General features: G+C 68.4%; 46 protein-coding genes, 1 pseudogene and 1 riboswitch (2 of these 48 running past the window's edge). Of the genes and pseudogenes, 21 read left to right on the forward strand and 26 right to left on the reverse strand.

The window, feature by feature from the left end; genetic code table 11:
* On the reverse strand, nucleotides 1-922 hold the 5' portion of the coding sequence (locus OXG83_13980) for a TonB-dependent receptor (GenBank protein MCY3966140.1). It extends 1,388 nt beyond the left edge of the window; the window shows 922 of its 2,310 coding nt (coding positions 1-922); its start codon is at nucleotides 920-922; the stop codon falls past the left edge of the window.
* A gap of 40 nt (nucleotides 923-962) precedes the next feature.
* Between OXG83_13980 and OXG83_13985 the strand changes: the two genes are divergently transcribed.
* Nucleotides 963-1,442 (forward strand): RidA family protein, encoded by a 480-nt coding sequence (locus OXG83_13985; protein MCY3966141.1) that lies wholly within the window; start codon nucleotides 963-965, stop codon nucleotides 1,440-1,442.
* Here the strand turns inward: OXG83_13985 and OXG83_13990 are convergent.
* The 6 genes from OXG83_13990 to OXG83_14015 form a co-directional block, all read right to left on the reverse strand.
* Nucleotides 1,439-2,296, reverse strand: coding sequence for a lysophospholipid acyltransferase family protein (locus OXG83_13990; protein ID MCY3966142.1), 858 nt, complete (start codon nucleotides 2,294-2,296; stop codon nucleotides 1,439-1,441). The genes OXG83_13985 and OXG83_13990 overlap by 4 nt on opposite strands.
* Nucleotides 2,297-2,315: 19 nt before the next feature.
* A complete protein-coding gene (locus tag OXG83_13995) occupies nucleotides 2,316-2,570 on the reverse strand; it encodes an acyl carrier protein (GenBank protein ID MCY3966143.1) in 255 nt (84 codons plus the stop codon).
* 47 nt (nucleotides 2,571-2,617) lie between these two features.
* Nucleotides 2,618-3,757: an efflux RND transporter periplasmic adaptor subunit gene (locus OXG83_14000; GenBank protein ID MCY3966144.1), complete on the reverse strand. Its 1,140-nt coding sequence runs from the start codon at nucleotides 3,755-3,757 to the stop codon at nucleotides 2,618-2,620.
* A 65-nt stretch (nucleotides 3,758-3,822) separates the two neighbouring features.
* The gene (locus OXG83_14005) at nucleotides 3,823-5,355 is read right to left on the reverse strand and encodes a family 16 glycosylhydrolase (protein MCY3966145.1); all 1,533 of its coding nucleotides are present in this window, start codon (nucleotides 5,353-5,355) and stop codon (nucleotides 3,823-3,825) included.
* A 13-nt stretch (nucleotides 5,356-5,368) separates the two neighbouring features.
* Nucleotides 5,369-6,568: an efflux RND transporter periplasmic adaptor subunit gene (locus tag OXG83_14010; GenBank protein ID MCY3966146.1), complete on the reverse strand. Its 1,200-nt coding sequence runs from the start codon at nucleotides 6,566-6,568 to the stop codon at nucleotides 5,369-5,371.
* 9 nt (nucleotides 6,569-6,577) lie between these two features.
* Nucleotides 6,578-8,104 (reverse strand): efflux transporter outer membrane subunit, encoded by a 1,527-nt coding sequence (locus OXG83_14015; GenBank protein MCY3966147.1) that lies wholly within the window; start codon nucleotides 8,102-8,104, stop codon nucleotides 6,578-6,580.
* Nucleotides 8,105-8,183: 79 nt separating this feature from the next.
* Between OXG83_14015 and OXG83_14020 the strand changes: the two genes are divergently transcribed.
* Entirely contained in the window at nucleotides 8,184-9,098 is a 915-nt protein-coding gene (locus OXG83_14020) for a squalene/phytoene synthase family protein (protein MCY3966148.1), read from the forward strand.
* 6 nt (nucleotides 9,099-9,104) lie between these two features.
* Here the strand turns inward: OXG83_14020 and OXG83_14025 are convergent, their stop codons facing one another.
* Entirely contained in the window at nucleotides 9,105-10,283 is a 1,179-nt protein-coding gene (locus OXG83_14025; protein MCY3966149.1) for an oxygenase MpaB family protein, read from the reverse strand.
* A gap of 57 nt (nucleotides 10,284-10,340) precedes the next feature.
* On the opposite strand from OXG83_14025, the pseudogene kynU reads away from it, so the two are divergent.
* A pseudogene (gene kynU, locus OXG83_14030) lies at nucleotides 10,341-11,578 on the forward strand (kynureninase).
* Between the two features lie 103 nt (nucleotides 11,579-11,681).
* The gene (locus tag OXG83_14035; protein ID MCY3966150.1) at nucleotides 11,682-13,094 is read left to right on the forward strand and encodes a hypothetical protein; all 1,413 of its coding nucleotides are present in this window, start codon (nucleotides 11,682-11,684) and stop codon (nucleotides 13,092-13,094) included.
* A gap of 67 nt (nucleotides 13,095-13,161) precedes the next feature.
* Here the strand turns inward: OXG83_14035 and recD are convergent, their stop codons facing one another.
* The 3 genes from recD to recC are packed head-to-tail and all read right to left on the reverse strand — an operon-like array spanning nucleotide 13,162 to nucleotide 21,829.
* Nucleotides 13,162-14,922 (reverse strand): exodeoxyribonuclease V subunit alpha, encoded by a 1,761-nt coding sequence (recD, locus tag OXG83_14040; protein MCY3966151.1) that lies wholly within the window; start codon nucleotides 14,920-14,922, stop codon nucleotides 13,162-13,164.
* Nucleotides 14,919-18,605: an exodeoxyribonuclease V subunit beta gene (gene recB, locus OXG83_14045; protein MCY3966152.1), complete on the reverse strand. Its 3,687-nt coding sequence runs from the start codon at nucleotides 18,603-18,605 to the stop codon at nucleotides 14,919-14,921. Before recB ends, recD begins: the two co-directional genes overlap by 4 nt.
* Nucleotides 18,602-21,829 carry an exodeoxyribonuclease V subunit gamma gene (gene recC, locus OXG83_14050; protein ID MCY3966153.1) on the reverse strand — a complete coding sequence of 1,076 codons (3,228 nt, stop codon included), beginning with the start codon at nucleotides 21,827-21,829 and terminating at the stop codon, nucleotides 18,602-18,604. Before recC ends, recB begins: the two co-directional genes overlap by 4 nt.
* A 94-nt stretch (nucleotides 21,830-21,923) precedes the next feature.
* Nucleotides 21,924-22,094: riboswitch (cobalamin riboswitch) on the forward strand.
* A 64-nt stretch (nucleotides 22,095-22,158) separates the two neighbouring features.
* Between recC and OXG83_14055 the strand changes: the two genes are divergently transcribed.
* Complete coding sequence (locus OXG83_14055; GenBank protein ID MCY3966154.1) at nucleotides 22,159-24,054, forward strand: TonB-dependent receptor; 1,896 nt, start codon at nucleotides 22,159-22,161, stop codon at nucleotides 24,052-24,054.
* A gap of 55 nt (nucleotides 24,055-24,109) precedes the next feature.
* On the opposite strand, the gene OXG83_14060 is transcribed toward OXG83_14055, so the two are convergent.
* Genes OXG83_14060 through shc form a run of 3 tightly spaced genes read right to left on the reverse strand, consistent with a single transcriptional unit; the run spans nucleotide 24,110 to nucleotide 29,257 of the window.
* Nucleotides 24,110-25,252 carry a sulfotransferase gene (locus tag OXG83_14060; protein MCY3966155.1) on the reverse strand — a complete coding sequence of 381 codons (1,143 nt, stop codon included), beginning with the start codon at nucleotides 25,250-25,252 and terminating at the stop codon, nucleotides 24,110-24,112.
* Nucleotides 25,253-25,265: 13 nt separating this feature from the next.
* Entirely contained in the window at nucleotides 25,266-27,275 is a 2,010-nt protein-coding gene (locus OXG83_14065) for a cytochrome P450 (GenBank protein MCY3966156.1), read from the reverse strand.
* Entirely contained in the window at nucleotides 27,272-29,257 is a 1,986-nt protein-coding gene (gene shc / locus OXG83_14070) for a squalene--hopene cyclase (GenBank protein ID MCY3966157.1), read from the reverse strand. The genes OXG83_14065 and shc overlap by 4 nt, the downstream gene beginning before the upstream one ends.
* 235 nt (nucleotides 29,258-29,492) lie before the next feature.
* Between shc and OXG83_14075 the strand changes: the two genes are divergently transcribed.
* Nucleotides 29,493-30,434: a class I SAM-dependent methyltransferase gene (locus OXG83_14075; protein MCY3966158.1), complete on the forward strand. Its 942-nt coding sequence runs from the start codon at nucleotides 29,493-29,495 to the stop codon at nucleotides 30,432-30,434.
* A gap of 76 nt (nucleotides 30,435-30,510) precedes the next feature.
* On the opposite strand, the gene OXG83_14080 is transcribed toward OXG83_14075, so the two are convergent.
* The 7 genes from OXG83_14080 to OXG83_14110 form a co-directional block, all read right to left on the reverse strand.
* The gene (locus tag OXG83_14080; GenBank protein MCY3966159.1) at nucleotides 30,511-32,064 is read right to left on the reverse strand and encodes a hypothetical protein; all 1,554 of its coding nucleotides are present in this window, start codon (nucleotides 32,062-32,064) and stop codon (nucleotides 30,511-30,513) included.
* Nucleotides 32,061-33,509, reverse strand: a complete 1,449-nt coding sequence (locus tag OXG83_14085; GenBank protein ID MCY3966160.1) for an oligosaccharide flippase family protein — start codon at nucleotides 33,507-33,509, stop codon at nucleotides 32,061-32,063. The genes OXG83_14080 and OXG83_14085 overlap by 4 nt, the downstream gene beginning before the upstream one ends.
* 31 nt (nucleotides 33,510-33,540) lie before the next feature.
* Complete coding sequence (locus OXG83_14090) at nucleotides 33,541-33,942, reverse strand: type II toxin-antitoxin system HicB family antitoxin (protein MCY3966161.1); 402 nt, start codon at nucleotides 33,940-33,942, stop codon at nucleotides 33,541-33,543.
* A 14-nt stretch (nucleotides 33,943-33,956) separates the two neighbouring features.
* Entirely contained in the window at nucleotides 33,957-34,118 is a 162-nt protein-coding gene (locus tag OXG83_14095) for a type II toxin-antitoxin system HicA family toxin (GenBank protein MCY3966162.1), read from the reverse strand.
* 112 nt (nucleotides 34,119-34,230) lie between these two features.
* Complete coding sequence (locus OXG83_14100; GenBank protein ID MCY3966163.1) at nucleotides 34,231-35,136, reverse strand: glycosyltransferase; 906 nt, start codon at nucleotides 35,134-35,136, stop codon at nucleotides 34,231-34,233.
* Complete coding sequence (locus tag OXG83_14105) at nucleotides 35,133-36,581, reverse strand: sulfatase (GenBank protein ID MCY3966164.1); 1,449 nt, start codon at nucleotides 36,579-36,581, stop codon at nucleotides 35,133-35,135. Before OXG83_14105 ends, OXG83_14100 begins: the two co-directional genes overlap by 4 nt.
* 22 nt (nucleotides 36,582-36,603) lie before the next feature.
* A complete protein-coding gene (locus OXG83_14110) occupies nucleotides 36,604-38,541 on the reverse strand; it encodes an FAD-dependent oxidoreductase (GenBank protein MCY3966165.1) in 1,938 nt (645 codons plus the stop codon).
* 74 nt (nucleotides 38,542-38,615) lie between these two features.
* Here OXG83_14110 and OXG83_14115 point away from each other — a divergent pair, with 74 nt between their 5' ends.
* From OXG83_14115 to OXG83_14150, 8 genes are all read left to right on the forward strand, one after another.
* Nucleotides 38,616-40,028, forward strand: coding sequence for an NAD(P)/FAD-dependent oxidoreductase (locus tag OXG83_14115; GenBank protein ID MCY3966166.1), 1,413 nt, complete (start codon nucleotides 38,616-38,618; stop codon nucleotides 40,026-40,028).
* A gap of 26 nt (nucleotides 40,029-40,054) precedes the next feature.
* Complete coding sequence (locus OXG83_14120; protein ID MCY3966167.1) at nucleotides 40,055-42,541, forward strand: FAD-dependent oxidoreductase; 2,487 nt, start codon at nucleotides 40,055-40,057, stop codon at nucleotides 42,539-42,541.
* Nucleotides 42,542-42,606: 65 nt separating this feature from the next.
* Nucleotides 42,607-43,818 carry an HAD-IIIA family hydrolase gene (locus tag OXG83_14125; protein MCY3966168.1) on the forward strand — a complete coding sequence of 404 codons (1,212 nt, stop codon included), beginning with the start codon at nucleotides 42,607-42,609 and terminating at the stop codon, nucleotides 43,816-43,818.
* Complete coding sequence (locus OXG83_14130) at nucleotides 43,815-44,906, forward strand: SDR family oxidoreductase (protein ID MCY3966169.1); 1,092 nt, start codon at nucleotides 43,815-43,817, stop codon at nucleotides 44,904-44,906. The genes OXG83_14125 and OXG83_14130 overlap by 4 nt, the downstream gene beginning before the upstream one ends.
* Nucleotides 44,903-45,352: a dTDP-4-dehydrorhamnose 3,5-epimerase family protein gene (locus tag OXG83_14135; protein MCY3966170.1), complete on the forward strand. Its 450-nt coding sequence runs from the start codon at nucleotides 44,903-44,905 to the stop codon at nucleotides 45,350-45,352. Before OXG83_14130 ends, OXG83_14135 begins: the two co-directional genes overlap by 4 nt.
* 22 nt (nucleotides 45,353-45,374) lie before the next feature.
* A complete protein-coding gene (locus OXG83_14140; protein ID MCY3966171.1) occupies nucleotides 45,375-46,382 on the forward strand; it encodes a GHMP kinase in 1,008 nt (335 codons plus the stop codon).
* A 69-nt stretch (nucleotides 46,383-46,451) separates the two neighbouring features.
* Entirely contained in the window at nucleotides 46,452-47,678 is a 1,227-nt protein-coding gene (locus OXG83_14145) for a class I SAM-dependent methyltransferase (GenBank protein ID MCY3966172.1), read from the forward strand.
* A 59-nt stretch (nucleotides 47,679-47,737) separates the two neighbouring features.
* Nucleotides 47,738-48,463 (forward strand): hypothetical protein, encoded by a 726-nt coding sequence (locus OXG83_14150; protein ID MCY3966173.1) that lies wholly within the window; start codon nucleotides 47,738-47,740, stop codon nucleotides 48,461-48,463.
* Between the two features lie 176 nt (nucleotides 48,464-48,639).
* Here the strand turns inward: OXG83_14150 and OXG83_14155 are convergent, their stop codons facing one another.
* Nucleotides 48,640-50,082 carry a PQQ-binding-like beta-propeller repeat protein gene (locus OXG83_14155; GenBank protein ID MCY3966174.1) on the reverse strand — a complete coding sequence of 481 codons (1,443 nt, stop codon included), beginning with the start codon at nucleotides 50,080-50,082 and terminating at the stop codon, nucleotides 48,640-48,642.
* Nucleotides 50,083-50,124: 42 nt separating this feature from the next.
* Between OXG83_14155 and OXG83_14160 the strand changes: the two genes are divergently transcribed.
* The 5 genes from OXG83_14160 to OXG83_14180 all read left to right on the forward strand — a co-directional run bounded on the left by OXG83_14160 (nucleotide 50,125) and on the right by OXG83_14180 (nucleotide 52,673).
* Entirely contained in the window at nucleotides 50,125-51,084 is a 960-nt protein-coding gene (locus OXG83_14160) for a glycosyltransferase family 2 protein (GenBank protein ID MCY3966175.1), read from the forward strand.
* A gap of 15 nt (nucleotides 51,085-51,099) precedes the next feature.
* On the forward strand, nucleotides 51,100-51,387 hold the full coding sequence (locus OXG83_14165) for a ribbon-helix-helix protein, CopG family (protein MCY3966176.1): 288 nt from the start codon (nucleotides 51,100-51,102) through the stop codon (nucleotides 51,385-51,387).
* Nucleotides 51,384-51,758: a type II toxin-antitoxin system VapC family toxin gene (locus OXG83_14170; GenBank protein MCY3966177.1), complete on the forward strand. Its 375-nt coding sequence runs from the start codon at nucleotides 51,384-51,386 to the stop codon at nucleotides 51,756-51,758. The genes OXG83_14165 and OXG83_14170 overlap by 4 nt, the downstream gene beginning before the upstream one ends.
* The gene (locus OXG83_14175) at nucleotides 51,748-52,314 is read left to right on the forward strand and encodes a serine O-acetyltransferase (protein MCY3966178.1); all 567 of its coding nucleotides are present in this window, start codon (nucleotides 51,748-51,750) and stop codon (nucleotides 52,312-52,314) included. Before OXG83_14170 ends, OXG83_14175 begins: the two co-directional genes overlap by 11 nt.
* Nucleotides 52,315-52,412: 98 nt before the next feature.
* The gene (locus OXG83_14180; protein MCY3966179.1) at nucleotides 52,413-52,673 is read left to right on the forward strand and encodes a DUF4160 domain-containing protein; all 261 of its coding nucleotides are present in this window, start codon (nucleotides 52,413-52,415) and stop codon (nucleotides 52,671-52,673) included.
* Between the two features lie 46 nt (nucleotides 52,674-52,719).
* On the opposite strand, the gene OXG83_14185 is transcribed toward OXG83_14180, so the two are convergent.
* From OXG83_14185 to OXG83_14200, 4 genes are read right to left on the reverse strand one after another with little or no spacing between them, the layout of a single operon-like run.
* Nucleotides 52,720-53,436 carry a hypothetical protein gene (locus tag OXG83_14185; protein ID MCY3966180.1) on the reverse strand — a complete coding sequence of 239 codons (717 nt, stop codon included), beginning with the start codon at nucleotides 53,434-53,436 and terminating at the stop codon, nucleotides 52,720-52,722.
* A complete protein-coding gene (locus OXG83_14190; protein ID MCY3966181.1) occupies nucleotides 53,429-54,418 on the reverse strand; it encodes an MBL fold metallo-hydrolase in 990 nt (329 codons plus the stop codon). The genes OXG83_14185 and OXG83_14190 overlap by 8 nt, the downstream gene beginning before the upstream one ends.
* A gap of 34 nt (nucleotides 54,419-54,452) precedes the next feature.
* Entirely contained in the window at nucleotides 54,453-54,833 is a 381-nt protein-coding gene (locus OXG83_14195; protein MCY3966182.1) for a type II toxin-antitoxin system VapC family toxin, read from the reverse strand.
* Entirely contained in the window at nucleotides 54,830-55,105 is a 276-nt protein-coding gene (locus OXG83_14200) for a type II toxin-antitoxin system prevent-host-death family antitoxin (protein MCY3966183.1), read from the reverse strand. The genes OXG83_14195 and OXG83_14200 overlap by 4 nt, the downstream gene beginning before the upstream one ends.
* A gap of 216 nt (nucleotides 55,106-55,321) precedes the next feature.
* On the opposite strand from OXG83_14200, the gene OXG83_14205 reads away from it, so the two are divergent.
* Both OXG83_14205 and OXG83_14210 read left to right on the forward strand, forming a co-directional pair.
* The gene (locus tag OXG83_14205) at nucleotides 55,322-56,923 is read left to right on the forward strand and encodes an AMP-binding protein (protein MCY3966184.1); all 1,602 of its coding nucleotides are present in this window, start codon (nucleotides 55,322-55,324) and stop codon (nucleotides 56,921-56,923) included.
* 71 nt (nucleotides 56,924-56,994) lie between these two features.
* On the forward strand, nucleotides 56,995-57,671 hold the start of the coding sequence (locus OXG83_14210) for an acyl-CoA carboxylase subunit beta (GenBank protein MCY3966185.1). Its footprint extends 955 nt past the window's final position; the window shows 677 of its 1,632 coding nt (coding positions 1-677); it begins with the start codon at nucleotides 56,995-56,997; its stop codon lies off the right edge, out of view.

Below are 57,671 nucleotides of genomic sequence, written 5' to 3' on the forward strand. Positions count from 1 at the left end.
CCGGTCCGATCATCCGGCCGAGCCGCAGCCGCGGGAAGAACAACTCGTTCCAGGTCTGATCCGGATGCGTAAAGACCTCGGCGCGGTCGATCTCCAGCAGTTCCACCGGCGTCACGCCGTTTCCGATCAGGTCGTTGTCCGCGACGCCAACCGCGAAGTCGATCCGCTCGCGCTCGCCACGATGCGAGAGCTTCACCAGCGCCTGCCGCAGCGAGCTGGGCGAGAAGTCGCGCCAACCGTCCTCCTCAAAGGAGCGACCGCCGACGAACCAACCGTACTCGTCATCGGGGCCGAATGCGCCGCCGGCACCGAACTCGCCCGCCCGGCGGCCGAAGGAACCGGCCTCGAGCGTCAGGTCGAGTCGCTCCGAATCGAAGCCGCTGTGCGTGTTCAGGGCGAGCGCACCGCCGAGGGTGTTCAGGCCGAACATCGGGTTCGCGCCAGGCAGGAGTTCCACCTGTTCCGCCGCGAACGTCGGCACCAGATCCCAGGCGACGACATCGCCGAAGACCTCGTTGACGCGCACCCCGTCCTCGTAGACCGAGAGGCCCTGGTTCGCGCCCAGGAGCGGCGACGCCCCGAAGCCCCGGTAGAGCACGTCGGACTGCAGCGCGCTCCCCTGCGCCGGCGCCAGGCTCACGCCGGGCAGTTCCGCCTCGAGCAGGACGCCGACGCCCGAAACCGCCGACAGGTCGAGGGCTTTCGGCGCCACCCGGTGGACGGTCCAGGGGACACGGTCGGGCGATTCGCCCGCGTGGTCGAGCGGAGCGAGGCCGATGACGTCGATCTGCTCGTCGAACTCACCTTGCGTGGCTGCCTGGTCGTCCTCGCCGGAAGCAGCTTCCTGCTCAGACGCCGGAGCAGCACCCAGCGGCCCGACCAGGGCCGGCAGCAGGAGGCAGGGCAGCAAGGGTCGCGCCACGCGCCTACTCTAATTGGAACTCGCACCTACAATCTCCGGCATGCACATCTCAAGCGCCTCGCGTCCCGCCCGTCTCACGTTCACCGTCGCCGCCGTGCTGGGTCTGCTCTGCTCGCCCCTGTCCGCCCAGCCGCCTCGCATCAACACCGACGAGCTGCCCCGGCTCGAAGCGTTCTCGCACGCGACCCGGGTCGGCGAGCTGATCTTCGTCGCCGGGACGCTCGGCACGGTCGGCCAGAGCTTCGACCTGGCGCCCGGCGGCATCGGCCCGCAGACGACGCAGACGCTCCGGAACATCGAGACGATCCTCGAAGAGGCCGGGTCGGACCTCGCCCACCTCGCGAAGTGCACCGTCTACCTGACCGACATGGCCAACTTCGAGCAGATGAACGCTGCCTGGGTCGCCGTGTTGGGGGACAGCCCTCCGGCCCGGGCGACGATCGAGTCGCCGACCCTGGCGTTGGGCGCCGCGGTGGAGATCGAGTGCATCGCCCAGCGCCGACGTCCAGAGGGGAGCTAGCGCCAGCGGCGGTGGCCCCAGAGGTACTGGTCCGGATCGCGGCGGATCGCTGCCTCGAGATGCGCGTTTAGCGTCCGGAGGATCGCTTCCACGTCGGCGTTCCGGTCGCCGCTCCGCGGCTGCTCGATCAGGGGCGACAAACTCAGCTCGAAGGTCATCGGCGCCGTCCGGCGGCAGATGGCGAAGGTGAGCGGGGCTCGGGCGACCAGGTGGAGCATCGCGGCGGTCGTGTGGGTCTTCGCCGGATGATCGAAGAACGGCACATCCGCACCCCGGTGCGCGTGCTGGTCGACCAGCAGAGCCAGGATCTCGCCGTCGCCCAGCAGCTTGAGGAAACGCCCCGAGTCGGGATCGTACTTCGGAATCATCCGGAAGCCGCGCCGCGGCCGGCGGCTCCGGGCCAGTCGCTCGACGCGCGGGTTGTTCATGGGGCGCGAGATGCCGGCGACCGGCTTGTAGCGCGACAACCACTGGCCGGCGAGTTCCCAGTTACCGAAGTGCCCCGACACGACGATTAGCCCCTGCGCCGGATCCTCGAGCACGGCTTGAACCTCGGCCGGTATCCGTGCCCGCAAGCGTTCCGGATCGTCCAGCACGCGGGATGACTTCATCGATTCGACCAGCACCATCCCCATGTGGCGTGCGGCCGCGCGTCCTATCGCACGCGCGTCGGCCTCGTCCTCGGCAACCCCGGCGCGCAGGACGTTGGAGATCGCAACGCGACGCCGCGGCCGATCGGCGGTCCACCACAAGGAGCCCAGCCATCCCGCCCAGCGCGAAGCCGCGGCCGGCGGCAGCAGATCGACGCTCAGGAGCGCCAGCCGGGCCGCCCAGTATTCGAGAAAGTGGAGCACCGGGGCTTTGGCCCGAGACTCAGGCTCCGTTCTGCTGCAGCAGCCCTACGATCTCGCCGACCGTCCGGGTCTTCACGACCTGCTTGGGCTCCAGGGCGACACCGAACTCCTCCTCCACGTCGTACAGCACGTCGAGGATGGTCAGCGAGTCGAAGCCGAGCGACTCGATCGTCGTCTCAGGAGCGACGGCGTCCCAGTCCCGCTCCTCCACCGCGCTGTCGCGCAGTACGTCCCGCAACCGCTCGAGGATTTCGGAGGCGCCGCTAGCATCCATGGGCGGAGGTTATCGCCGATCCGGAAGCGGGACTCGCCAGCCAGGTCTCACGAGCCTCCAGCCGCCGTCTGCACCGCCATGCCCTCGGTGGCGAGCCGGACGCCGCCGGTGATGACCGGTTGCTCCACTTCGAGCGTTCCGGTGACGTACACGACGTTGTCGGCACGCTGCAGGACCTGCACCGGCACGATGGTCACCTTGCCGTCCCGTACCGCCCAGACCTCGTCACCGGTTCTGAGCGCCGAGTCCGGCACCTTGAAGTACTGCTTCGGGGCGAGGCCCTGAAGCTCCACGTCCACGAACTTGCCGACCAGCAGAGGCGGAGCCGTGCCTGAGCCGAGTCCGGCGTCGACCGGCGACCCGCTCGAGAAGGGCTCCGGAACACGGACGATCACGTCGATCGTCCGTGTCTGTTCGTCCAGGGTGACGGCGCCCCGATCCAGGTAGCCGTCCCAGGCGTAGTTCCCGTCGCCGTACTCGGCGATGACCCGCGCCGTGATCCGGGTGTCCGCCTCGCCGGCCCGGAGATCCCAGAGGCCGGGTAGCAGGGCTGCGGCGTCGTCGGAGAGCGGGACCACGACCTCGACCGAGCCGGACGCGTAGAGCCGCCCCACGCTCTGGCCGGCGGCCACGTACTGTCCGACATCCACCGACTCGGAGCGCACGATGCCGTCGAACGGAGCGCGGATCTCGGTCCTTGCCAGGTTCAGCGCCGCTTCCCTGAGGACGGCGCCGTCCCGCTCCAGCGCCCTCCGGGCAGCCTGAAGTTGAGGCTCCCACAGGGCCAGGGGACTCGGAGCGTCGGAGTTCGCTTCGCTGCCCTGGCGCTCCCTGAACCGCTCGTACTGGGAGCGCGCCACGGTCGCCTCCTCCTCCACCTTCAACACCTCGACCCGCTGCAACGCGACGTTGGCTCGCGCCTGCTGCACCCTGTTGCGATAGTCCGTGTCCTCGATGCGGAACAGCGGTTGTCCCTCGCGGACGCGTCCGCTGCTTTGGAAGGCCGGGTCGACCCACACGACCTTGCCGCTGACCTCCGCGGTGACGTCGATCTCCGCCCGCGGTTGAACCGTACCGGCGGCGTGGACCGGGATGGCGCCTTCGCCGGCCGCCACCGGAGCCGTCAGCGCGAAGGGGACCAGGGAAGGAGGTGGCCTGGAGGCCGGCTCGGGCCTCAGCACGACCATGGAGGCGGCGACGGCGAGGGCTCCGATCAGGATCACGCCTCCGATGGCCCAGCCGGTTCGTTGACTCATCTGCGGGGATCCTGCCTTACTCCGCAGCCGCCTTGCACGGCGTGACCGCAGATGAGACGGATGTTATCCACTTGGAGGCGCGCGAAGCTCGTCGGTTCGAGCGCGAACAGGCTCCGGACCCGGCCGAGGTCGACGGGGCGTCCGCCGGGCCGGGCGGGGCTCTGGACGATGTCGGCGATCTGGACAGTGACGGTCGTCCACTCGTCCTTGGTGAGCGCTGCGAACGGCAGGTCGACGGTACCGGCGTCGAGGGAACCGCTGTCGAGCTGGACCTTCAGGCTGCCCGCCGCATCGGTGCCGTCGGCGAACACGTACAGGTCGAACTGCAGCTCGCCCGCGAAGTCCCCGGACTCGGAGGCGCCGCCCATGCCGAAGAGCGTCAGCCGTTCGTCGTCGGCCGGGCGGACCGAAAAGCTGCCGCCGCCGGATGTGGCGAGGTCGATCACGTTCCCGCGGTCGGCGCGTGCGACTTCCGCGATGGCAAGCGCTCCGTCCGCGTCATGGACGGCGAGGTCGAGCGGCACGGCGTCCTCCTCGCCCTGAAAGCGGAGCGGTCCCGCGGCGTCCGCGTAAAGGTCGTAGACCGCCTTGTAGACGTCAGCCGGCGCCGGCGGCGTGACCGCGGCGGACGTTGGGTCCAGGAGATCGGCGCATCCGACGCCGGTCGAGACGTTCACGCTGCATTGGTACACGCGCACGTAGTCGACCTTGAGTTCGCCCGGCAGCGCGCCGGCCACTGGCTCGCCGGGTAGATTGCCGCCGACGGCAAGGTTCAGCAACAGGTGGAACGGGCGGTCGAACGGTGCCGAAACGCCGCCGGAGACGCGGGCGTTCGTCCCGGTGTCCCTGTAGTAGTTCCAGTATCTGTCTCGCCGGACCGTGTAGAAGTGCGCGCCGTCCACGAACCAGCGGATCTCCTGCTCGTCCCACTCGACGGCGTAGACGTGGAAGTCGTCCGCGGGATCGACGCCCGAGTACCTTGCGTAGTCGAAGGTGTTGAGCGGCCAGGCCATCCCGTATTGCAACGCGGCCTGGGCGAAGGGGCTCGGATCGCGGGAGAACACCTCCAGGATGTCGATCTCGCCGCCAGCGGCCCAGCCGCCGTAGGCGGAGTCGGTGGGCAGCATCCAGAAGGCGGACCAGAGGCCCTGACCGCCGGGGGCCTGGATGCGCGCCTCGAAGCGGCCATAGGTCTTGTCCAGCTTGCCGGCGGTGTTGATGCGGCCGGAGGTGTACGCATGACCATCTCCGGCGTCCTCCTCGCGGGCCGTGATGACCAGGACGCCGTCCGACACGGAGATGTTTGCGGCCTGGTAGCTCTGCAGCTCGTTGTTGCCCCAGCCGGGAATGCCTTCGGCGGTGCCGTCGCCCGTCTGGATGTTCCACTTGGCAGCATCCAGGGCCGCGCCGTCGAACTCGTCGGACCAGACGAGTTCCCAGCCCTCGCGATCCTCGCCGGACCGGGCGTCGCCGCAGCCGACGAGAGGCAGCGTGGCCAGTAGCACGTACTCGATCGCCAGGTACCGCACAGACTGCTCTGCGTCACTCCGGCTGCGCGCTTGCCGTTCGCACCTCCATGCCGTCCGTCCCAACCTGGATCCCGGCGACGACGACCTGCTCGCCGGCCTCCAGATCTCCGGTCACGTAGACGTTGTCGTCGAGTCTCTGGAGGATCTCGACCGGCACGATCCGCAGCTTGTCGTTCCGCACGGCCCAGACTTCGTTGCCGGGCCGGAGCGCCGGCCGCCTGATCCTGAAGTAGGCGTCCGGTGCGATCCCCTCGAGTTTCACGTCGACGAACTTGCCGACCAGCAGCGGTGGTCCGGCGTCGTCGGAGTCCGCGTCGCCGCTGCCGTAGGGCTCCGGAACCCGCACGATCACGTCGAGGGTACGGGTCTGCTCGTCCAGCGCGCCTTCGACCCGGTCCACGTATCCGTCCCAGTCGTAGCGCCGGCCGCCGTAGTCCGCGACTACCCGGGCCACCACCTCCCGATTCCCGTCGCCGGCCCGCAGATCCCACAGGCCGGGAATGAGCGCCGCTTCCCGGTCGGAGAGAGGGACGACGACTTCGACGGCGTCGGACGCATAGAGCCGCGCCACTCCCCGGCCCGCCGCGACGAATTGCCCCACGTCGACCGACTCGGTCCGCACGACGCCGGAGAAGGGCGCCTTGACCGCCGTTCGCCCGAGGTTCAGCGCGGTTTCGGCAAGGACGGCGGCGTCCCGGGCCAGCGCGGCTTCGGCGGCCTCGAGCTGAGGCTGCCAGAGCGCGAGCGGACTCGCTTCGGAAGCCTCTCCGCTTTCCGCCTGGCGTTCCTTGAACTGCTCGTACTGTTTGCGCGCGACCTGCGCTTCTTCCTCTACCTTGAGGACCTCGACCCTCTGAAGCTTGACGTTGGCTCGCGCCTTCTCCACTTCGCGCCGGTAGTCGACATCGTCGATGCGGAAGAGCACCTGCCCCTGGCGCACCCGCCCGCCGCTCTGGAACGCCGGGTCGACCCAGACCACCTTGCCGCTCACCTCGGCGGTGATGTCGATCTCCGCTCGGGGCCGCACCGTGCCGGCCCCGAACACGGGGATCGCGCCTTCGCCGGCCTGCGCCGGGGCGGTGGTCGCGAAGGGAACCTGGGAGGGTGGAGGTATGCGTTCCGGTTCGGGCCGCTGGGAGACCATGAACACGGCAAGACCCGTGGCCCCGACCAGGATCGCGCCGCCAACGAGAAAGCCGGTTAGTCGACTCATTTGCCGGTCCTACTCCGTTTGTGGCGCCGGCTGTGGCGACGCCTGGGCCGGCGGCGCTTCGCCTGCCGAAGCCTCGGGCGTCCAGGCGCCTCCCAGGGCGCGGTGAACGGTCAGCCGGGAGAGCGCGAGATCGCGCTCAGCGCCGGCCAGGGCGGACTCGACGTTCAGGCGGGTCAGCAGCGCGTCGAGGAAGTCGGCGTAGCCCCCGATGCCCGCCTCGTATCTCTGAGAGCGGAGTCTCTCCGTCGCCCGGGCTTCTTCCAGCCGGGAGGCAAGCAGGGCGTGACGCCGGCCCTCGTTCCCGTGCACGGCCAGCGCCGTTTCGACCTCGTTGACGGCGGTGACGACCGTGCGGCCGTAGGTCGCCGCTAGCTCGCCGAACCGGGCCTCGGCCAGCGCCACGTTGCTGCGCAGCCGGCCGCCCTGAAAGACCGGCGCGAGCAGGTTGGATGCCAGGTTGGTGAACCACTGGTCCACCTTGAACAGGCTGTCGACCTTGGAACTCTGGAGCCCGATCGAGCCCGAGAACGAGAGGGTCGGAAGAAGCTCGGCGCGCCGGGCGTCAACCTGGAAGCGGGCGGCTTCGAGCCGGTGTCTCGCCGCTCTGACGTCCGGCCGCTGCATGAGCAGGTCGGCCGGGATCCCCGGCGGAACGGGATCGGCCGCAGTCTCGGGCGCCAACGGTTCGGGCAGCAGTTCGGCCAGATCGTTCCGGTAGCCGCCGAGGAGGACGGCGAGCCGTCCCTCCGCGTTCGCCAGTCCGTTTTCGAGTTGGGGCTGGATGGCCTGGGTGTTCCGCAGGTCCTGGCGGATCCGATAGAGGACGGAGGAGTCGGCCAGACCGCGGTCGTAGCGGGTGGAGGCGACATCTTCGCGCTCCAGGAGGACATCGACCATCCGTCGGCTGATCGCGATTCGCCGGCGAAAGTCGACGACCTCGAAGTAGGCGCCGATCGTCTCCGCAAGGATCCCGATCCTCGCGGTCTGGTAGTCGGACTCCGAGGCGAGATACTCGGCGCCGGCGGCGAGCGCGGAGCTGCTGGCCCTTCCCCAGAAGTCCATCTCGTAGGAGAAGTCGGCGCTGAGGGACCAGGTCGTGATCGCGAGCCGCTCCGGCAGGGTGAAGCCAGGGGCGAGCCGTTCCAACCCGAGTTCCTGAATCTGGGCACCGAAGCCCGTGTTAGTGGGGTTCGTCAGGTCGTTGATCCCCGCGCCGGCCGCAACGACCGGCCGGATCGCGGCCCTGGCGATCCGGGCTCGTTCCCTGGCCTGCTCCACGCGGGCGACGGCTGCGGCCATGTCCAGATTCGAATCGAGAACGGAGTCGACGATGCGGTCGAGCGCCGGATCGGCAAAGGCCTTCCACCACTGGAGCGGCACATGGGCGCCGACGGTGACGGCTGCAGGGGTTTCCTCGAAGTCCGCCGGCATTTCCCGCGCCGGATCGGGCAGTTCCGGCGGCGGCGCCAGGGAGCAACCGAGGTACAGGAGTGCAGCGGAAACTAGCGAGAGCGGGGCAATCGCATTGGAGTTCATGAGGCGCTCGGGCGTGGCTCCGCTGGCAGGAACAGGCGGCACGATACCACGCAGCGCCGGTACACTCGTGCGCTCGCTGATGGCAGACCTCGAAGATCTTCTGGTCAAGACGAGCAGAACGTTCGCGCTTTCGATTCCCCAACTGGAGGGTGCGACGCGGGACCAGGTGACCCTGGGCTACCTGTTGCTCCGGATCGCCGACACGCTCGAGGACGCGGCGGTCTGGAGCCGGGAGCAACGGGTCGAGGCGCTGTTCCGGTTCGCGGACTTGCTGAACGACACGGACGAGACGGCAAGCGGCGAGACGGAAGAACTGGTCGCGTCCTGGCTCGCCGAACCGCCTTCGCCTCACGAAGGCTACCTTGAGCTGCTCGAGGCGACGGACGACGTGCTTTCGGCGTATCGCGCCCTCGATCCACCTGCCCGGTCGGTGGTCGGTCATCACGTGCGCCGCACCTGCGTGGGCATGGCGCACATCGTGAGGCGCGCCGACCGGGACGGCGAACTCCGCCTCAAGGGAATCCCCGAACTGCGGGACTACTGTTACGTCGTTGCCGGCATTGTCGGCGAGATGCTGACCGAGCTGTTCCTGCTTGGCGCGCCGCTGGAAGAAGTGGCGGAAGCGCTACGGCGCCGCGCGGCGGCGTTCGGCGAGGCACTGCAACTCGTGAACATCCTCAAGGACGCGGCGACGGACGAGGATGAGGGCAGGTCGTTCATTCGGGACGGCCGCGACCGGACGCTCGCCTTCGAGCTGGCCCGCGCGGACCTCGTAGTGGCCGGAGAGTACGTGGCCCACCTGCAGCAAGCCGGCGCGCCGCGCGGCTACCTGGGGTTCACCGCGCTTCCTGTTCGCCTCGCCTGGGCCACGCTGGCCCGCGTGGAGGAGCAGGGCCCGGGGTCGAAGCTGACCCGTCCCGAAGTGGCCGCGCTCGTCGGCGCACTGCACGCGGACCTGGACGCCGGCCGACCAGCGGCCGGCGCCGCCGAGTAGGCCGCGCTACCAGTCGCGCGAATCCTCGTCGTGGAGCGTGGTGGGCAGCGCGTAGGAGTGCTCGATCTCGCCGAGATCCGAGGCGTCCAGCAGCGCGTTGAACCGCTTGATCGACCGGTTCGCGAATAGCCGGGGGAACAGTTTCAGGGCTACCTTCTCCGCCCTGTTCCTCAGGAACAGCAGGGGTACCTGCTTGACGAACCTCGACTTGGGGAATCTGAAGGAGTCCGCGAGGTCGTTGCCGATCAGTTCCCGCGATACCTGGTAGATGAACGCCGCCATCTCGCGGCGTTCCTTCGTCTCCCTGAATCCGAGCAGGATGGGCGCGCTGTTGATGATGCTGTTCGCCATGATGATCGCGTCGTCATCCGGCGGCGGCTCGCACGTCGCCGCGATCTGGAAGATGCGGCACGCCGAAGGGTGGTCATGGAACATGATCGCCTCGGGTATCCCCATGACGAGTCCCGTGTATCTCCACACATGGACGTAGGCATCCTGCTCCTCCGGGCTGAAGTCACCTCCCAGGCGTGCGACATGGTGCATCAGACGGCCTGAGAAGGCGGCCGCGCCCAGCAGCATGTGCGCCGCGCTGAGCGGCATCCCGTGCTCGGGCGTATCCCATTCGTCCGACTGCTTGAGCAGCATCCTCGCCTGGGCGTGCACAAGGCGGATACGCAGGCTCAGCTTCCAGGCGTCGTCGCCGGGCTCCTGGCCGCCCGGCATGAACTGCTCCGTTAGCTGCAGGGTGTTCTGCTTGAGCCGGCGGACGCCGTTCAGGATGATCCGGCTGCGGATGCGGAAGGACTTGCTGATCAGGGTGGAAAAGCCCTCGACGATGGCACCGCCCACGAGTCCTCCAAGGACCATGTCCGAGTTACGGAGGAAGGCCCTGGTGGCCGTCATGGCGATCTCGGGGTCGAACCACTCGGGGACGACGGCCGAGGACTCGATGAGTTCCCGGAGAGCCTCGGGCGTGTCCGTCGGCGGATCGTGGTAGCGGTCGACCGTCTGGGCGATCGTGCGGTGAACGTGGTGTGGTTCCACGATCGCCGCCAGTTGTTCGACGGCCCGGTCGGCCAGCGGATCGCCGAGGGTCGTGTAGCGGATGTAGCGCTCCGCCAGCTCCGGATCCAGTTGCCGGGCCGCGTTGTAGCCGTCGACGTAACAGGCGGGGACGTTCAACATGGGACGTGGCCACGATCCCCTCAGTTTCGCGGCCTGACGGTTCCTATGCTTGCACCGATGGAGCGGAAGCGCGACCCGGTGGAGATGGACCGCCGCGATCCGCTGGCGCGTTTTCGCGATCGGTTCGATCTTCCGGAAGGCCTGATCTACCTTGGCGGACACTCGCTGGGACCCCCTCCACGGACGTTGCGGGCCCGCGCCGAGGGGCTGATCGGCCGGGAGTGGGGAACGGATCTGGTCGCGGCCTGGAACCGGAGCGACTGGCTGGAGTTACCGGAACGAGTGGGTGCGCGGATCGCCCCGTTGGTCGGAGCCGGCGCGGATGAGGTGATCGCCGCCGACTCCGTCTCGCTCAACCTGTTCAAGTTGCTCGGGGCGCTGATGCTGAAGGCGCGGGGCCGCAGCGTCGTGCTTGCCGACGAGGGCAACTTCCCGACCGATCTCTACATGGCGCAGGGCCTCGCGCGTCTTCTTGAGGGGTCCGGGGCGACGCTTCGCCTGACGGCATCCGAGGACTTCGAGTCGGGCCTCGGATCCGACGTGGCCGTGGCGACCGTTTCTCACGTGGACTTTCGCACCGGACGGAAGCGCGACCTGCGCGCGCTGACCGCCGCGGCGCGCGGGAGCGGTGTGCCGCTGGTGTGCGACCTCAGCCACAGCGCGGGCGCCGTCGCTCTGCGGCTCAACGAGGATGAGGTTGAGTACGCGGTCGGCTGCGGCTACAAGTACCTGAACGGCGGTCCGGGTGCTCCGGGGTTCCTCTACGTGGCGCGCGAGCGGCAGGGTGCCCTCGACTCGCCGCTCACCGGCTGGATGGGGCACGCCAGTCCGTTCGATTTCGACACGCACTACCGACCCGCGCCGGGAATGCGGCGTTTCCTCACGGAACTCCTCCCATCCTGTCGCTGGCAGCCCTCGAGGACGGCTTGCGGACCTTCGAGGACATCGAGATGGCCGAGTTGCGAGGCAAGAGCGAGGCGCTGGGCGACCTCTTCCTCCGGCTGGCCGCCGAATGTCTCGCGGAGTTCGGCGTCATCCCGGCGAGTCCCGTCGACGCCGACGAACGAGGCGCCCAGGTTTCCCTGCGCCATCCGGAGGCTGACGCGCTGGTCCAGGCGCTCTACGCCCGGGGCGTGGTCGGCGACTTCCGGGGCCCGGATCTGATGCGGTTCGGCTTGGCGCCGCTGTACGTGCGCTACATGGATGTGTGGAATGCAGTCGAAGCGCTCCGCCTCATCCTGGTGAACGGGGAGCACCGTGACGATCGCTTCCGGGGACGTAGGCGGGTGCCCTGATCGTCCCAGGAGTGTCTCGGGTTTCAGCGGGGTGCGTCCGCCGATCTATGGTACGGTGTTGCAACTAGTACCCAACCGAACCCGACCCGAGGAGATCCGATCCATGAAGCAGGCGCTCGCTTTGCTGATGATCCTCGCGCTCGCCGCTCCGCTCGCGGCGGCGAACAACAACAACGACGCTCCGACAGCCACGCCGACCTACTACGGCGACGTGCAGTCGATCCTGGAGCAGGAGTGCCAGGTCTGTCACCGCCCGAACGGCGCGAACCTGGGCGGCATGGTGGCGCCGATGGCGTTCACCAGCTACCAGGAGACACGGCCCTGGGCGCGTTCGATCGCCCGCCAGGTCGAATCCGGTCTGATGCCGCCGTGGCATGCCGCCCCGCAGCACCACGGGGTGTTCGAGAACGAGCGCTCGCTGACCGAGGAGCAGAGGGCCACCCTGATCGCCTGGGCCAAGGGCGGGGCGCCGATGGGCAACGCGGCCGATTCGCCGCCTGCCAAGGTTTGGGAACGCAGCGACGGCTGGACGATCGGCGAGCCCGACCTGGTCATGGACATGGGCCAGGACTTCTTCGTCGAGGATGACGTCCGCGACCAGTACGTCAACTTCGAGACCGTGATCACGGAGGAGATGCTGCCCGAGCCGCGCTGGATCAAGGCGGTCGAGTTCCGTCCGGGCGGCCCGGTGGTGCACCACATCATCGCGCGTCCATTCGGCGGCATCGCCCCAGGCAACGACCCGACGGTTCACCACGATGGCTTCGGCACGCTGGTCAAGCCGGGCACCACGATCCGCTGGAACATGCACTACCACAAGGAGCCGGGGCAGGGCACCGGCACCTGGGACCGTTCCTCGGTGGCGCTCCGCTTCTATCCCAAGGACTACAAGCCGGATCACGTGATGCAGAGCAAGTCGATGGGCAAGTTCGACTTCGAGATCCCGCCCGGCGACGCGAACTACGTTGCCACGACGACGACGAAGTTCGAGCGCGACGCGCTGCTGCTCGGCTACACGCCGCACATGCACCTGCGCGGCAAGTCGGCCCACTACCTGGCGAAGTACCCGGACGGCACCGAAGAGGTTCTGCTTGACGTGCCCCGGTACGACTTCAACTGGCAGACCCACTACAAGTACCCGGCCGGCGGCAAGAAGATCCCGGCGGGGACCGAGATCGAGCTGACGATGTCGTGGGACAACTCGGCGGACAACCCGTCGAATCCCGATCCGACCGCGACCGTCGTCTACGGCGGCCCGACCACGGCCGAGATGATGTTCGGCTTCGTCTCCTACGCCGACGCCGAGCCCGGCTACAACCCCTCCAACACCGGCTTCCTGAGTCAGCAGCGGTTCAACCGCGAGCAGTTCAGGAAGACCATCAAGGAGCGTTTCGGAGTCGACTGGGACTCGCTCAGCGAAGAGGAGCAGGGCGAGATCTTCCGCCGGTACCGCAGGCAGCAGCGTCAGGGAGCGGATAGCGACGCCGGCGAAGGCACGGTCAGCGGCGGCGAGTAGCTCGCGTCGCAGTCGCTTCGTGAAATCGACAACCCCGCCCCGGCCTCGGCCGCGGCGGGGTTCGTCGTTAGCGGAGCCGGTCGAGGAGGCCGGTGGCGCGGGAGGTCGTCCGCATGACGGCCGCGCGGACGGCCTCTTCTCCGGCCAGCACCGTCACGGTGTTCCGCGCTCTGGTTACCGCCGTATAGAAGAGCTCCCTCGTGTTGACGCGCGACGCGGCGTCTCCCGGAATGAACACGAGCTCGTCGTACTCCGAGCCCTGGGCGCGGTGGACCGTCAACGCGAAGAAGCTCTCGTGCTGCGGCAGGCGTGCCGGTGAGACCAGGTAGCGCTCGCCGTCGTGGTCCAGGTCCGGGAACCAGACGCGGGGATGTCCCGAGTCGCCGGCAACCACGACGCCGGTGTCGCCGTTCGAGAGGTTGGTCTGCCGATCATTGCGGCTGACGATGATCGGTCGTCCGACGTAGAACTCGTCGTGCTCGGTCCGGCGCCCCGCTTCGGCCAGGCGGCGCTCGACTAGGCGGTTGAAGCGGTCGGTGCCGAAGGGGCCTCGCCGGTGGCTGCACAGGACCCGCTCGGCCGGGAACGGATCGGTGCTCATGGGGTTCTTCGCGAGCGTCGCCATGTGGTCGGCCCACTTCCCTGCGCTCCTTCGGGCAAACTCGTCGAAGGCGGCCTCGTCCTCCAGTGGATCGAGTCGGATCCTGGCGTCGCCGCCGCCCCGGAGGACGGTGAGCGCGCCGTCGGCGTCGCCCCCGACCACGGCCCGGGCGAGCCGGCCGATGCCGGAGCGCTTGTCGAAGCGGTAGTTCTTCGTCAGGGTGGTCACGCAGCGCTCCAGTGAGCCCCGGTCGCCCGCCTTGCACAGATCGCTGAAGACGGAACCCGGTTCCACCGAAGCCAACTGGTCCGCATCGCCGAGGAGGATCAGACGGCAATGTCCCGGCAGCGCGGCCGCCAGGCGGACCATCAACTGCAGGTCGGCCATCGAGCACTCGTCGACGACCAGGCCGTCGAGGCGGTCCATCCGGCTGGTCCGGCTCGCCAGCAGGCGGTGAATGGTCCACGCCTCGGCCGGGAACTCGCGGAGCCCGGGTATCCGGTCCAGGAGGCGCCGGCTCAGCTTCCCGCGGACCGATTCCTGGATGCGCGATGCGGCCTTGCCGGTCGGCGCCGCGAGACCGATCCGGCGTGGGTGGGCCAGGCCGGCGTCGACCAGCGCGGCGATCAGCTTGGCCGCGAGCGTCGTCTTGCCGGTGCCGGGGCCGCCGGTGACGATGCACAGGCGCCGCTCCAGGGCGATGCGAAGGGCGGCGACCGCTTCGGGGGTTCGGTCCTCCCCGTGGTCGAAGACCCGGGCGATCGTGGATTCGGCCGGAGTAGGGTGATCCCGGTTCACCGCCAGGGCGAGCAGGTGCGCCGCCAGCTCGCGTTCGGCGTGGAACAGGCGGTGCAGGTAGAGGCGGTCACGGTCCAGGATGAGCGGTCGGTCGTTCGCCGCGTCGCCATCGGCGGCCACGACGGGGCTTTGGGTCAGTGCTTCGAGGAGGGCGGCCCTTCCGGGTAGTGCGACCCTCTGCAGTTCGGGCCCCAGCGTGTTCCCGGTGCGGCCCGAATCGGGTCGTTCCACGAGGGCGGGGACGGGTTTGCCGGCGTTTCCGAGAGCGAGGCAGGCGTGGCCGTTCCGGTGAAGCGCGCTCGTCGTCGCGGCTACCAGCGCCACGTCCTCGCCGGCGCCGAGGTCCATCGTCAACCGGGCGAAGTAGCGGTCGATGTCGGCGAGAACGCCCGCTTCGGTCAGCGCATCGATCCGGGCGTGGCTGGTCATGGCGCTTCGCCGAAGCAGGAGTCGATCGTTTCGATGCAGGCGCGGGACGGACGGTCGTGGAAGACGCCGCTGCCGGGTGCGTTCGGCCTCATGCCGCGCAGGAACAGGTAGAAGGCGCCGCCGACGTGGCGGTCGTAGTCGTAGTCGGGGAGTCGCAGCGCCAGCAGGCGGTGCAGGGCGGTCAGGTACAGCAGGTACTGGAGGTGGTAGCCGTGGAGGCGCATCGACTGCGCGATCGCCGCCTCCGAGTACGAGGCGAGGTCCGGACCGAGCCAGTTCGACTTGTAGTCGATGACGTACCAGCGGCCGTCGTGCCGGGCCACCAGATCGATGAAGCCGTGCAGGAAGCCCTCGATCTCGTCATCGCCCGCGGCAAGCCGGTGCTCGTAGCCGTGCTCTTCGAGGCAGTGCGCGAGTGCCGCGCGCTGGAGCTTGCGGAGCGGCAGGTGGAACTCCAGCTCGGCGATCGGCTGCTTGAGGTCGGAGAGCCGGAAGACGGCGCCGGCCTCGCCGGGGGGCACAAGGGGCGTTTCGAGGCCGTTCTCGACCAGGGTCCGAACGACCGGCAGCCACTTGTCCTGGAATCCGTAGCGGATGAGCGCCGTCTCGCACGTCCGCTCCAGGCTCCCGGCGTCCGCGTCGTCCAGATGCCGTTCGAAGATGTGGTGCAGGCACCGGCCGGAACGGCCTCCGGCGGGGAAGGTGAAGACGGTCGGCCCCTCTTCTTCCGGCTCGGACACGCGGGCGGACGCCGTCTCCTCGACGGCCGCCTCCTCCTCTTCCTCGGGGAGATCGACGTCGTCGCGGTCTCGCGCGAAGACGCCGCCGCCGGCCGAGAGGGCGGAGTAGCTGGTCCGCTGCCGGATCCGTTCGAGCGGGCGCTCCAGTTTGCGGGCCTTCATGGATTCTGCTGGTTCGTCTCCGGTCGCGGGCTCGGCCTCGTCGTCCGGCGCCTCGTCGATCATCCGCACCGAGACGGCACCGGCTACCCGGTTCGCGAAGGCCTCGACCTCCGCGTGCCACTCGCCCGCGGCGAGCCCCCTCACCCGGGCGGCGTTGTCCTTCAGATCCTGGGCGGCGCTGGCGTCGTCGCCGCCTTCGCGGCCGTGGAGGAGCCAGGCCAGCGGCGCGTGTTCGGCCCCACCGTCGGGTGACCAGGTCACCACGCAGCGGTGCTCGGCCCGGGTCAGCGCCACGTAGAGCAGTCGCAGCTCGTCGGCGTGCTCTTCGATGTGTTCGCGGTCGTAGGCGTCGTCCGACGGGTCGAGATCGAGCACCGGCGTCTGGCGCTCGGCGTCGTAGTACTCGGCCGTCGGCTGCCGCCGCCCGCCTGTCGCCTGCGCGCGGCCGTCCCAGGCGAACGGGTAGAAGACGACCGGGAACTCGAGGCCCTTGGCCCGGTGGGCGGTGACGATCTTGACCAGGTTCTCGTCGCTTTCGAGGCGAAGCTGGGCGGTCTCGTCGGCGTTCTGCGCGTCCCCCCTGGCCTGCCTGAACCAGTCGAGGAGACCCTGGCGCGAAGGCCGCCGCCGGACCTCCGCTTCGTGGAGCAGGTCGGTGAGGTGCAGATAGTTCGTCAACCGCCGCGGACCGTTCGGATAGGCAAGCAGGTTCGCCGAGCAGTCGGTGCGGTCGCCGGCGAACAGGATTCGCCGCATCATCGTGGCGATGCCGTGCTCCTGCCAGTTTTGGGCCCACTCGCGCGCCAGACTCCGCCACTCGCTCCATGCGTCATCGTCGTCGCGCAGCGCGGCGAGCGACTGCATGTCGAGGCCGAACAGGTCGGCGGCCAGCGCCCCGCGGAGCAGTTGCGTCGCGTTGTATTCCGATTCGTCCAGGCAGAGGGCGTGGAGGAGGCGATGGAGGCTGCCCGCCTCCTCGGATTGGAAGATGTTGTCCGTGCCCATCTCGACGCTGTCGATCCCGAGCCGGCGCAGCGCGGCCGCGACCTCCTTGCCCTGGTCGCCCTTGCGGACGAGCACGGCGATGTCGCGGGCGGCCAGGGGCTTGGGCCGTTCGCCGCCCTCCAGTGTCGCCCGGCCATGCTTCCCCAGGGCGATCAGCCGCGCGATGTCGCGGGCGGCGAGTTCCGCGGCGAGGGTCGTCAGCGCCGGCTTGGTTCGGCCTCGGCCTCCCGTCCCGGGGATCAGGACGAGCTGGAACGGGGTCCCGTCGTCCTCCTCGTCCTGGACGACGAGTTCCACGCGCTCCCGGTCGGGCGGCGCCGCCGCCGAGAACGAGAAGTCGGAGAGGACGAACGGCTGCGGCCGCGCGAAGAGCCCGTTGATGGCGCGGATGAGCTCGGGCGTCGAGCGGTAGTTGTGTTCCAGGTTCAGCGGTTCGCCTGACGCGCCGAGGCGTTTCCGGGCCTCCAGGTAGGCGAAGACGTCCGCGCCTCGGAAGCGGTAGATCGACTGCTTCGGGTCGCCGACGACGAAGAGCCGGCCGCCGGCGCCGCTTGGGTAGATCGTCTCGAAGATCCGTGCCTGCAGGCGGTCCGTGTCCTGGAACTCGTCGATCAGGGCGACGGGGTACCGGGACCGGATTCGACCGGCGAGTTCCGTTCCCCGGGGTCCGACGAGCGCGCGGTGCAGTTCGACGAGCAGGGCGTCGAAGCTCAGGCTGCGGTCGACCTGGGTGGTGTGCTCCAGGGACCGGCCGGCGTCCTCCAGGAGGCTGCGGCGCTGGCTTGCGAGCCAGAGGTCACCGTACTCCTTTCCCGCCTCGCCGACGCGGTCGAAGCAGTCGAAGAGAGGGTCGGACGGCGGCGGTGGCTTTCCCCGCTTGAGCAGACCGTCTCTGAGCGCCGTGGCGCCGAAGGCGCCGGCGCAGTCCGGGGCGAGTTCCTCCGGGACGCCGGCATCGAACGCCTCCCTGACCGTCCTTGCGCGTACGCGTACGGGCGTCTTCTTCCGCGCGGTCCATCGAGACGGATCGGCAATCTCCAGAAACGCCTGCCGCTGCGCGGGGTCGGACCATGCGTGTTGGGCGGCGCGGACCGCTTCCAGCCACGCACTCCGCCTGGACTCCAGGGCGTCAGGCAACTCCTCCGGCGAGCAGACACCCCGAATGTCCTGGGCCTTGGCGTGATGGCCGTCGACCCAGGTCGTCGTGTCCTCGTTCTGGACGAACTTCTTCGACTTCGCGTACTCGAGCAACGGGATGGGTGCGTCGACCATCCGGCGGCGCCAGAAGTCGCGCGTGGCGTCCCCGACGGCCAGAGCGTCGTCTCCGCTGACGTCGAACGAGAAGGGGGTGCCAGCATGCAGCGCGAACTCGGCGAGGGTCCGCTGGCAGAAGCCGTGGATCGTCGTGATGTTGGCCCGGTCGAGGTCTCGAACGGCACGGGTGAGGTGTTCCAGCGCGTCCGCGTCGCGGATCCCGCACTGCGACCAGTGCCGTCGCAGTTTGCCGGCCTGGGAGGCGGCGTCCACCTCGGCGCCCGAGACCGCTCGTCGAGCCGCCTGGAGGAGCCGCCGCACGCGCGTTCGCAGTTCGCCGGCGGCGGAGATCGTGAAGGTCACGATCAGGAGCCGGTCGATACGGGTGCCCTCCTCGACGATCAGGCGGGCGACCAGGGTGGTCAGCGCATACGTCTTCCCGGTACCGGCGCTTGCCTGGATCAGAAGGTCGGCGTCGAGCGGCCGGCTGAAGGCGTCGCCGCGCCCGGTCTGCGCGGTCACGCGGTGGCCTCCCGCAACGGACGGAGCAACTGCTCGGCGAGGCGCTCGAACTCGTCGTCCGCCGGGTCGTCGCCGAAGATCAGGCGATGCCGGGCGTCGTTGCCTTCGCTCCACGGCCACTCCGACCATGCATGCTCGACATTGGCGTTCCAGGCCCGCCTCTTCGTCCACGCCCACGACGTTTCGGCGAAGAACGGCAACGGCCTGTGGTGGCTATCGCGCAAGACCTCGACCCACTCGCCCAGCAGCGACCTGGCGCTAACGGGCTCGGGTCCGTTGAGCCGGACGCGTTCGACCTGGTCCTTGTTGCCGCCGACGAGATGAGCCGTCGCCCGCTCCTGACGGCTGGCAATGAGCGCCAGGAGCCGCAGCCAGACCCCGATGCGGTCCTTTGGGCGAAGGCGCCCGATGCGCCAGAAGAGCAGCTCGTTCGATCCCTCGTCGAACTGTTCCACCGCTCCGACCAGACGGACGTTCCCGAACCCGATCTCGACCCGGTGGAGCGGCGCTTCCTGGTGCCGCTGGAAGGACTGGAGTTCCTTCATCAGCTCGGCGAGCTGGGCGGCGGACTGCCGGTGCTGGACGAAGCCGAGGTTCCGGGGCGGCAGCAGGCCGCGGGCCGCGGCCAGCTTGATCCTCAGGTCGTCGCTCTGCTCGCCGATTCGTGCCAGATCGCTCTTCAGTTGCCACGCCTCCAGGTTGTTCAGGTCGAGCGGCTCGTCGGACGCCACGTCCTCTTCGCGAACGTCGAGGATCATGTCCAGCCGTTGCCGGAGAAAGTCGTACGAGGGGCTGGCGGCGAAGCGGACGAGATCCTCCAGTTCGAGTTCCACCGGCTCGTCCCGAAGTTCCGCGGGGAGTTCTCCGGCGAAGCGGTCGGGCCCGCCGCCGCGTGTGCGAAGCGCCTCGGCCGCCTTCAGCATCGACTCCGAGTAGCTGAACAGCGCGGTCTCCTGTTGTTCGAAGTACTTGGGGCTGAACGGTTGCAACGGATGCTTCACGGCCCAGCCATCGCCGTCGCGCTGGAGGTGCGGGAAGGACTGTTCCAGGTGCTCCTCCAGTTCGCTCACGACGGAGGAAGGCGGGATCGGCCTGTCCTCCTGGAGGTCCCGGCCGGTGTAGGTCAGCACGAAGCACCCGCGGGCCGCGAGCAGGGCTTCGAGGAAGGCGAACCGGTCCTCGTTGCGGCGATCGCGGTCGCCGGGCCGCCGCTCTTCGCCCTCGAAGAGCTCGGCCTGGAAGTCGAACTGCGGGGGCGGCGGACGTCGCGGGAAGGCACCGTCGTTCATGCCGACGGCGCAGATCACCTTGGCGGGGAAGACCTGGCCGGACGCGAGCTCCGCGACCGCGACGCCGTCGGCCAGCCTCGGCGCCGAGCGGACGGCCTGTTCGGCCCTGTCGCTCAGCACGTCGCGCAGCACGGGGAACGGGATGGGTCCCGTGTTGCCGGCCTGTTCGCACTCGGCGGCGAACTCGTCGATCAACCGGGCCACGGTGTTCACCTCGCGTGCCGCTTCGATCCCGGCGCGGAAGTCGGTCACGAAGAACTCGTCGAGGACGTCGGTTCGCAGGCGGTCGGCCCACGCGGCGGCGTCCTGCTCGGCCCCGGTCCAGCCATTCAGCGCGACGGCGAGTTCGCAGTAGCGGTGGAAGCGGCCGAGCAGTTCGTAGTCGCTCGCGCCGGCGTGCTGGCCCCAGTGGTCGAGAGCGCTGGGCGCGATGCCTCCGACGAGCCTCCTGTCGCCCTCCTGCATCGCGTAGCCGAGCAGGAGCCGGTCCAGACCGCGGCGCCAGTTGTGGTTCGGGGAAGCCGGCACGCCGAGTTCGGTGCGGTGTTCGCCGTCTCTTCCCCAGCGGATCCTGGCCATGGCGAGGGCGCCCCGGATCGTCGCCAGGCCGGTGTCCGTGATGCCGAAGCGCGCGCGCACCGGTTCCGCGAGCAGCGGCGCCAGCATGGCGCTTGCGGTGTAGCGGGAGCCGGGCAGCTCCAGGAGGTCGAGAAAGGCGGTCAGGGCGGCGCCCTCCTTGAGCCGTCGTCGGCCGATGTTGAAGCCGATGCGGCCGGCCGAGCCGAACACCGCCTCGACCAAGGGCGCATACGTTTCGAGGTCGGGGGTCAGCACCAGCACGTCAGCCGGCTGGATGTCGGAGCAGGCGGCGAACAGGCCGAGCAGACGGTCGTGCAGCACCTCGACTTCGCGGGTCGGGGAGTGGCAGACGTGGATCTGGATCGAGTCGTCCCGTTCGTTCTGTTCGGGTTGCGCCGGCGCCGCCTTCGGATCGATGTCGAGAATGCCCTGCTGAACCGCGGCCAGGCAGGTCGCGCGGCCCGGCAGGTCGCTGGCGCGGGGGTGATCGACGACGGCGAACGCGTCCGGTTGGGCCCCGAGCAGGTCGCGGAGTTCGCGTGCCGAACGGCCCCAGGCATCGAGCAGTTCGTTGGATCGCTCGCCGTCCTCCGCGCCCGGCGGCCTTCTCCAGAAGTCGCGGCTCGGGCTGAGCAGGTAGAGGTGGATGTCCATCACCCGCGCGGCGAGGCGGAGCACCTCGACGTAGGTGGGCGACAGCGAGGCGGCGTGGAAGAAGCTGACGCGCTTTCTCGACCCAGCCGGCCGCGGCCGCCCCTCCAGCCGGCCTCGGTAGCGATCGATGGCGTCGACCCAGTGTTCGGCGCCTGGCGCGGCCGGCGCGAGTTCCCGCCACAGCCGGGCATGCCAGCCGTCTCCCTTGCCTTGCTGCCACTCCCGAATGGCCTCCGGCCGGTAGACGCGGCAACGGTCGTAGGCGACGGCGAGCTGGTCGGCGAGCTCGAACCGCTTGCGGTCGTCGCCGTCCTCGAGGTAGCGCGCGATCTCGTCGTGGGCCGTCCAGCCCGCGAGATGGTCGAAGATCCGCCAGCGGAGATGAGGCGGCCCGTACACCGACTCTCCGGTCAGCTCGGCGACCACTTCGCGCATCGCGGTCCAGGCGAACCGCGCCGGTTGCTCGACGCGCAGGTGCGCGGCCACGCCTAGGCGAGTAGCGAGTTGCAGCCGCAGCCACTGGCCGAGCAGGGCGTCCGGCACGACGATCCGTTCCGGCTCGAGTGGCTTGGCGGGACTCCGCCGCATCTCGTCGGCGAGCCACTCTGCCAGCGTCTCGAGGCGGTGCGAGGTGTGGACGCGGAACGCGGCGTCGGGCTCGTCCATGAGCAGGGAGAGTTGCTCACCCGTCGCGTTCCGCATCGCGTGATTGTAGGCCGCATCGCGGGCTGCTAGGGTGCCCTTTCGCAGCCCGGTTCTTCAACGTGACGAGGATCACCGAAGCAAGAGTCTGAGCACACATCGAACGCAGGCAGTTCAAGGGAAGGGAGTGAGACTCTCCCACCGCCCCGCGACTGTGATCCGGACGAAAGCCGGCGTTAACCACTGTCCCGCCTGGCGGGATGGGAAGGGCCGGCCAGTAGGACGAAGGTAAGCCAGGAGACCTGGCTGTCTGCCGAGGCACACAACGCTCCGCCGGCCTCAGGAAGGGCGGCGTCGAGCGGCAATCCCGAAGGGGGAGGAAGGCCCGAATGAACGACAAGAGAAGTCTCGATGTACGACGTCCCTGGGGCGGCGCGCGACGCCGCCCGCACCTGCCGTGGCTATACGCCGCGGCGGTCGTCCTGCTGGTGGCGCCGTTAGCCGGCCGCCAGGACGAAGAAGCCGAAGCCGAGCCACCGACCGTCGCGGAGGAGATCGTCGTCAGCGCCAACCGCTACGAGGTGCCAGCGTCGGAGGTCGGCAGCGCGGTCACCGTGATCGAGGCCGACGAGATCGAGCGGCGCAATCCAGTGGCCGTGCTCGATCTGCTGCGCACGGTTCCCGGCACGGAAGTGACTCACGCCGGCGGCCCAGGCAAGATCGCCACGGTCCGGATGCGCGGCGGCTCCGGGGCGCAGGCCCTGGTCCTCGTCGACGGCGTGCGTGTCAACTCGGTTACCGGCGGTACGGTCGACTTCGCGCACCTGCTGGCGGCCAACATCGAGCGCATCGAGGTGCTTCGCGGCCCGCAGGCGACATACGGTTCGGAGGCGATGACGGGGGTCGTCAGCATCACGACCGGCCGCGGCATGAAGGGATGGCGGCTGAGCGGGACCGGTGAGACCGGGACCCACGATCATCGTCGGTTCGAGCTGGGCCTCCTGGGCGCGACCGACCGTTGGGACGTCAGCGTTTCAGCGGTCGACCTGAGCACCGACGGCGTGTCCCACCGCGCGATCGAGGGCGGTGCGGTCGAAGACGATCCGTACGAGAACCAGACCTTGAGCACCCGCCTCGGCGCCGCTTTCGCGGGTGACGGCCGGATCGACCTGCGGGCTCGTTCCTACCGCGGCGACACCGCGGTGGACGGATTCGGCCTCGAGGATCTGAACGCGATGGCCGCCCAGGACGAGGACACGATCTCTCTGACGGTGGAGAAGGGCCTGGGTTCGTTCTGGCGACAGACCGTGCGCATCGGCCGGACCGATGCGACCCTGCTCGGGACCGACCCGGACACGATCTGGAACAACTACGAGATCCGTTCCGAGATCCGGCAAATCGACCTGCAGTCCGACATCGCGCTGGGCACGAACAACGTGCTGAATCTGGGTCTCGGGACGGAGAACCGGCGGGGGGCGAGCGTCGGCACGTTTGACGAGGAGGCCGACCTGGACTCGTGGTTCGTGCAGGACCAGTGGTCGATCACGGACGATGTTCACGTGACCGCCGCGCTGCGTGGCGACGAGCACTCGACGTTCGGGTCCGAGACGAGCCATCGGGTCACCGTTTCGGGAGGCTGGAGCGACGGCCGCGGCCGCCTCCACGGCAGCTACGGCACGGCGTTCCGGGCGCCCAACTTCAACGAGCTCTACTTTCCCTTCTCGGGCGATCCGAACCTGTTGCCCGAGACCACGGAGGGGGTCGACATCGGCGTGCAGCAGCGGCTGGGCGATTCGGGCGCGACGCTCGATCTGACCTGGTTCGACATCGACTTCGATCAACTGATCGAGTTCGACCTGACGAGCTTCACCTTCGGCAACGTTGCCCGGGCGAGTTCGAGCGGCGCGGAGTTCAGTCTGCGCTACCGCCCGAACGTTTCGACGAGCATCGAGCTTTCGCACACCTGGAACCGGACGGAAGACAAGGCCACGGGCAATCCGCTGGCCAGGCGGCCGAAGAACCGCACGACGGCAGTCGCGCAGTTACAGCCGACGGACCGCTTCACGGCGGCCGCCATGGTCGCCTTCGTTTCCGACCGGACCGATTCGGACGGGGCGGTCATGGACGACTACACCAAGGTCGACCTCCACCTGAGCTACAGCCTGTCGTGGCTCAGACCGTTCGTACGGATCGAGAACCTCCTGGATGAGGACTACTTCGAGGTCCCCGGGTTCGTCACGCCGGGCCGCACGATTGTCGTCGGCTTGCGACTACAGCGCCGGTAGAGGGGCGAAGATCGTCCAGGATCGCGTAGAGCGCAGGCACGAGCACCGCGACAACTCACCGTGACGCCCAGGACACCGCGGCCGACGGACCGTCGGGCGGCAGGTACTCCCATGTGTCCAGTGCGAACCGGCACTCTCGCTGGACGCGCTGAATCGTGGACGCATCGATGGCGTACCGGTTCTTTTGATAGCCGGCAATTCCACCCAGGTAGCTCTCGATCCCGACCCGCGCCGCCTCCCAGCCCGGCAGGTCCAGCGTTGCGTAGACGGCCTCGAGCTCCGACAGCGCATTCCGCTCGAGATCTTCGAAACGCAGCTCCGCAAGCTGTCCCTTCGGGATGGATGCACGGTCCTTCAGGTACTGCTGTAGCGTTTCCCGGAGAAGGAAGAGAGCAAGATCGTCCAGGGCTTTCTCGGTGATCGAATGAAGCTGGTGCATCGGTATGACCGAACGGAACATGTGCGCCAGGGATTCGTAGACCACGTACGGATTGCGAACGATGTGGATGAACCGCGCGTCCGGGAAGAGCCGCAACAGATGAGGTATCCGGCCGGTATTGGCCGGACTCTTGAGCACCAGCCGCCGGCCGCCGGCATCCAGTGTCGCCTTGCGCAACACCTCCATGTAGACGCGCTCCCATCGCTTCACGTCCCTGGCGGAAAGGCCTCGCATGAAGCAGTACCTGTTGAAGTACCACTCTGCTCTCTGGGGGAACGAGAGCGCATGGAGGGAAGAGTAAGGACTCGCATTGGCGACGGCCAGATCCTCCTCCACCGGCATGTCCATGGACACCTTCACGTTGTCCATCGGCCGGGTTGCTGGCGCGAGTCCGTCCATAAGGCGCTTCAGCCGGCCGCGACCCGTGAGGAAGAAGGTTGGCACGGCGGCGTGAAAGGTCGAGATCCAAGCGTACTGGGGATCCTGCGACATCAGATTGAGCAGATGGGTCGTGCCGCTGCGGGCAACGCCGAGTACGAAGACGGGCGGTTTGTCGATCTCCACGCGGGCGACCGCTCCGCCCCAGCGCAGTCGTTCCACGATCCGGAGAGGTGCAGCGAGCGTCGTCGGGATGAGGATCCGCGCCACCTTGCCCCAGTAGGCCGGCGGGGCGCCGCCGTTCTCCCAGAGGAGGCGCAGCCATGTGCCCGGAGGGGCCATCGTGCTCGAGTGCGGGAGGACCTTGTCTTTGCCGGACACTGGAGTCTCCTCCTCAGGCGGTGAGGGCGGTGTCTCTTTCTCTTCTGCGCCGCGCGACGAACCTGAAGGAATCGGCCGGCCTGGGCGACAGACCGTAGGAGACCTTCAGCCTGTAGCCCGGGGGCCTCATCTCCAGGTCGGCCTCATGGAAGATCGTCGCCAGGGTCAAGGCGACTTGAATCTGAGCGAGGCCCTTTCCCAGGCAACTGTGAGCTCCCGCGCTGAACGGAACGTACACGCCGGCTGCCCGATGCTCCGCCCGCTCCGGCGTGTACCGGTCGATGTCGAAACGCTGCGGATCGGGGAAGTGCTCCGGCAGATGGTGCGCTGCCCCGTAGGCGATCACGATGTCCGCGCCGGCCGGAATCGTGTGGCCGGCAAACACGAACGAGTTCGTTACACGACGCAGCACCGCGGGCGTGATCGAGTACACCCGCATGGTCTCCATCGCGAAGCGGTTCGTGACGTCAAGTCGTGACAGTGGAGGCGCGGCTGCGGTTCCGCTGTCGAACAGGGCGTCCGCTTCGGCCCTCATCGCGTTCAGGAACCGCGGGCGCTTCAGCGCCTCGTAGAGGGCGAAGACCACTGTGTACGCCGCCGTGTGAAGCGCCGCGATGAGGATGGACCCGACGACGCCCGGCAGGTCCTCTTCGGGGAGCAGCCGAGGGTCTCTTCGATGAAGATCGAGCAGATCGTCCACGACGTTCGATGGGCCGCCAGACGGTTTGCGTCGCTCGTGCACAGCCATGATCTCCTCGAAGAGCGCCCGATAGGACTTTCGAGCACGAGACACCTGCGGGAGCTTCAGCCACCACCTTGGACGTCGTCGCGCCACCTCCACGTCCAGGATCGTCCCTAGAAGGCGGTCCAGGTCGTCGGAGCCGTCGACCATGTCGAGGTTGGCCAGCAGTGCGCCGGCTTGGCGAGTGATCATGCGCTGAAGCGCGGAGCGGGCCGTAACGGGACCGCCCTGGAGCCAGCCGGCGATTTCCGTTCGGGTGATGCGCATGAAGTCCGGCATGCGCTCGTGGAGGCACTGGGGCGAAAGGCCCGGGGCCATCGTCTTGCGCATGCGGACGTGTGGAGGGCCCTCTTGGGCGATGATCGTCTTGGAGGCCCCCATCTCCCAACTGAAGCGCAGCCACTCGTTGCCGGTTCGCAAGTGGGCCTTGCCCTGGCGTTGGAGAAACTGAACGGCTTCCGGACCGGCGAGAACGAGGAGGCGCCGGTTCAGGGCACGCACGCGAAAGACGGGGCCCAGTTCCCTGTACTGCCGGGCGAAGAAGACGCTCAGGTCTCCGGTCATGCTGAGCGTGCTGCCGAGGAACGGGAGGCCCTTCACTTCGGGAATCTCGCTCGGCGGCCGGGCTGCCGGCGGCGTCGGGGCGGCGAGCTGGTTCTGGCGAATCGCCGGGAGCAGGAACCGGCCGATCAGGTCGAGCTTCCGGATCTGCTCGATCCGTTCCCGCAGCCGGATCCTCTCCTGCGGCGTGAGCAGGCGACGCAGTACGCCGCTGGCGTCGCTCAGGCAGATGAGCACGACATCGCGTGGATCGGGAATCTCGTCGCTGAACAGCACCCGCATGATTCGCAGGCGCACTTCCTCCATCTGGCGCCCGTCGCGGGTCGGATAGCGCCTGGAACGGGAGACGGCGGACGAAAAGAACATGCCGCCGGCATCGGTTTCCAGGATTCCGTTCTCGACCAGGCGGGAAAGCGCACGTTCACGGATCTCCTTGCCCCGCTCCGCGGTGCGCGCGATCCAGTAGTCCGCGTTGCGATCGCCCGGGCCGGTCGCTACATCCGCCAGGGTCGGATCGAGAAGCTCGTCCTCAAGAGGCGTCGAGTCCACCAGGACGAGTTTCTCGAGGTCCGTGTCGATCCGTCCCTCCAGCGCCAGATCCATCAACACGGCGCCGGCAACGACGATGTCCAGAAGATGCTCCGAGTAGGACTCCGGCAGATCACCGTGCTCTTCGTCGAGGATGAGCAGGAGAATCTCCTCGGCGAACCTGATGGTCATCCCCGACTCCCTGATCGAAACCGGCGATACGCAGCGAGCGCCGCGAGCGGAAAGTACTGGGCGTAGCCGTGGTATCGGAGATAGAAGACTCCCGGAAAACCGACACCCGTCCACCAACGGTCGTACCAGGAACCGTCCTCCCGCTGACGCTCCTGAAGGAAGGCGGCGGCACGGTCCAGCGCCGCGCGAGCCGCACCGGCTTCGCGCGGTTCCGGCCGCGCTTCGACGGTCGCGCTCAGGCCAAGCATCGCCCAGGCCGTCTGGGACGCGGTGCTGTCTCCGCACCCCCTGGCGGTCGGATCGTCGTAGGAACGGAGCGACTCGCCCCACCCGCCGTCTCCGTTCTGGACCCGGACGAGCCAACTCCGGCCACGCCTCAACGCCCGAGCCAGGGCGTCGGAGCGGTCGCGTGTCGCCGCGGAGGCGAGCTCACCCAGGGCCCGGAGCGAAAGCCCGGTCCCGTAGATGTGATTCGCCCCCCAGCGTCCGGGCCAGCTTCCGTCCTCATCCTGCTCCCGCAGCAGGTACTCGGCGGCCTGCCTGACTGGCGCCTCCCCCGGATCGAGCCCCGCGGCAAGCAGGGCGCGGATCCCCCGGGAAGTGATATCCGGCGTGCTGGGATCGATCATCGCGTTGTGATCGGCGAAGGGAATGAAGGTGAGGACTTCCTTGTCGCAGCGCCGGTCGAACGCAGCCCAGCCGCCGTCCGGGTTCTGCATGCCAAGAAGCCAGGACAGCCCCCGGGCCAGTGCCGCTTGCCGGCGCGCTTCCAGCGCCCCGGCACCCCGGACCCGGGCCAACGCCTGCAGCGCTTCCGCCGTGTCGTCGCAGTCGGGGTAGTAGTCGTTCCGGTACTCGAAGCACCAACCGCCGGGCGCCTTCTGGAGGCTCCCCTGGCGCCAATCGCCCGCAACCGAGACCTGCCGGTCCAGCAGCCACACCAGTGCTTCCTGAATCGGGACTTTCCCGTCGTCCACGCCAGCATCGAGCAACGCGTTCACCGTCAGCGTGGTATCCCAGACCGGCGAAAGGCACGGCTGGAGGCGGATCTCCCCGGCCTCCTCGATCTCGAACCGTTCGAGTTCCCGCAGTTGAGCTTGAACCAGGGGGTGGCTCACGTCGTATCCCAGGCACCTCAAAGCGATGACGGCGTTGACCATCGCCCCGAAGATCGCGCCCAGGCCGTCGCCGCCTTCGATGCGCTCCGTAAACCACCGTTCGGCCTTAGCCAAGGCACGCCGCCGCCACCAGGGAACAGGACCGACCCACTCGACCAGCTTGATCAGCGCGCTGAGCGCGGTGAACGTCTGCGCCCAGAGACGCTCGATCAGCGGCGGCCGCGCACGAGCCGGGATGAACTCCGTGTCGAGCTCATCCAGCGTGATGTCGAGCGGCACGCTCGGCCGGTGGGCCCAGATCACGGACAGCGGAACGACCATCGACCGCGTCCACGAAGACATGTCGTAGATGTTGAAGAAGAACCACTGCGGCAGGAGGATCATCTCCGGGGGTACCGCCGGGGCCCGCCGCCAGCGCCACAGCCCGAAGATCGACAAGTACAACTTCGTGTACGAGTTGCAGGCCGGCAGGCCTCCGGCGCCGCGGATCGCGCGGCGCGCCGCGGCCATGTGCGGCGAACGCGGGTCGTCGCCGACGAGCTTCAGGCACAGGTAGGCCTTGACGGACACGCTTGGATCGACTCGTCCGCCCGGGTGCGTCGTCCAGCCGCCGGTCGGCATCTGCTGGCTGCGCAGGCGCCGGCAGCAGGCGGTGATTCTCGGATCGTCGCCGCGGCCGAGGAAGTAGAGCAGCAGCACGTATTCCGATTCAAGGATCGTGTCGCCCTCGAGCTCAAAGCGCCAATGGCCGTCCTTCTTGCGACTGCTCAGGAGGTTGCGCACGGCGGCCTCGATCGTCTGGCTGAGGTTCCGGGCCGGCGCTGTTGTCGAACGCTCCCTGAGAACTCCTGCGGGGCCGATCACCAGACGCCTCGGCGAGGAGTCTCACTGCGATTCATGGGGCACATGACACTTTCTAGGTCACCGAATGAGGAGACTATCGAGAGATTGCGCGATTCTTTGGTGAGAAAGTGGTCCAACCGAGCGATCTTTTGGTGTCTTTCGCGGCGGTTCGCGAAAGCGGCCGCATGCCGGCCATACCGGTGACGCTTCTGGACGGCGGCTGGCGAGTCTGCGAACGGGCTATCGTCTGCATTCGATGGTCAAGGCGCTGAGAACGATCTACCGCCGCTTCCACGCGGGCCTGTTCGCCGCGTTGCGCAGACTGGGCTGGAACGTGGCGAGAACGGCCGACTTCTACTCGCCGTTGCCGGTGCTCTCGGAGGTTGCGGAGTCCCGGGAGTCGTGGGACCGGCCGAGCGAGTTGGTCGGAGTCGACTACGACCTGCACGCGATGAAAGCGCTGCTGTCGGCGTTGATCGACGTGCATGGCGGCGAGTTCGACGCGTTGCCGCCGCACGGTGAGATCAGGACACTGGGGTACGGCCCCGGTTTCCCGGTGATCGACGCGCTGACGACCTACCTCATGGTGCGAGACCTGCGGCCGGCGAAGTACGTCGAGATCGGTTCCGGCCTGTCGACCTACTACGCGTGGCTGGCCGCGGCGGCGAACGGGCGTGACGGCCGTGTCTGCGAGATGACCTGCGTCGATCCGTTCCCGACCGGGCGGCTGAACGAGCTGGAGGAGCCGGTCGTGAACGCCGTCGTCTCAAAGGTCGAGGCCACGGACCTCGGGCTCTTCGAGGCTCTGGATGCCGGCGACGTGCTGTTCATCGACTCGACTCATGTGCTGAAGCTCGGCGGTGACGTGGCGTTCCTCTTCCTCGAGGTGCTGCCGCGGCTGCGGCCCGGCGTCGTGGTCCATGTCCACGACATCCACTTCCCTTACAACACGCCTTACCCGGCCGAGCAGTACGTCTTCCGGGCCAAGTGGCCGCTCTACCGCACGGAGGCGATGGTTCTGCAGGCGTTTCTGAGCTTCAACCGGGAGTTCGAGGTGGTGCTCTCCGCGCCGATGATTCGTCACTTCGACGAGCCCTTTCTGGAACAGACGATTCCCGGCTACCGCCCGGTCGACTACGAGGACTACGACACTCACTTCGGCTCGATCTGGTTGCGCCGGCGGTTGCCGGCCGGCTAGCTCGGCAGAGACTGGGTACGCCGGCGTTCCCGCCGGCATCCGGCGCGAAGCGCCCGGTTCCGGACCCTCTGCCGCGCTAGCTGGTCGGCAGCGGCTCGACGACGAGGCCGGCCAGCGCCGGGCGTAGCCGCTCCAGCCGATCGTTGTCGACGTAGACGATGAGCCGGTACGGCGCGCAGGGCGGCTGCTGGTTGACGAACCAGGCGGAGTAGTCGCGGGCGAAGCGGCCGTCGGTGCCACGGTCGATCTTCTCCGGGGTCACCACCGAGCCCTCGTGGAGCACGAGGACCGCGGGGCGGACCTGATGGAGGTGGTCGTAGTCCGTCTTGCCCCAGTTTAGGTGGTACTCGCCGTGGCGTGCGTGGTGGGCGGAGGTCAGGCCGAGGGGATCGTGGATTGTCGTTTCGTCGAGGATCCAGCCGAAGAGCCCGACCGCTTCGGCGGCGGCGATGTCGTTGGGCGCGAGGTGGGGCTTCAGGCGGGTCGCCATGAACTGGTAGCAGCTCGTGATCGGATGGAACGCAAAGTGCGGGCCGGGCGTGGTCTGCCAGGGACTGCGGCTGAGCATGAAGACGGCGCTCATGGACAGCACGGCGAGCACCCAGGCTGAGCGCCGTCTGGCGGGGCCCGGCCTGTCCCAGTCGTCGAACGCACTCGAGAGGCAGAGGGCCAGCGGAGCCGCCAGCACCGGTGCGAACACGGTCAGCAGCCGGTAGTGGGGCATCCAGTCGCCGCCGTTCACGAACACGGCAGGCAACTCGGACACGACGACCAGCAAGCAGAACCACAGCGCCCGGTTCGCAGGCCTCAGGACCAGTGCGATTGCGGCGCCGATGATCAGGGGCGCGTGCGCGATCTCGAAGCGGACGGTGTAGGACAGGCCCGACACCAGATTCGCCAGCAGCGTCTCGGTTCCGGCCGAGACGGCGGACTTGGCGGCCACCGAGTTGGGCAGGAGGGCGCCGTAGTAGCTGAGCCGCCAGATCGTGACGGCCCCGACGACCGCGAGAGCCGCAACCGAGAGGGTGACTGCCCGGGTACACGCTTCCGTTCTGCCGGTGGATCCAGCCGTGCCCAGCAACTGATAGCCGGCAACGATCGGCAGGAGGACCAGGCTCTCCGGCCGGGTCATGAAGAGCAGCCCCAGAAGGACGCCGACCAGCCGCGTGTCCGCTTCCTCGATGGTCTTGCGCGCGACGAGGACAACCAGGAAGGCGAACAGGCCGCCCTCCAGACCGTTGCCGGCAACCAGCCAGAAACGGCCATGGACCGCCACCAGGGCTACCGCAGCCAGACAGGCTGCCGGTGAGGCGCCGAGGCCGCGACCCAGCAGGTATGCCTCGCGCAATGCCAGCAGGGCGAACGACACGCCGAGAACGAAGGCCGCCGGCTCGACCGGCAGACGCAGCGTTTCGACGAACGCCAGCAGCAGGGTCCACGACAGGCTGGTCACCCCCTCCACGCGCTCGCCGAGGTTGAACACCAGGCCGTTGCCGTCGGCAAGGTGGTGGGCGTAGCGGAAGGTGATGAAGGCGTCGTCGATCGTGCGGATCGGGAGGAACAGGAGGGTTAGCAGCGGCAGGGCTGCCGCCGAGGCGCCGAGGAGTCGGAGCGTCCGGCGATCCGTCACGAGGTCGTCCCGATGTCCGCGTCGCCCGCTGTCTCGGCGCCGGTCGTGGCGGTGCGGAAGAACCGCCGGTAATCGGGGAGGAAGCGAAGCGTCAGGAGGCCGCCGGCGAGTGCCGCCGCCGCGATGCTGGCGATCAGCCGGGCCCAACTGCCTGTCGGCAGCAAGACCGCGACGGCAATGAAGAACGGCAGGGGCAGCAGGTAGACCTGGGCAAGACTGGCGACCAGCCGGCGTCGTCGGCCCGCGAAGATGCCGAGCACCTTGAGGAACATCAACAAACTGCCGATGCGCAGGAAGTTCGCCCAGGCCATGCCAATGGGGCCCCAGAGGTAGGTGAAGAGGAAGCCGAAGCCGATGAGAGCCAGCATGTTCAGCACTACCGTGGTCACCCACAGGCGGTCCCGGTTCTGCACCTTCAGCGCTTCGCCGCCCGTTGTCGTGAAGACATCGACCAGGGGTACCAGACAGAGAACGCGAAGTAGCGGCACCGTGTCGTCCCACCCGGGCCCGAGAACCACCTGGACTGCCTTCTCGGCGTTGAAGAACAGGAAGTAGGCCGAGACGACGATTCCGGCGAGGAAGACCAGCGTGCCGAGCCGCAGGGTCTCCGCGAACTCTGCAGCCTTCTCGCGGAACTCGACCAGGGCTGGCAACAGCGGCCTTGGGGTCACGGTCAGGGCGACCAGGAAGGCGAAGTAGTAGGCCTGACCGTAGTAGCCGACGAAGGTGGTGGTCGAGAAGATCTCGATGATGTAGATGTCGATGCGGTTGAAGACCTGGGCCGCGGCCCAGACGACGAACAGGTAGCGGCTGGCGCGGAGCAGGCCTCGGAGTCGCTGCCAGTCGACGTCTAGCTTGACCCGGCCTCGCGCTCGCCACAGCAGCAGAACGGCGAAGAGTGCCGATGCCAGCAACTCGCCGGCCACGAAAGACCAGACTCCGGCGCCGAGGTGGGCCAGGCCGACCGCGATCAGGCCGTACACGAGGCTGCGCAGGATTTCGAAGCCGGCGATTTCGCGGATTCGGAGCCGCCGTTCGAAGAAGGTCCGGTAGACCATGATCGCGGCATCGATGACGATCCACACGGCCAGACCGCGCAGGACATTCGGCAGGTCCGGATTGAGGTAGGAGAAGACGCCGGCGAATGCGACCAGGGCCAGGGACATGGCGGCGCCTACACTCAGGCTCCAGGCGAGCACTGTGCCGTAGGACTCGCGCGGATCGCGCATGAGGTGGTGGGTCAGGCCGAGGTCGCGGATGGCGGAGGCCATCACCACGAATTGCAGCGCGAGGTCGAAGAGTCCGTGAACGTCCGGGAGAATCAGCCGGGCCAGGATGGCGCGTGCGGCGAACGCGAGCAGCAGGCGCAGCAGCATCGAGCCGTAGGCGCTGACCGACGAGTGCAGCAGCCGCTGCTTCGCCTCGGGCTCGGCGGCGCCCGTCACGACCCGGCGCCGACGTGCGGCGGCGCTTCGGTCACGTCCCCTCGATCTCGTGGCGTGCCGCGCTGGCCAAGAACGCCGACCGGGTCATCCGGCGCTCCCTGGCTTCGTCGTCGATCGCCTCGAGCAGACCGCGGTCGAGGGATATGTTGACCCGCCGCGAAGATCCGCGGTCCAGCAAGAGTGGAATCAGAACGAAGTCCGCCCCCTGACGCCAGTCGGCGAGTTCCGCGTCGGCCTTGATCGCGTCGATCGACCTTGGGGGCGGAATCCGGGCGCCGTCCGCTACGAGACCCTCGACGTGAAAGGCGAGGGCTTCGCAACCGTGCCGCACGGCCTCGTCGACCGTGTCGCCGACGGAGACGCAGCCGGGAAAGTCGGGAAAGCTCACGCCGTAACCGGCGCCGTCCCGGTGGATGAAGGACACGTAGCGCATTTGTTTCCTCCTGCTCAAGCTCTCCAGCCAGCCTGCCTGTAGATGGACGCGGCCGTTCCGCGCGGTAGGTCCTTCTTCGGGTGCGGCACGGTCACTCGTCCGGGCTTGGTGGGGTGGCTGAACTGCCGGTGGCTGCCCTTGGTGGCCACATGCACCCAGCCGTCCTGCTGGAGCATACGGATGAGCCGCCCGCTGTTTCGTTCCACGACCGATGCCAAGTTGTGTATCACTATACACAACGATGCGCTTGATCCCCGGTTCAGGTTGCGGCCGGTCGCTGTCAGGGCGCTAGAACGCGAGCGTACGGTAGCGCAGGCAGCCCCGGAGCCGTCCCAGCCGCCAGCCGGCGAGCCAGATCCACCTGCCCCGGGCCGATCTGGACAGGAGTTGCGGACTCCGCAGCAGCAGCGACCCGAGTCGCAACAGGCCCGGCAACGCTCGGAGCCGCGGCATGCCGCGCGACCCGTACCGCGTGTAGATGTAGACGTTGTACCGCCCGTAGCGCGTCGCCTGGCGGAAGGCGTCCGCGAGGGTGGCCGGGAACCGCACGTGGACGACCGCCCCGGGAGCGAAGACGAGGCGGTGGCCGGCGAGTTGCAGGCGCCAGCACAGATCGGTGTCCTCCAGCGCGACGTAGTCCTCGTCGAAACCGCCGAGCTCTTCGAAGACGTGACGCCGCACGCCCAGTCCGCAACCCCCGGCGTGATCGAGGAAGGGCGGGTTCGTGTAGCTGCACAGGCCGTACTGCTGCGCCGGATCGCCGTGCAGCCGTCGCGCCTGTTCGCCGTTCAGACGCTCGATCTCGTGGCGGCTAGCCGCGGCTTCGTGGCGCTCCAGCTCGGGCACGAGGCCGTCGATCCAGCCCTCGGCCACTTCGTCGTCCGCGTCGCAGAACAGGATCACGTCGCCGGTTGCGGCCGCGGCCGCAACGTTCCTGGCGTACGCCGGCCCCTTGCGCTCGGCGGCGGGCAGGACGCGCAGGCCGGGCAGCCGGTCGCGCCAGGACGCGGCGAGTTCGACCGAACCGTCGGTCGACCCGTTGTCCGCGACCAGCACCTCGATCTCGCCCCGCCAGGTCTGCCGGCGGAGCGCTTCGAGCTGCGCGTCCAGGGTCTCGGCGGCGTTCAGGCAGGGGATGATGACGCTGACGCGCTCGATCGTGAACGGCCGAGGCCCTGCCTCGTCCTCGGTCACTCCAGGTAGCCCATCGCCTCGAGCGCCTTGCGCGCGGCCTCGGTGTGCGGCGTGACGTTCTGCGGCGAATCGCGGATCCATCTGCTCAGGCGTCGACCGAGCCGGTCCATGACATCCGGAAACTCGGAGGCCACGTCCTTGAGTTGCAGCGGGTCGGACGGCAGGTGGTAGAGCTCGATCGTCGGCTTCTCACGGTCCCGGTTCGGCGGACGCAGGACGAGTTGCCACTCGCCGTCCTGGATGCTCCGCAGGTGACGCTGGTAGGCCCCGGCATCGGCGTAGGCGATCGGATCCGAATCGGCGCCGGTCTCGGCTTCGTCGGCCTGGAGCTGTCCCCGCAGCAGAGGTGCCCAGCTGCGGCCCTCGAAGCCCTCGGGCATCGGTTCTCCCAGCAGCTCGACCAGAGTGGGGAAGAGGCCGATCAACTCGACCGGCTGCTCGACGCGTGCGCCCGTGTCGACCCAGGGCTCGCCGACGAGGACCAGCGGCACGTGGACGCTGCTGTTGTAGGGCACGGGACCGTGTTCGAAAGGCACCCCGTGCTCGTTCAGTTCCTCGCCGTGATCGGCGGTCACCACGAACAGGCTCCCGTCCTCCATGCCGAATTCCCCGATCTGGTCCAGGATGGCGCCGATCGCGCGATCCGTGACCCACACATTCGCGTCGTACTGGGCGACGTAGTAGCGGAGTTCCCGGTGGTCGCCGAGCGCGCGTCCCTCCGCACCCGTCAAGTCAACGATTTCGTCGCCGACATAGTGCTCATCGTCCAGAAACGGATTCCGGGTTCCGGGCTGGAGCAGGTAGGGGACGTGCGGGTCGGTGTAGTGCAGCCAGACGAACAGCCGCTCCTCGGATACCAGTGAGGCCAGCAGGGGCCGGGCGAGTTCGTTCACGCGGTCGGCCCACACGTGACGCCGGAACGCCATCGGTCGCTGCTCGACCGGAAGTTCGTCGACGGCGTCCAGGGTCGCCTGATCTACCCAGGTCTGCTCGTAGCGGTCGAAGCCGCGGCCCCAGCCGAGTTCCCGGCTCAGCACCGGGTTGGAGATCACGGCCGCCGTCGTGAAGCCGCGTTCCTGGAACCAGGCCGGCAACGCGACGTAGTCGTCGGGGATCGTCTGCGCGGCCGTGTTGATCAGTCCGGTCGTGTGCGGGTAGAGGCTAGTGAACATCGACGCGAAGGATGGTCCGGTCTTCGGCCACTGGACGATCGCCCGCTCGAAGACGACTCCCCGCTCGACCCATTCGTCGAGCCGCGGACTCGTGTCCCGGGGATAGCCATGCCAGCCCAGGTGATCGGCGCGCAGCGTATCGACCGTGATCAGGAAGACGCGTCGCGGTGCCTCGGCCGCCGGCTCGAGCGCCGGCTCAGGACCGGTGCCGCAGGCCAGGGCGAGCGCTGCAAGTGGTAGGAGGGCCAGCGCTTGCTGGCGGCAACATCGCATGGCAATACTCGCGGGCCGTCCGTCAGTCCGCCGCGAGCACCTCCTTCACGGCCCGGTGAGCCTCGCGGATCGCCGCGTCCGTGTGGGGGCTCGCGGCGGCGTCGGCACCCGCGATGGCGACCCGGCCGAAGGGTTGCCTCGCCGTTACGACGGGCCGGTCGTCGCCCGCTTCGAAGGCCCACTCCGGCGGATCGAAGAGCGGGTTGTAGGTGTAGGTGTAGCCGTGCGGCCAGCGGTTCACCGTGATCGCCGCGATGTCGCGCTGGTCGTCGAAACCGCTTGGGCCGAGCATCCGGTTGAGCTGGTCCCGGATGTTGGCTTCCACCGTCTCGAACGTGGTGCGGAGAAGGTCCAGCCGGCCGGCTCGATGCTGCTCGCGCCGGGACAGGCCCGGCTCGCATGGATAGCGGTACATTGCGATCACAAGCGGTTCGTCCGGCGAGGTCGACGTCCGGTAGTCCCCGAGCGAAAGCTGCTCGGAGAGCCCCACCGAGGTGTGGTAGCCGCCTGGGGCCTCGATGTAGGAGACGCCGGCCTCGATGAAGGCGCGCCAGTTCCGCAGCAGCACGCTCGTGTACTGGAGCGGCGCCTTGACCGGCCAGGACAGGGCGTCCCGTTGGGCATCCGGCAGTTCGGGCACCAGATGGGGAACGATGTTGTGCCAGCAGGCGAGAATGACCCGTCCGGCCGTGACGGTGTGCCCCCGGTCGTTCCGGACGTAGGTGACCCGGGCCGGGCCACCCTGCCCGGGCTCGACCCGAATCACGGTGGAGGACAGCCGGATCCGGGTGCGGTTTCCCGCCCGATCCAGCATCCCGTAGTCGAGCGGCGCCATGACCACGTCCTCCATGGTCGATCCCGGGACGCTGCCCGGAATGAGCCCGCGCACGAGGAGCCGGGCGATCGTGGCGTTTCCGTCCGGGAAGTAGACGTCGGGATCTCCCTCGTACGCCCGGGCCTGGTTCTCCCGGCCATGCTGGCCGCCCGGCTCGTCCGCCAGCAGATCCGGGGGCGTCTCCGGAATCTCCATGCCCGAGAAGCCGGGCAGGCCCTCCTCCCAGGCGTAGCGCGCCGGGTAGGCGTCGATTCCGGTGCAGTAGATGCTCTTGGGCCGGTAGTCGAAGAACCGGACCACCCCCGGATCGCACTTCGCGTGTTCGAGGAGGAAGTCCCTGTAGCTGATGGTGGCAAGGTACGCCTTCTTTTCGGCCGGCGAGAGGTCCGGTAGGTAGTCCGGCTGCTCCTCGCCGTGGAGCCGGATCAGATCGGCCCGGACCGCCTCCGACAGTGGCGTGTCGGCGAGAAACTCGGTGAAGGGGCGACTCCCGACACCGGCAACCAGCACGTCCGTGCCGAAGGTCTCGCGGTCGAAGAACATGCCCTGCTCAAGCCCCAGGTTCTCGTAAGTGTCCGCTACCGAGGCGACGGACTCGTAGTAGCGCCCGCGGTCGATCCCGATCTCCTCGAGGAGGCCCCCCGCGACGTCCCCGTACTGGGAGGGCGCCTCGACGTACAGGGTGCCGCCGCTCATCAGGTAGGTCCGCCCGTCGAGCCGGAACTCGTTGCGCTTGGCATGGCCGCCGAAGTCGTCGTGGTTGTCGAGCAGCAGCACGCGGGCGTCCGGGCCCGCCTGCTTCGAGAAGTAGTGCGCGGCCGCCAGTCCCGAGATGCCGGCTCCCACGACCACCAGGTCATACGCTTCGCCGGTTTCGGTGGCCGTCCACTCCCGGCCCTCCTGGACCAGTTCGTGCGCGACTTCGAACGAGCCGGGATGGGAGCCGCGCATTCCCGTGCGCAGCGGCGGATAGGCCGCCGCGCCCTCGCGTTCGATCTCCCGCTGGAACGCGGGTACGTCCCGGCAGGCCAGGGCGGCGCCGGTCAGGGCGACGGGAATCCCCGAGAGAAAGTCGCGGCGGCTGATGCCGTCTCCGGACAGCCGCGCCTTCCGGGTTGGTGTCATTGCCTGGAGTCGAGTGTACATTCGGTTCCGCTAGAGTCTTCCGCGCGACCATGACTCCAACCGTGGCGCCGAACTTGGCAAGCGCAACCGCCAGTCGCCGGCAGTTCGTCGTCGGGGTGTCATCACTGTTCGCGGGGAAGGCAGTCCTGGCAAGCGGCGCCGCGGCTTCCACGGGCCGCCGGTCTGCCGTTCGCGGACACGACGTCGATGTCGTGGTGGTCGGCGGCGGCTTCGCCGGGGTCGCCGCCGCGCGCGATTCGATCAAGAACGGATACTCGACGGTGCTTCTCGAAGCGCGCGACCGGCTCGGCGGCCGCACCTGGACCGCCGACTTTGACGGCGACCAGGTCGAACTCGGGGGCACCTGGATTCACCACACCCAGCCGTTCGTCTGGGCCGAGAAGGAACGCTACGGACTGGAGATCGAGGAGACCCCCGGCGCGGTGGCGGATACCGGCTACCTGATCGCGGACGGCGAGCGCATCCGGCTGACGGAGGCCCGGTACGCCGAGACCTACGAGGCCTGGCGGCTGTACCACGCGGAGGCGCGATGGATCGTTCCGCGGGCGTGGGACATCCTCCACAACCGCGACGCCGCGCTCGCCGCGGACCGGATCAGCGCGACGGACCACATCGAGCGGCTCGAGCTCTCGTCCCTCCAGCGGAGCTATCTGCGAGCCGTCATCGCGATCATGGCGAACGGGCAGCCGGAGACGATGTCCTACCTGGAACTGATGCGCTGGCACCTCGCCGGCGGCGGTTTCCTGCCGACGGTGGAAGACTCCGTCGCGCGCTTCAAACTGAAGCGCGGCACCCGGAGCCTGCTCCAGGCGATGGTTGACGACGCGGGACTCGAGGCAAGACTCGAGACGCCCGTCGAGTCCATCCGCGACCGCGGCGACGGGGCCGTGGTGGTAACCGGCGCAGGCGAAGAGATCCAGTGCCGAGCCGTCATCTGCTGCCTGCCGATGAACACGATCGCTGACGTCGCCTTCGACCCCCCGCTCGCCCCCGGGGTGGTCGAGGCGGGCCGGCAGCGCCACGCCGGGGCCGGCTTCAAGCTCCTGCTCAAGGCCGAAGGCGATGTCGGCAATGTCGCCACCTACGCGATCGGCGAGCCGATCGACTTCGTGATGACCTACAAGCAGGCCGCGAACTACACGCTGCTGGTGGCGTTCGGCAAGGACCCCGACGACCTCGACGTGAACGACGGCGACGCGGTGCAGCGGGCGCTGCGGGCTCACGTCCCGCGCGCGGAGCTGATCGGCAGCATGAGCCACGACTGGAACGGCGACCCGTACTCGCGGGGCACCTGGGCCGTGTACCGGCCGGGCTGGGTGAGCCGCCACTACGACGAGTTCCAGCGAGATCGTGGCCGCATCCTGTTCGGCTCCGGCGACCACGGGGAAGGGTGGCGCGGCTTCATCGACGGCGCCATCGGCGGCGGCATCAGGGCGGCGCAGCGGGCGAAGAACCTCCTCGGCTGAGCATCCGGAACGAACCTCGAACGAAGATGCGCCCGGAGTCCGGACGAAACCGAGAACCGCGGCGCCAGGGCGCGGCGGAGTTGCCGCGCCGCGCGAGCGTCATCGTGATCGGCGGTGGCGTGATCGGTTGCTCGGTCGCCTACCACCTCGCGCGCTCGGGGTGCTCCGATGTGCTGCTGCTCGAGCGTCGCCAGATCACTTCCGGCACGACCTGGCATGCCGCCGGCCTGCTCGGCCAGTTGCGGCAGTCGGTCACGATGACGAACCTTGCGCGCTACACGAGTGAGCTCTACGCCCGCCTCGAGCAGGAGACGGGACAGTCGACGGGCTATCGCCGCTGCAGCTCCTTCTCGGTCACCGCCGACCCGGAGCGGTTCGAGGAACTCAGGCGCGCGGCTTCGCTGGCGAAGGTGCTCGGGCTGCCGGTCGACGTGGTGACGGCGAAGACGATCGGCGAACGCGTGCCGCTGCTCGAGACGTCCGACCTGCTCGGCGGCCTGCACATCCCCGGCGACGGCTATGCGAACCCGACGGACGTCACCCTGGCGCTGGCCGCGGGCGCCCGCGCCGCCGGCGCCCGGATCGTCGAGCAGGTGCCGGTGACCGCCGTTCGCACCGCTGGGGGGCGTGCCGTGGGCGTGGCCACGGAGCAGGGGGACGTCGATGCCGACTGCGTCGTGCTCTGCGCGGGCATGTGGACCCGGGAGCTGGCCGCCTCCATCGGCGTCAACGTCCCGCTGCATGCCTGTGAGCACTACTACGTCCGGTTCGACGGCGTCGAGGGACTCGACGCGGACCTGCCTGTCGTGCGGGACTACGACGCCATCTCGTACTTCCGGTACGACGCGGGCAAGCTGATCGTCGGCGTCTTCGAGCCGAACGCGCGGCCCTGGGGCATGGACGGCATTCCCGAGGACTTCTGCTTCGACGAGATCACCGCCAACCGCGAGCACTTCGAGCCGTTGCTGCGCGGCGCCAGGGAGCGCATGCCGGCCCTCCAGTCGGCCGACGTCGTGCAGCTCTTCTGCGGCCCGGAGAGCTTCACGCCGGACGTCCGCTACCACGTCGGCCCGGCGCCCGGGTGCGAGAACTGCTTCGTCGCGGCCGGCCTGAACTCGATCGGAATCCAGTCCGCGGGCGGGATCGGCAAGGTCGTCTGCGAGTGGATTCTCGACGGGCATCCCCCGGCCGATCTCTGGGAAGTCGACGTGCGCCGCAACATGCCCTTCCAGGGCAACCGCAAGTACTTGCGCGAGCGGGTTTCCGAGAGCCTGGGCCTCCTCTACGCCATGCACTACCCGTATCGGCAGTTCGAGACGGCGAGGGGCGTGCGCCGGTCACCCCTGTACGACCGCCTGGAGGCCGCCGGCGCCTGCCACGGGGAACTCGCGGGCTGGGAGCGGCCGAACTGGTACGCGCCGAAGGGCGTGCCGGCCCGCTACGAGTACAGCTACGGACGCCAGAACTGGTTCGAGTACTCGGCCGCCGAACATCGGGCCGTGCGGGAGAACGTGGGACTGTTCGACCAGTCGTCGTTCGCGAAGTTCCGGCTGGAGGGCCGGGATGCGACCAGGGTGCTCAACCGGGTCTGCGCCAACGAAGTCGACGTGCGTCCCGGCCGCATCGTCTACACCCAGTGGCTCAACGAGCGCGGCGGAATCGAGGCGGATCTCACGGTGACGCGTCTGGCGGAAGACAGTTTCCTGATCGTCACCGCCGTCACCTCCGAGGTGCGGGACTTTCACTGGCTCAAGGGCCACATTCCGATCGACGCGCACTGCGTGGTGACGAACGTGACCTCGGCGATGGGCGTGATCTCCCTGATGGGCCCGGCTTCCCGCGCGCTCCTCCAGTCCCTGACCCCGGCGAACCTGGCCAACGAAGCGTTCCCGTTCGCGACCAGCCGCGAGATCGAACTGGGCTACGGCCTGGTGCGGGCATCGCGCATCACCTACGTCGGTGAACTCGGCTGGGAGCTCTACGTTCCCACGGAGTTTGTGGCCGGCGTCTACGACGAGATCGTGGCTGCCCGCGAGGCGTTCGGTCTGGTGCATGCCGGCTACCACGCCCTGGACTCGCTGCGCATCGAGAAGGCCTACCGCCACTGGGGACACGACATCACGGATCAGGACTCGCCGCTCGAAGCAGGCTTGGGATTCGCCGTCAAGTTCGACAAGCCCGGCGGCTTCATCGGGCGCGAGGCGCTGCTCAGGCAGAAGGAGAGCGGCGTCGCGAAGCGGCTGATCCAGTTCAGGCTCCGGGATCCGGAGCCGTTGCTTTACCACTACGAACCGATCTGGCTGGGGGACGAGATCGCGGGCTACGTCACTTCGGGGAGCTATGGCCACAGTCTGGGAGGCGCAGTTGGCCTCGGCTACGTCCCCACCTCGCTGCTACCGGACTTCCCGGAACTGCCCACTCCCTTCGAGATTGAGGTCGCGGGCGTCCGCGTCCCTGCCGAGGCCTCCATCCGACCCATGTACGACCCTGGCGGCAAGCGCGTTCGCAACTGAAACGGAGTAGGCTCGCCTGCGCGCGACTTCAGCTTGCGCTTCGAGCGCCGACGATCGAGCCAACGATGCACTCCCGACCTACCCAGGCCGTGATCCTGGCCGGCGGCCGGGGCACCCGCCTGGCGCCCCTGACGGACACGCTGCCCAAGGCGCTGATCCCGTTTCACGGCAAGCCCTTCCTTGGCCATGTGATCGACATGCTGCGCGAGCAGGGCTTCGAGCGCGTCCTGCTGCTGCTCGGCTATCGGGCGGAGGCGATGATCGACCACTTCGGCGACGGCTCGGCCTACGGTGTCGAGATCAGCCACCGGGTGACGGCCCCGGACGACCTGACGGCGCACCGGGTCAAGGACGCGGCGGGCGAACTGGACGACCTGTTCCTGCTCCTCTACTGCGACAACTACTGGCCGATGCAGTTCGACCGGATGTGGCGCGCCTACGTCGACTCCGGGGCGGCGGCCCAGATCACCGTCTACGCGAACCGGGACGGCTACACCCGCGACAGCGTGATCGTGGGCGACGATGGCTTCGTCACCGTCTTCGACCGCGGCCGGACGACGCCGGGTCTCAGCGGCGTCGAGATCAGCTACGCGATCCTCCGGAAGGCATCGGTGCTGCCCCTCCTGCCGGATCACCAGGAGCTGTTCGAGGAGGCGGCGTATCCGGCACTGACCGCGCGGGGGCAGCTCCACGCCTACTGGAGCGAGCACCGCTACTACAGCGTCGGCGGCCACGAACGGTTGCCGCTGACCGAGGCGTTCTTCGCACGGACGCCGACGATCATCCTCGATCGCGACGGCGTCCTCAACGTACGCCCGCCACGGGCTGAGTACGTCTGCACGCCGGAGGACCTGCGCTGGTTGCCGGGCGCCCGCGAGGCGCTCGCCGCCTTCAACCGGTTCGGCTGGCGGGTGCTTGTCGTGTCGAACCAGCCGGGAGTCGCCCGTGGGCGGATGACGCTGGACGACCTGGCGGCGGTGCATCGACGTCTGTGCGGCGAGGCCGAGGCCGCGGGCGGCCGGATCGACCGCATCTACTTCTGTCCCCATGGCTGGGACGAGGGCTGCGATTGCCGCAAGCCGGCGCCGGGAATGCTCTTCCAGGCACAGCGCGATCATCATCTCGACCTGACTCGCACGACGTTTCTGGGCGACGACGAGCGCGACGGGCAGGCGGCGGACGCGGCGGGCTGCCCGTTCGGTCTGGTTACCGAGAGCGAACCGCTGCTCGCGCACGCCGAGCGGCTGCTGGCCCTGCGAACGGCGGCGGCGGGATGAGCACGGCCTTCGTTCGTCGTCCGGTCCTGGTCACGGGGCATCGCGGTTATCTCGGCTCGGTCATGGCGCCGTATCTGATCGAGCGCGGCTACGACGTCGTCGGGCTCGACACGGGCTACTTCGACGACTGCGCGATTACGTCGGACCCGGTGCAGATCCCGTCGATCCGCAAGGACATCCGGGACCTCGAACCGGCCGATCTGCGGGCGTTCTACGCGGTGATCCATCTCGCCGCGCTCTCGAACGACCCGATCGGCAACCTGGACGAGACCTGGACCGAGGAGATCAACCACGGCTCTTCCGTGCGCCTCGCCGAGCTGGCCCGCGAGGCCGAGGTGCGTCGCTTCCTGTTCTCGTCGTCCTGCATCATGTACGGCCAGTCCAGCACGGAAACGGTGGACGAGACCTCGCCGCTCGACCCGCGGACCCTGTACGCACGTTCCAAGGTCCGGAGCGAGGAGGCGATCCGGGAGCTGGCAGGTGACGGTTTCTCGCCGACCTTCCTGCGCAACGGCACCGTGTACGGCCTGTCGCCGCGAATGCGCTTCGACACGGTGCTCAACGACCTGACCGGAGCGGCCTTCGCCAACCGGCGGGTCGTCGTCTACGGCGACGGCAAGCCGTGGCGGCCGGTGGTCCACGTCGAGGACGTGGCGGCCGCGTTCAGCCGCGTGCTCGAAGCGCCGCTCTCACTGGTTCACAACGAGGCCTTCAACACCGGCGCCGACCACCTGAACCACCGCGTGATCGAACTCGCGGAGATCGCTGCCGATCTCGTGCCCGGCTGCGAGATCGAGGTTCGAGGCGAGCCGGGCGCCGACCAGCGCACCTACCGCGCTTCGTTCGGGAAGTTCGCCCGCGCCTTCCCGGACTTCGAGTTCCGGGACGCGGCCGGCGGCGCGAAGCGGTTGATCGAGGACTATCGCCGCGTCGGCCTCGATGCGGCGCACTACGGCGACCCGCGCTTCGTGCGGCTGCGCTGGCTCAACCGGCTGCTCGACTCGGGACGGCTGGACGGATCGCTGCGCTGGGCTGCCGGCGCTGGCGGTGCAAACCTGGAGGCAGCAAACCCGGAGGAGAAGGGATGATCCACGGCGTCAAGGTAGTTCCGCTTCGTCAGATCGTCGACGAGCGGGGCAAGATCATGCACATGCTGAAGGCCACGGACGAGCACTTCCTCGGCTTCGGCGAGATCTACTTCTCGACAGCCTGGCCGGGGACGATCAAGGCCTGGCACATCCACCGGTCGATGACCGTCAACAACGCGGTGATCAGCGGACGGGCCAAGCTCGTCATGTACGACCTGCGCGAGGACTCGCCCACCCACGGCGAGCTCCAGGAGGTCTTCTTCGGCGAGGACAACTACGTCCTGGTCCAGATCCCGCCGGGGATCGCGAACGGCTACAAGGCGTATGGCGACAGGCAGGTGATCATGGCGAACGCAGCCACCGAGCCCCACGATCCCGACGAGATGGACCGGCTCGACCCGTTCACCGACCGGATCCCCTACGACTGGGACCTCCAGCACGGCTGAGGCGGCTGGAACCCTCGCTGACGTGGACGCATCGCGCCTGATCGTGACCCGTACGCCGTTGCGGGTGTCCCTGGTGGGCGGCGGCACCGACCTGCCGGCGTTCTACCGGCGGGAGGGCGGCGCCGTGCTCTCCACGACGATCGACCGCTACGTCTACGTGACGGTCAAGCGGCACAGCGAGCTGTTCTTCGAACCGGTGCGCGTGAACTACTCCCGCAGCGAGCAGGTCGAACGGATCGGCGAACTGGACAACAACATCGCGCGCGAGTGCCTGCGATTCGTGGGCGTCGACCCGCCGGTCTACATCTCGACCGTCGGCGACGTGCCGGCGTCCACGGGCCTCGGCGGCTCGAGCGCCTTCGCCGTCGGCCTGCTGAACGCCTTGCACTCCTACAGGGGCGAGCGCGCCTCGGCGGGCCAGTTGGCGGAGGAGGCCTGCCACATCGAGATCGACGTGCTGGGCGCGCGGATCGGCAAGCAGGACCAGTACGCCGCGGCGTACGGCGGACTCAACCTGCTGTCATTCAAGAGGGACGGCGGGGTGACCGTCGAGCACCTCCGGATCCCCGGCGACCGGCTGCGAGAGCTGTTCCGCTCGGTGCTCATGTTCTGGACCGGACACCAGCGGGACGCGAGCGCGGTGCTCTCGGAGCAGGACGACCGCACGGAGCTGAACCTTGAGTCGCTGCGCAGGATGCGAGACCAGGCGAGCGATCTGCATCGGGATCTCGGCGCCGGCGATGTCGACGTCGAGGGCATCGGCCGGCTTCTCGATGAGGGCTGGCGGATGAAGCGGGAGCTCGCTGGCTCGATCACGACACCGCTGATCGACGGTTGGTACGACGCGGCCGTCGCGGCAGGCGCCCTGGGAGGCAAACTCTGCGGCGCCGGCGGCGGCGGGTTCCTGCTGTTCGTCGTGCCGCCCGATCGGCAGGCCGCGGTCCGCTCCGTGCTGGCCGACCTGTACGAGTTGCCCGTCGGCCACGAGTCGCACGGCTCGCAGCTCGTCGCCCCGTTTCACCATGGCTAGTTGCCTGGTCTGCTTCGACTGGGTGCGCCGGCCCTCTGGCCGGCACTCCGGATCCGTGCGAGGGGCTAGGTGACCGCGAGTTGCCTGGTCTGCTCCGAGCCCGAGGTCGAGAGCTTCCTCGACCTCGGCAGCACCGCGCTCGCGAACAAGTTCCCCAGCGCCGAAGACCTGAGCGGCCCCGAACCGCGCTTCCCGCTGCGCGTCGGCTTCTGCCACGGCTGCGGCCATGTGCAGCTCGTGGAACGCGTACCGCCGGCCGCGATGTTCACGGACTACCTCTACGTATCGTCCGCCTCGGACACGCTGCGAGCCCACTTCGACGACCTGGCGGCCACGCTCACTGCCAGGCATGGCCTCGGCGACGGCGGCCTGGTCATCGACATCGGCTGCAACGACGCTTCACTCCTCTGCTGCTTCCGCGATCGCGGTGCCAGGACCTTGGGCGTCGACCCGGCGGAGAACCTGGCCGAGTTCAGCCGCGACACGGGGATCGAGCGCTACCGGGGCTTCTTCGGCGCGGACACCGCCAGCGAGATCGTCGACCGCTGGGGCCGGGCGGCGCTGGTCACGGCCACCAACACCTTCCCGCACATCCCCGACTTGAGAGGCTTCGTGTCCGGCCTCGACGCGGTCCTCGCTCCCGGCGGCGCCTTCGTCCTCGAGGCGCACTACCTGGTCGACCTGCTCGACCAGCTCGCGTTCGACACCGTGTACCACGAGCACGTCTCCTACTGGGCGCTGGGCCCGATGATGCGGCTCTTCGCGGACCACGGCATGGAGGTCGTGCGGGCGGAGTGCCTGCCGATCCACCACGGCCAGCTCCGGGCCACCGTGATGCGCCGGGGCGAGGGCGAGGTGGACCGAAGCGTGGACGAGGTCCTGGCCACCGAAAGGCAGCTCGGCATCGATCGGTTCGACACCTGGCGTGCGTTCGCCGGGCGGGTCGGTGGCTTGAAGGCGGAGGTCATGGACTGCCTCGACGGCCTCAAGGCGGTGGGCCGCCGCCTCGCCGGCTACGGCGCGCCCGCCAAGGGCAGCACGCTGCTTGAGTTCTTGCGGCTAGGCCCGGAAACGCTCGACTTCATCGCCGACCGCAGCCCGCTCAAGCAGGGCCGCTACACGCCGGGCTCCCACATTCCGATCGTCGCGCCGGAGCGACTCCTGGAAGAACCGTCGCCGGACCATGTGCTGCTGCTGGCCTGGAACTTCGAAGAGGAGATCCTCGCCCAGCAGGCCGAGTTCCGCAGCCGCGGCGGCAGGTTCATCCTGCCGGTGCCCGAAGTCCGGATCGTGTAGCCGCCAGGCCAGCCGCCGTGTTCCGGTTACGACAAGGCTCCGCGCCTGCCACCGTTCTGTTGCTCGGCCTCGCGTGCGCCACGCCGGAACCCGTGCTGCAGGATCCGCCCTTTCGGGGTACGGCCTTCATCGATCCCGACTTGATCGTCGCGTCCGATCCGTCGACCCTGCGGAGTCTCGACTACACGGGGCTGGACACCCGCAGGATGTTCGACCGGCGCGTGGACGCCTTCGTGTTGACCGATGCCTACCTGTTCGACGCCACCTTCGAGGGCGCGATGGTCGTAGAGGTCCAGGTCAACGCGGAGTTCGGCGATGCCGCCACCGCCGAGCGCCACGCGGCCTTCTACGCCCGGGCGATCGGACAGCTACCGGCGGGCCTGCGAACCAGGGTCGAAACCGTGTGGATTCATCGAGGCGACCAGCCCTTCGGCGGCGGGAACGACAACATCCTGATCCACACGGGCAAGGCAGCGGAGTACCTGCGCGACGGTGTGCTGGAAGAGATCCTGATGCACGAGGCAGCGCACACCTCCCTGGACCCGGTCCATGCGGCCGCCGACGCCTGGCTGGCCGCTCGGGCGGCGGACGGCGGGTACATCTCCGACTACGCTCAGGAGCACCCTCAGAGGGAAGACGTGGCCGAGAGCTTCGGGCCGTTCTTCGCGGTTCGGCACCGCCCGGAGCGGATCTCCCGCGACATGGCGGAGACGATCGAGGCGACGATGCCGAATCGCATCGAGTTCTTCGAGCGCCTGGACCTCGACATGTATCCCGTCAGATAAGGAGATGCCGGCCAGGACCCGGGTGGCGCGGACCGCGCCACCCGCGAACCAGTTCGTGCGCCCGTCGGTCGGGCGCACGAGTGGCAGGCCGGCGCACCCAGGTCGGCGCACCGGCGCACCCAGGTCGGCGCACCGGCGCACCCAGGCCGGCGCACCGGCGCACCCAGGCCGGCGCGCTACGGCTGGCGGAAGCTGTACAGCTTCGACCGCGTTCGCATCACCAGCCGGTCGCCGGCCAGCGCCGGAGACGCGAGGGTCATCTCGTCCAGTGGATTCGCGTGGAGCTGCTCGAACTCGTCGCCGGTTCCGAACACAAACGTCGTGCCGGCCTCGTCGGTGGCGAAGATGCGGTCCCGGTAGGCCCAGGGCGAGGTCGTGAAGTGGCCGTTCGAGTCCCTGATCCGCGATCGGTACAGCCGTTCCCCGGTGGCCGCGTCGTAGCGGGCGAAGATGCCGCGATCGTAGACGACCCACAGGGAGCCCTTGTAGGGAATCGGGGTCGGGATGTAGGTGCCGGCGCGGTTGTCGTTCCAGACGACGTACTCGTTGCTCGTCTCGCCCTCACCGAGGGTGAGATCGCCGGCCGCGCCGGGCCGGATTGCCGTGATCGGGCGGTTCTGGTCTCCGTGAACTCCCGATGTCACGTACAGGAGACCCTCGTAGGCGAAGGGCGTCGGTACCGGCAGCAGGGAGTGGCGAGCCAGCCGCCACAGCTCCCGGCCCATCGTGTCGTAGCTGATCGCCGTGTAGGGACCGAGCGCGACGATCTCGGTGCGCTCGTCGTGGCGCCAGACGAAGGGTGTGCTCCAGGAGGTTCGGTGGTTCGGGGCGTGCGGAGCGGCGAGCCGTCCCCGGGCCGCGCGCCAGAACTCGCGCCCGTCCTGCTTGGAGAAGGCGGCGAGGAACGGATGTTCCTGGTTGTCGTTCAGGATGAGGACCAGGTCGTCGGTGAGGGCGGGCGAGCCGCCGGTCCCGAAGTCCATGTAGATCTGGAACGGGTCGAGCCGCCGCTCCCAGCGCAACTCGCCGTCGAGCGAGTAGGCCCAGAGGCCGAGACCGGTGGTGTAGACGAAGATCGTCTCGCCGTCGGAGACCGGTGTCTCGGAGGCGAAGGTGTTCTTCGAGTGGCGGCCCCCGGGCGGCGGTCCGGCGAAGAAGGTGCGCCGCCAGAGTTCGGCGCCGTCCTCAAGCGAGTACGCGATCAACTGGTAGTCGAGGTCGACTTCGTCGGGAAACTCGATGAAGCGTTCGTCGTGGCGCTTGAGGACCTCCTCCCAGGGAAGCCCCTGTTCGCGGAGTTCGCGCATGAACTCGTTGCTGTACTCGGTGCCGAACTCCGGCCGCTTCGTCGCCTCGGTCGGTCTGGCCGCCGTGGTCAGGAAGACGGTGTCGCCGACGACGATCGGCGATGACCAGCCGGAACCGGGCACGTCGACGCTCCACTCGACGTTCTCGGTGGTCGACCAGTGGAGCGGCAGCCGTTCGTTGTCCGAAACGGGAATGCCGTCTGGTCCGCGGAAGCCCGGCCAGAGCGGCGCCGGCTCGGCCGCCGACTGTGCAAGCGCGGGTGGCGCTACACAGGGCAGGATGAGCGCGGCGGCAAGGAGGCAGCGGCGCATGGCGCGGATGTTACTCGCCGCCTCTGCGTTACGCTGACCTGCGTGGCTGGGGAGCGAGTACCGACGGTCGCCGCCCTCGTCCTGAACTACAACGGGCGCGACATCACGCTGCAGGCGTTGGCGAGCCTCGAAGCGATGACCTACCCGGCCTGCGAGTTGATCCACATCGACAACGGTTCCGGCGACAGCTCGTTCGAGGCCGTCGCGGCCGCGCATCCGGGTGTGACCCAGATCCGGGTCGAGGAGAACCAGGGTGTCGTCTACGGCATGAACAAGGGGATCGAACTTGCCGTCGCCCGCGGCGTGGACTATCTCCTGTTGCTCAACAACGACATCGAAGTGGAGCCGGACTTCCTCGACCAACTGGTGGCGGTGGCCGAGGCGGATCCGGGAATCGGCTGCGTGGGTCCGAAGATCCTCTACCACGGGGAGCGCGACCGGCTGTGGTCCACCGGCGGCCGCATTCGCTTTCGCGAGTCGATGACCCGCGAGCGGGGCGAAGGCCAGGTCGATCGCGGCCAATACGACCGAGACGGGGAAGTGCCCTACGTGAACGGCTGCGCCATGCTCGTGCGCCGGAGCGTCGTCGAGGAGATCGGCCTCTGGGATCCGCTGTTCCATCTGGCCCTCGACGATGCGGACTGGTGCATGCGGATGAAGGCGCGCGGTTACCGCTGCTACTACGCCCACCGCGCCGTGCTCTACCACATGGTGGCACGGACGGTCGGCGGCTACCGGGCCTCGCGGACCTTCTTCAACGGCCGCAGCGCCGCCCTGTTCGTGCGCCGCTACGGCGGGCCGGCGCAGTGGTGCTCGTTTCTCCTGTTTCTCTCGGCAGGCCTCTTCCTGGCCTTCTTTCGCGAACTCGTCCGCGGCAACCAGGGCGCCGTCATCGCCAAGCTCCGCGGCGTGATCGAGGGTCTCCGGACGCCGATGGCGCCGCCGCCGGGGATCGACCTGCGCGAGGAGCACGCGCAGGCTGCAGGTTCGGGGCAGTTATGACAGTATTGCCACCTTATGGTGGTGCGCGCGACCTACTCGCTCGACGAAGCTACCGTCCGGCGCCTTCGGCGAACGGCGGAGCGGCTCGGCAAACCCCAGAGCCAGATCGTCCGCGAGGCGATCGCCGACTATGCGGCCCGTTGCGACAGGCTGAGCGAGGTCGAGCGGCTCCGCATGCTGGAAGTGCTCGGCCGACTGCGCAGCGCGCAGGTGACGGGCTCGGCGGAGGCGGTCGAGGCCGAGTTGCGTGAGATCCGCGAATCCCGTCGTGTCGGCTGGGACCGCGACTCCGATCGGCGATGATTCACCTTGACACCTCGGCCCTGGTGGACGCTCTGGTGTCTCCTCACCGTTCGTTTGACCGGCTGATGTCCTTCGTCGAGGACGGCCACCGTTTGGGTATCTCCACACTGGTTCTGTACGAGTGGCTTCGCGGACCGCGAACGGTGGCGGAGCGACTGGCGCAGGAGCAGATCCTGCCGGCCGCTGCCGCCGTGCCGTTCGACGCCGAGGCCGCGGCTCGAGCCGCCGAGATCTACGAAGTCGTCTCGCGGCCCCGCGCTCGCCAGGCGGACATCGCGATCGCGGCGTGCGCCCTGGTTCAGGGCGCCGCGCTCTGGACTCTCAACGAGCGTGACTTCGCCGATGTACCCGAGCTGGAGATTGTCCAGTAGTCCCGTGCTGAAGAACCTGCGCGAGGACACGCGCCGCCTGCGCGCGATCAAGACCAAGCCGTTCCCCTTCTACGTGCTCGAGTCGCTGCTGTTCGAGAACGGCTACCAGGCCGTCGTGCTCTACCGGATCGCCCACTGGTTCAAGAGCCGTCGCATCCCGGTGCTAGGGCCGTTTGTCGCCCGGCTGTCGCTGTTTCTCAACAGCGTCGACATTGCGCCTGGGGCCCGCATCGGGCCTGGTCTGTTCATCAGCCACGGCATCGGCCTGGTGATCGGCAACGGCGCGCGCATCGGGCGCAACGGAACGTTGCTGCATCAGGTGACGATCGGCGCCCCGACCGGCAGGCGGCTGGACCACATGCCGACCCTCGGCGACAACGTCTTCGTCGGCGCCGGTAGTCGCCTGATCGGCAGCATCGAGATCGGCGACGGTGTCTTCATCGGCGTGAACTGCGTCGTGACGGAGGACATCCCGGCCGGCACGAAGGTCACGACGACCGCGGGCCTGACGCTCGAAGCCCCCGGCAGCGCTCAGACCGACGGGGAGAGCGCGTAGGCCGCCGCGCTTCGGGAAGAGGAGGCGCCGCCCGTATCGCGGAGCGCATTGGTACGCTTGGGAATCGCCCTCTAGAACACTAAGGAGCCGCCGCTCTGATGATTGAAGTCAGCCGCTTCTACGGAATCGTCGTCGAGATGGAGTGTGAAGATACGCCTCCGGCCCACTTCCACGTCCGATACGGCGGCGCGATCGTGTTGATCGGCATCGAGAGGCTGACCGTGTTGAAGGGCCGCCTCCCACCGCGTGCCCTCGGCCTGGTGATGGAGTGGGCCGACCTGCACCGGGACGAGTTGCGGCAGGCCTGGAAACGCGGGCAGCGCTCGGAAGACCTGGGGAAGATCGCGCCGCTGGAGTGAAGGAGGGACGGCGTCCGGATCACTACCGGTCACCGCGTGGCTGGGATCAACCTGAGCAGTTCCCGGGCCGGTTGCGAAACACTCCCCCCGGGCCGTCATAGGAGGAAACCGTCCAGGCGGTCATGCGCGCGTGGCCCAGCGACTCGTTCGAGAACGCCTGTACGCCATGCTCCCATCGGCCACGCCGCCGGACGCTTACGCCCCCGCCGTAGCCGGTGTAGGACATCACGGTCCCGTCTTCGCCCATCTCGTGGCGCAGCCCGAGGTTGTGGCCGATCTCGTGCGCGACGGCCCTTGGCAGGTTCACGCGACGCTTGCCGCTGGAGGTGGCGACGATCGAGTATCCGAAGTCTCGTCCGTGGAAGAGGAAGCCCCTACCCGCAACGTGTGGGCTATCTGATGCTGACACCCAGATGAGGACCAGATCAGCACGCCGGCAAAGACGTTCGCGCTCAACGTCCTGGCGAACCTCTTGCAGGGCTGGCGTGCGGCCAGACAGGATCGCGCCCAGGTCGCCACCCACTATCTCCGGGATCGGAGGCAACCGGACCAGCCCGGCGAATCGCAACGCCAGCAAACCGTTGGATTCGTAGATCTTCGATGCGTCGCTGATCAATCGAGCGGCGGAAACGTCTGACTCGAAGCCCTCGGGAGCAACGACCATGACGTCGATGACCGGGATCTCCTGCGCCTCCGTCATGCTTACCCACGGTGCTGTCGGCAGGAGCATGATGGTCGCCAGCCAGACCAGGGCGCTACGCACGGTACAGAATCCGCTCGCCGGCGTCTTCTCGCTGCAGTTCGCCCAGGTCCTCCAGCCAGCGCAGGTGCGCGATTGCTTCGCCGGTGGCGAACCAGCGCTGCATGATCGGGAAGTCGTCCCAGGACTTGGCGCGGATGTCCCAGGTCATGAGCGCTGCCGTGTCGTAGGCGTTGCGGCTTCCGTTCGCCCGGAGAATGTCGACCACTTCCTGGCCGCGGACCTCGTGGTGCTCGCGGAGTTCCCGGCAGCGGCCTTGGAAATCGTGGATGAGACTCCGGTGGCCGGGCAGGCAGAGGTCGACGTCGAACGCCTCGACCCTGGCGACGCTGTCGAGGTAGAGGCCCAACGGATCGTGGTCGTCGGCCCAGGCCTGGATGTTCGGCGTGATGTCGCCCAGGATGTGGTCGCCGGCGATGAACAGGCGCTTCGCGCGGTCGTACAGCGAGATGTGACCGAACGTATGGCCCGGCGTGTCGATGACCTCGAGGCGGTAGCCGGCGATCTCGATCACGTCGCCCTCGACCAGCGGCGCGTACTCGATCATCCGGCCGCTGAAGCGCGCGCCCGGGTGGCGCCGGAAGGACTCGGCCAGCTCGTTGGGCGGGAACCCGCTCCGCCGGAGGTACACGCCCATTGGACTGTTCTCGGACCAGCCGCCGTGGGTCCGGCCCATCGCCGCGGCGTCGATGGCGCCCATCGATGCGGTGCGGCCCGGCTGTAGCAGTTCCGGGATCAGGCCGTGGTGGTCGGCGTGGAGGTGGGTCGCCAGGAAGTCGGTCTTCTCCAGGTCGACTCCGATCTCGTCGAGTCCCGTGGTCAGGACCTCCCGGCACTCGGGCCGGTTCATTCCGGTGTCGATCACGAGGAAGCGGTCGTCCTCGGCGAGGACGTAGCAGTTCACTTCCTTGAGCGGGTTCCGCGGCAGCGGCACGACGATCCGGTAGAGCGAGTCGAGGATCTTCTCGGCGATCTGTTCGGTCATCGGCGCGGAGCGTAGCAAGGCCTTCGAGGCCTCGTCAGACGCGAAAGCCGAGCGCCTCGGCGACGCTCCTCTGTCGTCTGTCCAGCGTGAGGAACGTGACATCTTCGGGCTCTCGGGGAACGAAGAGAGCTGTTGCCAGGTGCCAGAGATCCGCGCCTCGCAAGTACCCGGCATCGAGAACCGTCTCGATTTCTCGCGTCAACGGGCGGTGAGGGTGGATCCACTCCACTTGATTCAGCGTGTCCCGAGGAAAGGGAATCCGCTCCCGGGCGAAGGCGCTCCGTACCTCTGCCTCCAGCAGATTCGCCGAGACTAGGCTCTCGAAACCGGACAGGCGACGTTCCGTTTCGGGTGTGCCGCCTTCCCCGAAGGCCGCTCGGATGATCGCCGACGAATCGACGTAGGCGAGGGTCACCGGTTGCGGTCTGCCAGGAAGCGTTCCAGAGCTCCGGGTACCCGTGCGACCATCCGGATGGGCTGCTTGGGGTTCCTCGCTCGGGTCAGCGTCCCCTCGCGCTCCATCTGCTCCAGGCACTCTTCAATCGTCTGCTTCCGGCGCTCGATCGGCCGGATCTCGGCGGTCGGCTCTCCCCGATACGAGATCGTCACCGTCTTGCCCTCGCGCACCTGCCGGAGGACTTCCGAGAAGCGCGCCTTCGCTTCGTAGGTCGAGTACGTGATCGTCATGGGTCGACTCTATCTGACTAGTCAGACCAGGTGCAGTTCCGGCGGCCTGCCGATACGCCCGCGACCGGCTACGATTCGGCGTTCAGCAAGCCCGGCGCGGCAGAAGGTCCGGAGGCCGGCACTTCGCGCCGGATGCCGGTCGCGTGGGCCAGAAGGCCCACGCGACCGCCGGCGCACCCAGTTTTCTGCCGCGCAGGCTACTAGAGGAGACAAGCGATGCCGCTGACCGAGAGCCACGTTCCCGTCGACACCAGTTCGCCCGTCCTCGAGACGACGGTCGGCGGCATCCTCCGTGACGCCGCGTCCAGTGCCCCGGACACGGTAGCGCTGATCGAGGGCGTGCCTGGAGAGCGGCGGTCCTGGACCTACGCGGAACTCCTGTCGGACGCGGAACGCGTGGCGCGGGCGCTCGCCGCCCGCTTCGAGAAGGGCGACAGGGTCGCCGTCTGGGCGCCCAACATCCCGGAATGGGTGCTGCTCGAGTACGGCGCGGGACTCGCCGGCGTGGTCCTGGTGACGGTCAACCCGGCCTACCAGCCGAAGGAGCTCGAGTACGTGCTGCGCCAGTCCCGGTCGTCCGGCATCTTCTACCTGCGCTCGTTCCGCGGCAATCCGATGGAGGAGTCGTTGAAGCAGGTGGCGGACGACTTGCCGGAACTTCGCGAGATCATCCCGTTCGACGAGTTCGAGGACTTTGTGGCCTCGGCGCCGGACGACGTCGAGCTTCCCGAGGTGACTCCGGACGATCCGGTCCAGATCCAGTACACGTCAGGGACCACCGGCTTCCCCAAGGGCGCCTATCTCCACCACCGCGGGATCACGAACAACGCCCGTTTCGTCGCCGAGCGTTTGGGTGTCACGCCCGGCGACGCCTATGTCAACCCGATGCCCCTGTTCCACACGGGCGGCTGCGTGCTGGGCGTCCTCGGTCCCTGCCAGCAGCAGGCGACCCTGGTCAACCTGGTCATGTTCGAACCCGGGCTCATGCTGGCGCTGGTCGAAGAACTCCGCGCCACGCACCTGCTCGGGGTGCCGACGATGCTGATCGCGGTGATGGAGCATCCCGACTTCGCCAGCCGCGACCTGTCGTCCGTCCACACCGTCTGCTCGGGCGGTGCGACCGTGCCGGCCGACCTGGTGCGGCGGATCGAGAAGACGCTCGGGGTGCAGTTCTCGATCATCTACGGCCAGACCGAGGCGTCGCCGGGCGTCACGCTGATGAAGCCGGACGACAGCGAGGAGGACAAGGCGAACACGCTCGGTCCGGTGCTGCCGCAGACCGAGATGAAGGTGATCGACCCGTCGACCGGCGCCACGTTGCCGATCGGCGAACAGGGCGAACTCTGCTGCCGCGGCTACCTCGTCATGCTCGGCTACTTCGAGATGCCGGACAAGACCGCCGAGACGATCGACGAGGACGGCTGGCTCCACACCGGCGATCTGGTGACGATGGACGATCGCGGCTATACGACGATCACCGGCCGGCTGAAGGACATGATCATCCGCGGCGGCGAGAACATCTACCCGCGCGAGATCGAGGAGCTGCTGTTCGAGCATCCCCAGGTCGCGGACGTCGCGGTGGTCGGTCTGCCGGACGAGCGCTGGGGCGAGATCGTCGGCGCTTTCGTCCGCGACGCGGATCCGTCGAACCAGGCGAGTGACGGGGAACTCCACACCTACTGCCGCGAGCACCTGTCGCCGCAGAAGACGCCCAAGGCCTGGTACCGGGTCGATGAGTTCCCGCTGACGCCGTCCGGGAAGATCCAGAAGTTCGTGCTGGTGGAGGAGTGGCGGAAGGGGGCCTACAGCGCGGCCTGAGATCTGACATGATCGCCGCTCTTCACGCAGACTTCCCTTCGCCGCTCCGCGACTAGCGAAGCGGTTGGCGCATGCAGGCTCTCAGATCCAACGTCGACGTTCGTTCGGAGCAGTTCAGGAAGAACCGCGCCGACATCCTGGAACAGATCGAGCAGGTGAACGGCCTGCTCGATCAGGTGGCCGGCGGTGGCGGGCCGGAGGCGATGAACCGCCTGCGGAGCCGCGGCAGGCTGCCGGTGCGCGAGCGCGTGGCGAACGCCCTCGACCGGGACAGCCCGTTCCTCGAGATCTCGCCGCTCGCGGCCTGGAACTCGTACTACACGGTCGGTTCCGGGTTCGTGCTCGGCGTCGGCGTGATCTCAGGCACGGAGTGCGTGATCCTCGGCCACGACCCTTCGGTGCGGGCCGGCGCCTTCAACGAGTTCAACTCGAAGAAGCTGATGCGCGGCCTGGAGATCGCCCGGATCAACCGGTTGCCCTACGTCCAGTTCGTGGAGTCGGCGGGCGCCGACCTGCGCGGCAACACCGGCGACGATCCGGACGCGCAGACGAAACGGACACTTGGGCACTTCGCCGAGTCCGGCCGTCTGTTCTACGAGATCTCCGAACTGTCCAAGATGCGCATTCCGACCGTGTCGATCGTCTTCGGCGCCTCGACCGCGGGTGGGGCGTACCAGCCCGGGATGAGCGACTACAACATCTTCGTCAAGAACCAGGCGATGGTCTCGCTCGGCGGTCCGCCCCTGGT

It is taken from the genome of Acidobacteriota bacterium, from assembly GCA_026707545.1.
Lineage (GTDB): Bacteria > Acidobacteriota > Thermoanaerobaculia > Multivoradales > Multivoraceae > Multivorans.

Excerpts from the sequence above, each read along its gene's own strand:
- OXG83_13985 (MCY3966141.1), top strand. The coding sequence starts at position 963 with ATGCACATCTCAAGCGCCTCGCGTCCCGCCCGTCTCACGTTCACCGTC.
- OXG83_13995 (MCY3966143.1), bottom strand. The coding sequence starts at position 2,570 with ATGGATGCTAGCGGCGCCTCCGAAATCCTCGAGCGGTTGCGGGACGTA.
- OXG83_14000 (MCY3966144.1), bottom strand. The coding sequence starts at position 3,757 with ATGGTCGTGCTGAGGCCCGAGCCGGCCTCCAGGCCACCTCCTTCCCTG.
- OXG83_14010 (MCY3966146.1), bottom strand. The coding sequence starts at position 6,568 with ATGAGTCGACTAACCGGCTTTCTCGTTGGCGGCGCGATCCTGGTCGGG.
- OXG83_14015 (MCY3966147.1), bottom strand. The coding sequence starts at position 8,104 with ATGAACTCCAATGCGATTGCCCCGCTCTCGCTAGTTTCCGCTGCACTC.
- OXG83_14020 (MCY3966148.1), top strand. The coding sequence starts at position 8,184 with ATGGCAGACCTCGAAGATCTTCTGGTCAAGACGAGCAGAACGTTCGCG.
- OXG83_14025 (MCY3966149.1), bottom strand. The coding sequence starts at position 10,283 with ATGTTGAACGTCCCCGCCTGTTACGTCGACGGCTACAACGCGGCCCGG.
- OXG83_14035 (MCY3966150.1), top strand. The coding sequence starts at position 11,682 with ATGAAGCAGGCGCTCGCTTTGCTGATGATCCTCGCGCTCGCCGCTCCG.
- recD (MCY3966151.1), bottom strand. The coding sequence starts at position 14,922 with ATGACCAGCCACGCCCGGATCGATGCGCTGACCGAAGCGGGCGTTCTC.
- recC (MCY3966153.1), bottom strand. The coding sequence starts at position 21,829 with ATGCGGAACGCGACGGGTGAGCAACTCTCCCTGCTCATGGACGAGCCC.
- OXG83_14055 (MCY3966154.1), top strand. The coding sequence starts at position 22,159 with ATGAACGACAAGAGAAGTCTCGATGTACGACGTCCCTGGGGCGGCGCG.
- OXG83_14065 (MCY3966156.1), bottom strand. The coding sequence starts at position 27,275 with ATGACCATCAGGTTCGCCGAGGAGATTCTCCTGCTCATCCTCGACGAA.
- OXG83_14075 (MCY3966158.1), top strand. The coding sequence starts at position 29,493 with ATGGTCAAGGCGCTGAGAACGATCTACCGCCGCTTCCACGCGGGCCTG.
- OXG83_14090 (MCY3966161.1), bottom strand. The coding sequence starts at position 33,942 with ATGCGCTACGTGTCCTTCATCCACCGGGACGGCGCCGGTTACGGCGTG.
- OXG83_14095 (MCY3966162.1), bottom strand. The coding sequence starts at position 34,118 with ATGCTCCAGCAGGACGGCTGGGTGCATGTGGCCACCAAGGGCAGCCAC.
- OXG83_14105 (MCY3966164.1), bottom strand. The coding sequence starts at position 36,581 with ATGCGATGTTGCCGCCAGCAAGCGCTGGCCCTCCTACCACTTGCAGCG.
- OXG83_14110 (MCY3966165.1), bottom strand. The coding sequence starts at position 38,541 with ATGACACCAACCCGGAAGGCGCGGCTGTCCGGAGACGGCATCAGCCGC.
- OXG83_14120 (MCY3966167.1), top strand. The coding sequence starts at position 40,055 with ATGCGCCCGGAGTCCGGACGAAACCGAGAACCGCGGCGCCAGGGCGCG.
- OXG83_14125 (MCY3966168.1), top strand. The coding sequence starts at position 42,607 with ATGCACTCCCGACCTACCCAGGCCGTGATCCTGGCCGGCGGCCGGGGC.
- OXG83_14130 (MCY3966169.1), top strand. The coding sequence starts at position 43,815 with ATGAGCACGGCCTTCGTTCGTCGTCCGGTCCTGGTCACGGGGCATCGC.
- OXG83_14135 (MCY3966170.1), top strand. The coding sequence starts at position 44,903 with ATGATCCACGGCGTCAAGGTAGTTCCGCTTCGTCAGATCGTCGACGAG.
- OXG83_14155 (MCY3966174.1), bottom strand. The coding sequence starts at position 50,082 with ATGCGCCGCTGCCTCCTTGCCGCCGCGCTCATCCTGCCCTGTGTAGCG.
- OXG83_14165 (MCY3966176.1), top strand. The coding sequence starts at position 51,100 with ATGGTGGTGCGCGCGACCTACTCGCTCGACGAAGCTACCGTCCGGCGC.
- OXG83_14170 (MCY3966177.1), top strand. The coding sequence starts at position 51,384 with ATGATTCACCTTGACACCTCGGCCCTGGTGGACGCTCTGGTGTCTCCT.
- OXG83_14180 (MCY3966179.1), top strand. The coding sequence starts at position 52,413 with ATGATTGAAGTCAGCCGCTTCTACGGAATCGTCGTCGAGATGGAGTGT.
- OXG83_14190 (MCY3966181.1), bottom strand. The coding sequence starts at position 54,418 with ATGACCGAACAGATCGCCGAGAAGATCCTCGACTCGCTCTACCGGATC.
- OXG83_14200 (MCY3966183.1), bottom strand. The coding sequence starts at position 55,105 with ATGACGATCACGTACTCGACCTACGAAGCGAAGGCGCGCTTCTCGGAA.
- OXG83_14205 (MCY3966184.1), top strand. The coding sequence starts at position 55,322 with ATGCCGCTGACCGAGAGCCACGTTCCCGTCGACACCAGTTCGCCCGTC.